Below are 54,798 nucleotides of genomic sequence, written 5' to 3' on the forward strand. Positions count from 1 at the left end.
TCTACCGCCAGACGCTGCGGGCGCGGCTCAATCCCACGGTCAGCGTGCTCAGCCTTGCCCACGAGGCGGCGCGCTCCAATCCCAAGCGCGTGCTGTTCGCCGAAGGCGAAGAGCAAGTCGTGCTGCGCGCCGCCATCGCCTTCAAGGAGGGCGGGTTCGGGACCCCCGTGCTGGTCGGGCGCGAGGACGTCCATGATCGTCTGCGCGAGCTTGGGATCGACGATCCGTCGGGCTATGAGGTGCTGAACAGCCGCAATTCGCCGCTGGTCGGGCGTGCGGTCGACCACCTTTACGGCCGGCTCCAGCGCAAGGGCTATCTGCGCCGCGAGATCGAGCGGATGGTCAATCAGGACCGCAATTACTTCGCTGCCGCGATGCTCTCGCTGGGCGAGGCCGACGCGATGATTACCGGCGTCACCCGGCCGTTTAGCCAGACGCTGCGCCAGGTCGAGATGGTCATCGACCATGAAGAGGATGCGCCGCCGTTCGGGATCAACATCATCGTCGGGCAGAACCAGACGGTGCTGATCGCCGACACCGCGGTGACCGAGCGGCCGACCGCCGAAAACCTCGCCGCCATCGCCACCCGATCGGCGGCCTTCGCCCGGCGGATGGGGCAGGAACCGCGTGTGGCGTTCGTCAGCTACACCACCTTCGGCAACCCGCCGGGCGCTTTTGTCGATCATCTGCGCGATGCGGTGAAGCTGCTCGACGGGCGCAAGGTCGACTTCGAATATGAGGGCGAGATGGCGCCCGATGTCGCGCTCAACCATGAGATGCAGCGGCGCTATTATCCGTTCAGCCGGCTGAACGGCCCGGCCAACATCCTGATCATGCCGGGCCTACAGTCGGCGAGCCTGTCGGCCAAGCTGCTTCGCGCGCTGGGCGGGGAAAGCGTGATCGGGCCGTTCCTGATCGGGATGAAGCTGCCGGTGCAGATCGCGCCGATGACCGCGGGGGCCAGCGACCTGGTTACGCTGGCGGTGCTGGCGGCAGGCGCTGTAGAGCGCGCTCGCGGGCGCTAGAGCCGCTCGACGCTCGACACCGGATCGGCCGCCCGAAGCGCGGCCATGAGGGTGTGGAGGTGGGCTAGGTCGTGCACTTCAACGTCGACGTGGAAAGTGTGGAACGACCCGTCGCGGTGGACCTGCGCCAGGTTTATGATGTTGGCGCCCTTTTGGCCCAGGATCGTCGCCATGGTGCCGAGCGCCCCGGCGACGTCGCGCACGATGATGCACAGCCGGGCGGTGGCGCCGTCCGAATCGTCGCTCCAGCTGAGGTCGAGCCAGTCGGCATCGATCCCGGTGGCGAGGAGGTCGCAGCCGATCGCATGCACCTCGATCTCCTCATCCTCGCGGCGCAGGCCGACGATCCGGTCGCCGGGGATGGGATGGCAGCATTGCGCGAGGTGGAAAGCGACCCCCGGGGTCAGCCCGCGGATCGAGATGGCGCGGCGCTGCGACGAAGGCCGCGGCGCTACGTCGCCCCCGGTCGAGCCCGGCATCAAGGCTTCCATCAGCGCCTCGTCGCCGACCCGCTTGCGGGCGATGGCAATCATCAGCGCGTCCTTGTCCTCTAGCTTCAGCTTCTTGAGCGCGCGGGGGACGGCCTCCTTGGGCAGCGGAACGGGGAGGCGGGCGACGATCTCATCATAGATTTTGGTGCCGAGCTCGACCGTCTCGTCGCGCTCCTTGTGGCGGACGAAGCGGCGGACCGCCGAACGCGCCTTGCCGGTGGCGACGAAGCGCAGCCATGAGGGCTGCGGCGTCTGCGCATCCGAGGTCAGGATCTCCACCTGGTCGCCATTGTCGAGCAGGGTGCGCAGCGGCACCACCCGCCCGTTGACCTTGGCCCCGACGGTCTTGTCGCCGAGCCGGGTGTGCACTGCATAGGCGAAGTCGACCGGGGTCGCGCCCTTGGGCAGCTGGATCAGTTCGCCCTTGGGGGTGAAGGCGAAGATCCGGTCCTGGTACATCGCCATCCGGGTATGCTCGAGCAATTCCTCGGGGCTGTCGGCATGGTCGAGGATCTCGACCAGGTCGTCGATCCATGGGACGTGGATATCGGCGGCCGGCTTGCCCTCCTTGTAGGCCCAATGCGCTGCGAGGCCCTTTTCGGCCTGAAGGTGCATCTCGCGGGTGCGGATCTGCACTTCGATCCGCATCTTGCTGTCGTGGATGACCGAAGTGTGCAGGCTGCAATAGCCGTTGCGCTTGGGGGTCGAGATGAAGTCCTTGAACCGGCCCGGCACCATCGGCCAGCGGCGCTGGATCAGGCCCAGCGCGCGATAGCATTCGTCGACGTCCTGGACGATCACCCGGAACGCCATCACGTCGGACAATTGCTCAAAACTGATGTGGCGCTCGGCCATCTTACGCCAGATCGAATAGGGATGCTTTTCGCGCCCGGTGACCGCCGCTTCGAGGCCGTTGTCGGCCAGATGCAGCTGGAGCCCGAGGCCGATCCGGCTGACTAGGTCGCCGCCTTCGGCATGGAGCTGTCCGAGCCGGCGGGTGATCGAGGCATAGGCGTCCGGCTCCAGCTGCCGGAAGGCCAGGGTCTGCATCTCGTTCATGATCTCGTACATGCCGATCCGCTCGGCGAGCGGAGCATAGATATCCATCGTCTCGCGGGCGATGCGGCGGCGCTTGTCCTCGTTCTTGATGTGGTGGAGCGTGCGCATGTTGTGCAGGCGGTCGGCGAGCTTCACCAGCAGCACGCGGATGTCGCCGCTCAGCGCGAGCAGGAACTTGCGCAGGTTCTCGGCCGCGCGTTCGTTTTCGGACTGGGCCTCGATCTTGCTCAGCTTGGTCACGCCGTCGACCAGTCGCGCGACATTGGCCCCGAACAATCGTTCCACCTCGTCGGCGGTAGCGACGGTGTCCTCGATCGTGTCGTGGAGGATGCCGGTGACGATGGTCTCGTCATCGAGCTTGAGGTCGGTGAGGATGCCCGCGACCTCGATCGGGTGACTGAAATAAGGGTCGCCCGAAGCCCGGGTCTGCGAGCCGTGCGCCTTCATCGAAAAGACGTAGGCGCGGTTGATCAATCCCTCATCGGCATCGGGATCGTAGGAGCGAACCCGCTCGACCAGCTCATATTGGCGCAGCACCTGCCCTATGTGGGCCGAGCGAGTGTCCTGTTGCAAGTGCGAAGTGCTGCGACTTTGGTGCAACAGAGGCGCGGTAGAGTTCCCTCATGCTAGTTACATTGCTGTTTTTATGCTTTTCTTGCATCGGCTCAACCAGTGGGGAAGTCGAGTGACGGCGCGTGATGCTGACCTGGTTGCCGCATTTCAGGCGTCTTCTGACGCCTGTCCGATCCCCGAGGCGGTTGCGATCATCGGCGAACGATGGACCTGCCTGATCATTCGCGCCTCGCTGTTGGGGCTGTGTCACTTCGAGGAATTCCAGGCCTGCCTCGGCATCGCCCGTAATATCCTGTCCGACCGCCTCGGCCGGCTGGTCACCGCCGGAATCCTGGCGCGGACGCCAGATCCGGAGGACGGACGACGGGTGATCTACGCGCTGACCGAGCGCGGCGAGGCATTGGTTCCGGTATTCGTGGCGATGCGCCAGTGGGCGCTGGACGCGGGGCTCGGCAAGCCGGGGCAGCCGACCCTTGCCGACCGCCGGCACCGCCAACCGGTCGAGGGCGTCGCCATCGTGGCGCATGACGGCCGCTCGCTGGCGATCGATGATCTAATGTGGCTTGGGCCAGACGGCGAAGAGCTAATGACGCCCGGGGCGTCGCGCGCCAGCCGGGCAGTCGCAGCCTAGACGCGGCGTCCGAAAGGCCACTCCCCGACAGCTGCCGGGGAGTGGATTACATGCTTATTCGTAATCGCCGCCCGAAGGGGTCGGACGCGGCGGCGCGGCGGCGGTGAGGCGAAGCGCCTCGGCCGATTCGCTGAGCGAGGCCAGCTCGTCAGTGGCATCCTCCTCGTCGATCTGGACGCGCTGCAGGCTGGAAATCAGCGATTCGTTCAGCTCCTTCGGGCGAACGGTTTCCTCGGCGATCTCGCGCAGGGCGACGACCGGATTCTTGTCGCGGTCACGATCAATGGTGAGATCGGCGCCGCCCGAAATCTGCCGCGCGCGCTGGGCCGCAAGCAGGACGAGATCAAAGCGGTTCGAGACCTTGTCGACGCAATCTTCGACGGTGACGCGTGCCATCAGGCGTGGCCTTCCATAAGGAGCAAAGCTGAAAAGAGAAGGTCGTGCACCTAGGTGGTGACGGCTTTCAAGTCAAGGAAAGCGGCCCCGCGCCGCGTGGCGCATCCCCTCATCGACATGCTTGCGCTGGACGCCCGGGCGTCTACCGAGGAACCCATGTCCGACCTCCTCGAGCCTCCGGTCGTGAGCGCCTCCACCGTGACGGCGGAAGTGGCGGGGACGAGGCTGACCCTGGTTGAGGGCGGGACCGAGCGGCTGAAGCTGATCCTGCGGATGATCGACGGGGCGACCCGCTCGGTGCGGCTCTTGTTCTACATGATGGACGCGGACGCGGTCGGCGAGGCGGTTCGCGACGCGCTGGTGCGGGCGGCGTCACGCGGTTGCACCGTCCAGGTGATCCTCGACGGGTTCGGGTCGAGTATCCCGTCCGACTTCTTCGACCCGCTCAAGCAGGCGGGCGGGTCGAGTTGCCTGTTCAACCCGCGGATCGGGGTCCGCTACCTGCTGCGCAACCACCAGAAACTGGTGGTGATCGACGACGCGGAGGCGATCACCGGCGGGGCCAATCTGACGGTCGATTACATGAGCGACCAGTCACCCGAGCGCTGGCGCGACCTGTGGCTGCATGTCGAAGGACCGGCGGTGCGGGCGGCGGCGCGTTACTACGACGCGCTGCATGCGTGGACCGTGCGCAAAGGGCCCAAGCTGCGCGAATTGCGCCGGCTGCTTCACCGCCACAGCCAGCGCAAGGGCGCGCTCCAGTGGCAATATACCGGGCCGGTCCGGCGCGGGCATCCGTGGACCTTCGGAGTGGCGCGCGACCTGGCGGCGGCCGGCAGCCTGGACATGATCGCGGCCTATTTCTCCCCGCCGTTCGCGATGCTGCGCCGGCTTCGCCGGCTGGGGCGCAGGGGGCAGGTGCGGATCATGACCGCCGCGCGCTCCGACAACAACGCCACCATCGGCGCCGCGCGGCATACCTATCGCGGGCTGCTGCGGGCCGGTGTCCGGATGTTCGAGTTCCAGCCCGAGAAGCTGCACACCAAGCTGCTGATCATGGACGACGTGGTCCACCTCGGCTCGGCCAATTTCGACTTCCGCAGCCTCTACCTCAACCTCGAGATGATGCTGCGGATCGAGGATGCCGGCTTCGCGGCGCAGATGCGCGACTATTTCGAGCGGCAGGTGGGCGAAGCGCAGGAGATCACCCCGGCTCTTCACCGCCAGCGGGCAAGCTGGTGGCACAAGCTCAAATGGGCTCTATCGAACTTCCTGGTGACCGCAGTCGATTATACCGTGACCCGGCGGCTGAACTTCGGGCCGGAGCGGTAGGGGAGCTAAAGGCTCAGGCCTCGTCGCGCCACGCCCAGAACAGGGTCGCGGGAGGCACGTTGACCCATTCGAAGCCGCGATCAATGCGATCGAAGACCGGGGCGATGAAATCGCGGACCTTGGGGCTGAACTGATAGACCAGGAACGCGCCGCCGGGACGGATCGCGCGCGCGGTGGCGGCGCCGATCTCGTCGCCCACGCCTGGCGGCAGGGTCGAGAAGGGCAGGCCCGAGAGGATGTAGTCGGCCGGCGGCAAGCCGCGCTCGCTCAGCACCTTTTCGACGTCGGTCGCGCTGGCGGTCACCGCGATCAGCCGCGGATCGTCGATGGTTTCTTTGAGGAAGGCGGTGAATTCGGGGTTGGTGTCGATGGTCACCAGCCGCGCATCCTCGGGCAATTGCTCGAGGATGATGCGGGTGAAGGTACCGACGCCGGGACCATATTCGACGAACAGCCTGGTGTTGGGCCAGTCGACCGGCCCGAGCATCTTGTCGATCAGCCGCCGGCTCGAGGGAATGACCGAGCCGACCATTACCGGATTCTTGAAGAAGCCGCGGAGAAAGGCGAGCCGCTCGGATCCGCCGCGACCGCGGCGGGCATGGCGACGCCGTTCCTTGAGCGCGCGGGCAGAAGTGGCTTGCATGGAGGCTCCGGCTAAAGCGTCGGCAGAAGGCCGGCAATGGCTCCAAGCAAATGCCCGCCGACTTGGCAAGTTCCGCCGGCGCGTTAGGAGCCGGTTGATGAGCGATGTGCCAGCGAAGCGACAGAAGGTTGGCGGATCGGCGCTGACCAACCTCCATTTCCTGCTCCTCTATGCCGCGATGTTGGTGGCGGCGGCGGGCAACACCGCGTTGCAATCGGTCATGCCGGCAATCGGGCGGGCGATCGGCATCGCCGATTTCTGGGTCGCGATCGCCTATACCTGGAGCGCGGTGTTGTGGGTGTGGCTGGCCCCGCTGTGGGCGGAGAAGAGCGATCACCACGGCCGCAAGGCGCTGACCCAATTGGGGCTGGTCGGCTTTATCGTCTCGATGACCCTGTGCGGGCTGGTGCTGATCTCGGGCCTCAACGGGTGGACCGGCCCGGCGCTGACCTTCCTATTGTTCGGGCTGTTCCGGGCGATCTACGGCGCGCTCGGTTGCGCGACGCCCAGCGCGACGCAGGCCTATCTGGCGGCGCGGACCCGGCGTTCGGCGCGCACCGCGCAGCTATCGGCCCTGTCCTCCTCGTTCGGGCTGGGGACGATCGTCGGGCCGGCGCTGGCGCCGTTGTTCGTGCTTCCCTTCATCGGCCTGCCGGGTCCCCTGTTCGCCTTTGCCCTGATCGCGCTGGGTGTGGCGGTAGCGATCCAATGGTGGCTACCCGACGATCGCGGCAAGCTGGGCGACGGGCGCGGGGCGGCGATGAGCTATCCCAGCCTCGCCTCGATGATCACCGGCGCCAGCGTCCGCGCGGCAACCGCGCCGCAGCGGCAGAAAAGGCTGTCGTGGAGCGACGGGCGGATCAGGCAGTGGATCGTCGCGGGGGTGGTCGCCGGGCACGCGCAGGCAGCGACCCTGACCTGCATCGGCTTCTTCATCATCGACGTGCTGCGGATCGAGCCGCTGGGCGCCGAACAGCCGATCGCTATCGTGATGATGGCCGGCGCCGGGGGCACGCTGGCGGCGCAATGGGGGCTGATCCCCAAACTCGGCCTCGCACCGCGTGCGCTGATCGTGTGGGGAGCGCTGATCGCCGCCCTCGGGCTGGGCGTCACCGCGGCGGCGAGCGACCTCTATGGGCTGGTGCTGGGGTTCGGGCTGGCCTCGATCGGGTTCGGCTTCACCCGCCCGGGCTTCACCGCCGGCGCCAGCCTGGCCGTGCCGCTGGCCGAGCAGGGTGCGGTGGCGGGCGTGATCACCAGCGCCAACGGGATTGCCTACGTCATCGCCCCGGCGGCGGGGATGGCGCTCTACGCGCTCGATCCCCACCTGCCGTTCGCGGTCGCGGTGCTGGTGGTCGTGGCCCTCGCCTGGTGGGGGCGCAAGCTGCGCTAGCTCTTGCCGCCCTCCCGCGGAGTCAGCATGCCGGGGGTGATGAAGCCGATCCCGCCGCGATCGGGGCGCACCGCATCGCTCTTCAGCGTGTCCGCGATGCGCTCATATTCGGTCAGCATCTCGGGCGTGACCGAGGCCCGGGTTTCCTTCAGCGCCTCGTCGAAGTCGGCCATGCTGACCTCGGTATTGGCGAGATCGCGGCGAAGCGCGGTGAGGCCGGCGCGGCGGGTCAAATCCTCGAGGTCGGCGCCGGTGAAGCGCTCGGTCCGGCGGGCGAGGTCCTCGAGATCGACGTCGGCGGCAAGCGGCATGCGCTTGGCATGGATCGCCAGGATCCGGCGGCGGCCGGCGACGTCGGGCGGGCCGACATAGACCAGTTCGTCGAGCCGGCCCGGACGCAGCAGGGCAGGGTCGATCAGGTTGGGGCGGTTGGTGGCGCCGATCAGCACCACGCCCTGCAGTTCCTCCAGCCCGTCCATCTCGGCAAGGATGGTGTTGACCACCCGCTCGGTCACCTGCGGCTCGCCCATTCCGCCGCCCCGCGCGGGGACCAGGCTGTCTAACTCGTCGATGAAGATCACCGTCGGCGCGACCTGGCGGGCGCGGGCGAACAGGCGGCTGATCTGCTGCTCGCTTTCGCCATACCATTTGCTCAAGAGGTCGGACGACTTGATGGCGATGAAATTGGCCTGGCTTTCGCGCGCCGCAGCCTTGGCCAGCAGGGTCTTGCCGGTGCCGGGCGGGCCATAGAGCAGGAAGCCCTTGGCCGGACGGATGCCGAGCCGCTTGAACGCGTCGGCATGCTTGAGTGGAAGCTCGATTCCTTCCTTCAGCTTCTCCGCGGCGGCGTCGAGGCCGCCGACATCGTCCCACCCGACCGTCGGGACCTGCACCATCACCTCGCGCATCGCAGAGGGCTGGACCCGCTTCAGCGCATTGTCGAAATCGCTGGCGAGCACGCTCAGCCGGTCGAGCACTTCGGTCGGGATCGTCCCGTCGGCAAGGTTCAGCTCGGGCATGATCCGCCGCACCGCTTCGAGCGCGGCCTCGCGGGTCAAAGCGGCAAGGTCGGCGCCGACGAAGCCGTAGGTGCGCCGCGACAGGCCATCGAGGTCGACGCCTTCGTCGAGCGGCATGCCGCGGGTGTGGATGCCGAGGATCTCGCGGCGGCCGGTCTCGTCGGGCACACCGACCACGATCTCGCGGTCGAACCGGCCCGGGCGGCGAAGCGCTTCGTCGATCGCGTCGGGGCGGTTGGTGGCGGCGATCACGACCAGGTTCTGGCGCGGTTCGAGCCCGTCCATCAGCGTCAGCAGCTGGGCGACGAGGCGCTTCTCCGCTTCGCCGGTGACCTGGCTGCGCTTGGGCGCAATCGAGTCGATCTCGTCGATGAAGATGATCGACGGCGCGGCCTGGCCCGCTTCCTCGAACAGCTCGCGCAGCTTCTTCTCGGATTCGCCATAGGCCGAGCCCATGATCTCGGGACCGGCGATGTGGAAGAATTGCGCGTCGCTTTCGTTGGCGACCGCACGCGCCAGCCGGGTCTTGCCGGTGCCGGGGGGGCCGTGCAGCAGAACGCCCTTGGGCGGATCGACGCCGAGCCGCTGGAACAGTTCGGGATGGCGCAGCGGAAGCTCGACCATTTCGCGCAGCGCGTCGATGGTGGACCGCATGCCGCCAAGGTCGTCGTAGGTGACGTCGGCGCGGCGCTCGCCATGCTGCTCGGTATATTCGGACAACAGTTCGACAACGGTGCTCGCGTCGATGTGGACGATCCCGCGCGGGGTAGTGCTGACCACGCTGAGGCGGATTTCCTGCAGCGCGAACGCCGGCGCATTGAGCAATTGCCGGACATGGTCGGGCATGTCGGCATTGACCCGCTGGTGGCCGGCGGTGGCGATGGTGTCGCCGCTCGTCAGCGGACGCCCGGCGAAGCTGCGCTTCAGCGCTTCGGATGAACCCTGGAGGCGGATGTTGTTCTGGGCCGGGGCGAACACCACCCGGGTCGCGGGCTTGGACTGGGCGACGCGCACCTCGACGAAATCGCCGGCGCCGACCCCCGCATTGGCGCGCTGGAGCCCGTCGAGGCGGATGATGTCGAGGCCTTCGTCGTCGCCATAAGGCCGCACCGCCAGCGCCGGCGTAGTGCGCTTGCCCTCGATTTCGATCACGTCGCCGTCGGACAGGCCAAGCTGATCCATGATCGAGCGCGGCACCCGCGCGATCCCGCGGCCGCTGTCGGCGGGGGGCAGGTTGGCCACCTGCAGGCGGCGAATTCGGGTTTCCACGTCAGCCATTCATTGCTCCTCAGCTCCGCCAACGGCGAAGGTCTCTTGCGGTTCAACGTGGGTGGAGGCCGGCCCAGAAAAAAGGGTAGCCGCTTACTTTAGCGAGCCGGCGATGCGGCGGACGAGCGCGCGGGGCAGGAACCGCGACCCCTGCGCCCCGACCTTGTTGAGCGCTCCGGGAATGACGATCGCCTTGTTCGCCGCCAGCCCCACGAGGCCGGCAGCGACCACCGGACCGGGCTGCGCGGACAATCTGTCGAACACCTCGCCCAGCCGCGGCTCGAACCCCGCCTGTTCGCCAAATTCGGTCCTGGTCGGTCCGGGGCAAAGGGCGGTGACATGGACGCCGGTGCCGCGCACTTCATGGTGCAGCGCTTCGCTGAAGCTGAGCACGAACGCCTTGGTCGCGAAGTAGACGCCCATGCCGGGGCCGGGCTGGAAGGCGGCGGTGGAAGCGACGTTGAGGATTCCCCCGCGCCCGCGCTCAATCATTCCCGGCAGCACGCCGCGGGTCAGTTCGGTCAGCACGCCGCAATTGAGGTCGATCATTTCGCGCAACCGGCGCGGGTCATGCCCCGCTACATTGCCGTGCAGGCCGAAGCCGGCGTTATTGATCAGGCAATCGACATGCTCGCCGTGCTCGGCGACGTCGGCCAGCAGCGCCTCGGCCGCGCCCGCCGCCGCGAGATCCATTGTCACCGCCCGGGCGTTGCCCAGTTCGGACGCAAGCGCCTCGATCCGGTCCCTGCGCCGGGCGATCAGCAACAGCCGGGCACCGGTCGCGGACAATTGGCGGGCGAAGTGGACACCGAGCCCGGCCGAGGCGCCGGTGATGAGGACGAGGGGTGACGTCATGGGGGCAGGCTCCTCTGGCGCCGGACCGTCGGCTGTGAGACACTGGCGTCCGCTAGACGACAAGGGGGGCCCAAGTCGATGCAAGCGAACTTGACCGCGCCGACACAGGCGTCCGAGCGTCACCACATCCTCGATGCGTTGCGCGGCTGGGCGCTGGCCGGCGTGCTGATGGCCAACATGGTGGTGTTTATCGGATTCGGCTACGCGTCCGAGCCGGAGCGTGCCGCAGCGCTGGGCAGCGGCCTCAACGACCTCGCCGAGCTGCTGATCGAATGGCTGGTGGTGGGCAAGTTCTACTCGCTCTTCTCCTTGCTGTTCGGGATCGGCTTTGCGGTGCAGCTGGCGCGGCTGGAGCGAAGCGGGGAGGGCGCCGGGCGCTACCTCCGGCGGCTGTTAATCCTGTTCGTGTTCGGTCTGGCCCACCTGTACATGCTGTGGATGGGCGACATCCTGGCGCTGTATGCGCTGATGGGCGGGGTGCTGCTGCTGTTCCGGCGCACCGGCAACCGTGCGCTGATCCGCTGGGCGGTAGCACTATGGCTGGTGCCGATCGGCTGGTCGGCGCTGATCCACTTTGCCGGGATCAATCTTGCCGACCCGATCTACGGCGCAGCGATGCAAGGCTTCGCGGCCGGCGGCATCGACCTCAAGATGAGCCCGGCCACCTGGTTCAACGGCGCGGATTATCTCGACCAGCTGGCGCTCCACCCGACCGAGGTGCTGCTGCGGATCGCCGACCTCACCTACCAGATGCGCCCCGCCAAGGTGCTGGGGATGTTCCTGATCGGGTTGTGGCTCGGGCGGCGCGGTCTGTTCGCGGCGACCCCCGAAACGCGGGGCCTGCTGGTGCGGACGATGCGGATCGGACTGGGAGTCGGACTGCCGGTCGCCTTCGTGCGGGCGGTCCTGCACATGACCGCGGGGGAGAGCCATCCCCTGCGTTTTGCGGAGGAGGCGCTCTACTGCCTGTCCACCCCGCTGCTGGCGCTGGGCTATGCTGCGGGCTTCACCCTGCTGTGGGAGGGGCGCGCCAGGAAGCTGCTCGGATGGCCAGCGGCGGCGGGGCGGATGGCGCTCACCAACTACCTGTCGCAGTCGCTGATCCAGACCCTGCTGTTCACCGGCGCCGGGCTGGCGCTGGGCAATGTCTTCGGTCTTGCCTTCGTGCTGCCGATCACCGCGGCGATCTTCGCGGTCCAGGTCGCCTTCAGCCGCTGGTGGCTGGCGCGCTACCGCTTCGGTCCGGGCGAATGGCTGTGGCGCAGCGCCACCTACGGCCGGGCGCAGCCGATGCGGCTGGCCCGGCCCGGAGAGGTTGCGGCCGCTTAGGCGACGGTCGCCTTGGTAATCTTGCCGGGTGCACGCGGCGGCTCGCCGACCGGAAGCGCGTCGACATGCTCCATGCCGCTCTCGACTTGGCCCCACACGGTGTATTGCTTGTCGAGGAAGCGGGCGTCGTCAAAGCAGATGAAGAACTGGCTGTTGGCGCTGTTGGGCTGGTTGGTGCGCGCCATCGAGCAAGTGCCGCGGACGTGCGGCTCGGCGTTGAATTCGGCCTTGAGGTCGGGCTTGGACGATCCGCCGGTGCCGTCGCCGCGGCCGCCGTCGCCGCCCTGGGCCATGAAGCCCGGGATCACGCGGTGGAAGGGCACGCCGTCGTAGAAGCCTTCGTTGGCAAGCTCGACGATCCGCTCGACATGGCCGGGCGCGAGGTCCGGACGCAGTTTGATCACGACATCGCCGCCGCTGGACAGGGTGAGGGTAAGGGTCTGGGGCGCGTCGGCCATGCTGTTGCTCCTGTTGGGAAAGGGTTGGCGGCGCATTTAGGGGCTGAGAGGGTGCAGCGCTACCCCGGTAAGTGGTCGCCCTCCACCGAAGGGGTGACAAGTGCGGCGGTCCGTGACAGGAGCGGCGCGGGCATCATTCAGAGTGAAGAGCGGAGGCAAGAGCATGAGCGAGCGCGATCCGCTTGATGCCGTGCTGACCGCGGACCACGCGCCCGACGACGTCGCCGATGGCAAGGTGATGGATGCCGAGGACCGGCTCCGCCCCGACTTCGTCGAGCGGGTGCTCGACGCGGTCGATGCCGGCGATGCCGAAACCGCGCGGGCGCTGGTCGAACCGCTCCACCCCGCCGACGTCGCCGATCTGATCGAACTGGCCCGCGCCGACGAGCGCGAGGGGCTGGTGTCGGCGCTGGCCGAACTGGTCGACGCCGACGTGCTGGCCGAACTCAACGAGCACGTCCGCGAGATACTGGTCAGCGAAATGACGCCCGAGCGGGTCGCCGAGATCGCCGGCGAGCTCGACACCGACGACGCCGTCGCGATCATCGAGGACCTCGAGGAGGACGACCAGCGCGCGGTGCTGCGGGCGATGGAGCCCGACGACCGTGCCGCGATCGAGGAAGCGCTCACCTACGGCGAGGAGACCGCCGGGCGCCTGATGCAGCGCGACCTGATCGCGGTGCCCGAGCATTGGAACGTCGGCCAGGTGATCGACTACCTCCGCTCCGAAGAGGAACTGGCGAACGACTTCTGGGAAGTGTTCGTGGTCTCGCCCGACCACCATCCGGTCGGCACCTGCAAGCTGTCGACCATCCTGCGCTCGCCCCGCGCGACCAGCGTCGCCTCGATCATGGCGCTCGAACAGACGCTGATCCCGGTCGACATGGACCAGGAAGACGTCGCGCTGCGGTTCCAGAAATACGCGCTTGTCTCGGCCGCGGTGGTGGATGCCAGCGGGCGGCTGGTCGGGATGATCACCGTCGACGACATCGTCCATATCATCCAGGCCGAAGCGAGCGAAGACGTGCTGCTGCTGTCCGGCGCGGGTGAAGGCGACATCAACGAGCCGGTGCTCGACAGCTACAAGGCGCGGGTGCGGTGGCTGATCGCCAACCTGCTGACGGCGTTGCTGGCCTCGACCATCATCCGCCTGTTCGAAGGCTCGATCGAGCGGCTGGCGATCCTTGCCGCGCTGATGCCGATCGTCGCCGGGGTCGGCGGCAATGCCGGGACCCAGACGCTGGCGGTGACGGTGCGCGCGCTGGCGACCAACCAGCTGACCGGCTCCAACCGCTGGCGCGCGGTCGGGCGCGAGATGCGGGTGGCGCTGATGAACGGCCTGACCGTCGCCACTCTGGTCGGGATCGCGGTGACCCTGATCCTGGGCTCGGGCCAGCTCGGCGCAGTGATCGCCGCGGCCATGCTGTTCAACGTGCTGATCGCGGGCTTCGCGGGCGTTCTGGTGCCGCTGACCATGGAACGGTGGGGCGCCGACCCGGCGGTGGCGAGCTCGATCTTCGTCACCATGGTGACCGATTCGATGGGCTTCCTGCTGTTCCTGGGCATGGCCACGGCGTTTGGCCTGACCGGGTGACCTTGGCGCAAGCCACTCAATCAACTACCTATTCCAGCGTGCCGTTACATCTGACCAAGGTCGCCGTTGGCTGCCGCACGCTCGAGTCGCTCGAGAAGCGCATCGCCACGCGGTCGAGGGACGGCGAGGTGCGGGTGGTGACGCGGATGCGGCCCAAGCGGATGGCCGAGATCGTCGAGGGCGGGGCGCTCTACTGGATCGTCAAGCATCGTCTGGTCGGCTGCCAGACCATCCTGCGCTTCGAGGACCGCAGCGACGGCCGGCTCGACATCGTCTGCGCCGACCGCCTGCTGTCGATCCCACAAACCCCCAAGCGCGGGCACCAGGGCTGGCGCTATCTGGCGCACGAGGATGCGCCCAAGCCCGGCGACAATGACGACAGCGGGCTGAGCCTGCTGCCGCCCTCACTCTACGGTCGCTTGTCGGCGCTGGCGCTGCTGTAAGGGCTCAGCGACAGCCGCTGACGGTGGCGGCGCCGGTGACCTTCTGGATGCAGGCGACCGGGCCTCCAAGCGTGACGGTCGCGGCCCCGCTGGCGGTGAGGTTGACGCTGCGGCGAGCGGCGACGCGGACTTCCGAACTGCCGGTCGCGACCAACGTCAGATCATCTGACTGAAGCGCCGAGGCGTCGAGCACGACGGCACCCTCCGTGCCGATCCGACCGGTTTTGACCGCGCCGGCCAGCGCCACCGTTCCGCTTCCGCCGGCGAGCAGGTCGAGGCGGTCGGCGCGAAGGTCGGCGACCTGGATTCTGCCCGGGCCGGCAAGGGCGAGATTTGCTGTCAGTCCGGTCATGCGGTCGATCGACAGCCGCCCGCTTCCGGTCAGGATGGCGGCGCGAATGTCGGGCGTGGCGAGGCTGATCCGCACCGGAACCCCCTTGCCCGCACCGTTCCAGCTGCTGCGCTGGCGGATGATCAGAGTCCGGCCCTCGACCCGAAGGTCGACGGTGTCGAGCGCGCCCACCGGGCCCTCGGCCCTGGCGGAGGGAGCCTTGCCGGTCGTCAGTACCACGTCGAACGGCGCTTCCATCCGGATCCGGTCGAAGCTGATAATGGTGAAGCGGCGCTCGGCGGCCCCGGCCGGAGCGGCGAGGGCGGTGAGCAGCAGAAGGGCGAGGAGACGGGTCATGATCCCCTCTTCTCGCCCCTTTTGGTTAACGGACCTTCAAGGCGCCGATCACGAGCAGCGGATATCGCCGCTGCCGTTCTTGCTCGACGTGCAGCGCGCTCCGCCGGTGATGGCGATATCGCCCGATCCGGCGATGCTGGCCCGGGCGGTGCCGGTGGCGAACGCCTTGATGTCGCCGCTGCCGGCGATTTCGGCCGAGGCATTCCCCGCCCGAAGGCGCGAGGCGTCGAGGCCGCCCGATCCGGCGATCTCGTAACTCGCCTGCTGAGCCTGGCCGGCGGCGGTGATCTCGCCCGATCCGGCGATGGTCAGGCCGAGGTCGCGAACGGCGACTTGCGGGAGGCGAAGGCTGCCCGATCCGGCGATCGCGCCCTTGAAGCGTTCACCCGCGACGCGGTCGATGTCGATATCGCCCGATCCCGCTACCTCTGCCTGCTCGAGGCTTGGCACGGTGATGGTGAACGTCGAAGGCCCGCTCGAACGCCAGCTGGCCATGCCAGCCAGCCAATTCTTCTTCTTCGGCCGAATGTGCAACTTGCCGCCCTCGACCACTACGTCGGTATCGTCGAGCAGCCGCTGCGGCCCGTTGGCGGCAACCGACACGGCCTTGCCGGTCACGACCTTGACGTCATACGGCCCGCTCACTTCCAGACCGGTAAAGTTGCCAACCTGCCAGCTGCGGCTGACTGCCGGCCCGGCCGACTGAGCGCGGCCTTCGGAGCAGGCGGACAAAGCGAGAATGGAAGCGGCGGTAGCGGCGGCGGTTAGAGACTGGCGCATGTGACTTCCCCTACTGTGTTGCCGTAGCAATACACCAGCGGATGCGGCCGCGCAAGAGCCACAAAAAAGGCGCCGCCCGGATGGGGCAGCGCCTGTTTCGTTCAACCCTGGAAGTGACCGCTTACTCGGCCTCTTCCTTGGTTTCTTCCTTATTCTTGTGATGGAATTGCGCGGCTTCGTTCAGGATCTGGTGGATCTTGGCCAGCGCCGCCTTTTCGTCGGTCTGCTCCATCGCGCCGAGTTCGCGCGCGAGGCGCGAGGCGGCGGCTTCGAAGATCTGCCGCTCCGAATAGCTCTGCTCGGGCGCATCGTCCGGGCGGAACAGGTCGCGGGTCACCTCGGCGATCGACGACAGGTCGCCCGAGTTGATCTTGGCTTCATATTCCTGGGCACGGCGCGACCACATGGTGCGCTTGACCTTGGGCTTGCCCTTCAGGATCTCGAGCGCCGCGACCATGGTCTTGTCGCTCGACAGCTTGCGCATGCCGACCGAGTCCGCCTTGTTGACGGGGACCCGCAGCGTCATCTTCTCTTTTTCGAAACGGAGCACGTACAGCTGTAGGCTGGTACCGGCGATCTCGGTGCTCTGCAGTTCAACGACGCGTCCAACGCCGTGCTTGGGGTAGACCACATAATCGCCAACGTCGAAGCTAAGGGCCTTCGCTGCCATTCTTCACCTTTCCAGATGCGAGATGCGTGAACTCAACGGTTGGTGCGGCGTCCCCAAGTCGCCCCGTGGTCTTTGGCATCTCTAGTGACGGTTGAGCTGACTGCCCGAACACCGCCGAGAGGGTGGTTGCGAAAAGGCCGTAGCGCATTGTCCATGCGCACGGCCCCTGATGTGACTAGTATATAACACAAGATCGGTCAGATCGCCAGCCCCAGTTGGCGGGGTCCGGTGTCGCCGCGTTCGGCGAGGTTCGACAGGCCAAGGCCGAGCAGCCGGATCCCCAGCGAAACCGGAAGCAGCGCGTCGAGCAGGTGATGCCCCGTCGCGGTGAAGGTTGCCGGGTCGCCGACCGGATCGACGAAGCTGTGTGAGCGGCTGATCAGCCGGAAGTCCGAATATTTGACCTTGAGCGTGACCGTCCGTCCCGCCGCCTGGGCCCGCGCGATCCGCTCCCACGCCAGGCCCGCGACCCGGTCGAGCTCGCGGTGGAGGTCTTCGGCGGTGCGATAATCCTCGTTGAAGGTCCGCTCGGCACTGACCGACTTGGCGATCCGGCTGCTGCGCACCGGCCGCTCGTCGATCCCCCGGCAGATCCGCCAATACCATTCGCCCGAGCTGCCGAACCGCCCGGTCAGTTCCTCCAGGCTCAGCGACTGGAGGTCGGCGCCGGTCACAATGCCAAGCTTGTCGAGCCGCTCCGCGGTTTTCGGGCCGATCCCGTGAAAGCGGCCCACCGGCAGCGAGGCGATGTAGCGCTGCGCCTGCTCGGGGCGGATCACGCACAGACCGTCGGGCTTGTTCTGGTCGCTGGCGAGCTTGGCGACGAACTTGCAATAGGACACCCCGGCCGAAGCGGTGAGACCGGTCTCGGCACGGATCCGGGCCCGGATCGCCTCGGCAATCGCCTTGGCCGAGCCGAGCGCGTGGCGGTCCTCGCTGACGTCGAGATAGGCTTCGTCGAGGCTCAGCGGTTCGATCAGGTCGGTATAGTCGGCGAAGATGGCGCGGATCTGCTGGCTGACCTGGCGATAGGCGTCGAACCGCGGCTTGACGAACACCAGGTCGGGACAGCGCCGGCGGGCGGTGACGCTGGGCATGGCCGAACGCACCCCGAATACCCGCGCCTCGTAGCTCGCCGCTGCCACCACCCCGCGATGGCCGCCGCCGACCGCTACCGGCTTACCCCGCAAGCTGGGGTCGTCGCGCTGTTCGACACTGGCGAAGAAGGCATCCATGTCGACATGGATGATCTTGCGCACCGGGGCTGGTGCGTCCGGGTCGATGATCTTGCCGGGCAGTGACGCGTTCACGGCCCGTTCTCTAACTTGGCTTGGCGGCAGAGTCATGCTTTAGGGCCGTCAAACCCTTATTCTCGGGAAGATCCATGAACATCCACGAATATCAGGCCAAGGAATTGCTTGCGAAGTACGGCGTTCCGGTTCCCGCCGGACATGCCGCAATGAGCGTCGAGGAAGCGGTCGCCGCGGCCGGCAAGCTCCCCGGGCCGTTGTGGGTGGTCAAGGCGCAGATCCACGCCGGCGGCCGCGGCAAGGGCAAGTTCACCGAACTCGGCCCCGACGCCAAGGGCGGTGTCCGCCTCGCCAAGAGCGTCGAGGAAGTCCGCGCCCACGCCGAGGAGATGCTTGGCAAGACGCTGGTCACCATCCAGACCGGCGAGGCCGGCAAGCAGGTCCAGCGCCTGTACATCACCGACGGCGTCGACATCGCCAAGGAATTTTACCTCGCGCTGCTGGTCGATCGTGAGACTGGCCGCATCGCGGTGGTCGCCTCGACCGAAGGCGGCATGAACATCGAGGACGTCGCCCACGATTCCCCTGAGAAGATCCACACGGTCACCATCGATCCCGCCACCGGCCTCATGCCGCACCACGGCCGCGCGGTCGCGGCGGCGTTGGGCCTTACCGGCGACCTCGCCAAGCAGGCGAGCAAGGTGCTTGCCGGGCTCTACGCCGCCTTTATCGGCAGCGACGCCGAGCAGATCGAGATCAACCCGCTGGCGATCACCGACGATGGCCAGCTGATGGTGCTCGACGCCAAAGTCGGCTTCGACGGCAATGCGATGTTCCGCCACAAGGATCTCGCCGAGCTGCGCGACCTGACCGAGGAGGACCCGCAGGAGGTCGAGGCGTCGAAGTACGACCTCGCCTACATCAAGCTCGACGGCGACATTGGGTGCATGGTTAACGGCGCGGGCCTGGCGATGGCGACGATGGACATCATCAAGCTCAACGGCGCCTTCCCGGCCAACTTCCTCGACGTCGGCGGCGGCGCCAACAAGGAAAAGGTCACCGCGGCGTTCAAGATCATCCTCGCCGATCCGGCGGTGAAGGGGATCCTGGTCAACATCTTCGGCGGCATCATGAAGTGCGACATCATCGCCGACGGCATCGTCGCCGCCGCGCGCGAGGTCGACTTGAAGGTCCCGCTGGTGGTCCGCCTCGAAGGCACCAACGTCCAGCAGGGCAAGGACATCCTGGCCAACAGCGGCCTGCCGATCGTCGCCGCAAACGACCTTGGCGACGCCGCCGCGAAGATCGTCGCGGAAGTGAAGAGGGCGGCGTGACACCATAGTGCTGTACCCTCGGCCTTGAGCCGGGGTCCGCCTTTCTTCTGAAAGCGTTAGAGGAAAGGCCAAGCGGATGCCGGATCACGTCCGGCATGACGAGAAAAGGGACGGACATGAAGGTACTCGTCGCGGTCAAGCGCGTGATCGATTACAACGTGAAGCCTCGGGTGAAAATGGACGGCACCGGCGTCGATCTCGCCAACGTCAAGATGAGCATGAATCCCTTCGACGAGATCGCCGTCGAGGAAGCCATCCGCCTCAAGGAAAAGGCCGGCGCGACCGAGATCGTGGTCGTGTCCGTCGGCCCGCAGAAGGCGCAGGAAACGATCCGCACCGCGCTCGCGATGGGCGCCGATCGCGGCATCCTGGTCCAGACCGATGACGAGGTCGAACCCCTCGCCGTCGCCAAGATCCTGGCGAAGATCGTCGAGGAAGAGCAGCCGCAGGTCATCCTGCTCGGCAAGCAGGCGATCGACGACGATTCGAGCCAGGTCGGGCAGATGCTCGGCGCGCTGACCGGCTACGGCCAGGGCACCTTCGCCTCGAAGGTCGAGATCAGCGGCGACACCGCCAATGTCACCCGCGAAGTGGACGGTGGGCTCGAGACGGTGGCGATCAAGCTGCCGGCGATCGTCACCACCGACCTTCGCCTCAACGACCCGCGCTACCCCTCGCTGCCCAACATCATGAAGGCCAAGGCCAAGCCGCTGGCGAGCAAGACCCCGGCCGACTTCGGCGTCGACACCGCCCCGCGGCTTGAAACCGTGAAGGTGGTCGAGCCCGCCAAGCGCCAGGGCGGCGCCAAGGTCGGGTCGGTCGACGAACTCGTATCCAAGCTTAAGTCTCTCGGAGTTGTCGCATGAAGATCCTGGTTCTCGGCGAGCACGCCCACGGCAAGGTCAAGGATTCGACCCTCGCCACCCTCGGTGCCGCGGCCAAGCTTGGCGGCGAAGCGCACCTGCTGCTGATCGGCTCGGACGCCGCCGCTGCTGCCGAAGACGCCAAGACCATTGCCGGGGTCGGCAAGGTCCATGTCGCCGCCGACCCCGCGCTCGACCACGAGCTGGCCGAGAGCGTCGCACCGCTGGTCGCCAAGCTGATGGAGGGTCACGACGTCCTGCTCGCTTCGTCCACCACCACCGGCCGCAATATCGCGCCGCGGGTGGCGGCGCTGCTCGACGTCATGCAGATCAGCGACATCGTCGCGGTCGAGGGTCCGGACACGTTCCAGCGCCCGATCTACGCCGGCAACGCGATCGCCACCGTGCGCTCGAAGGACGCCAAGAAGGTGATCACCGTCCGCGGCACCGCCTTCACCAAGGCCGAGCGTGGGTCCGGCAATGCCGAAGTCGAGACCGTCGATGCCGGAGTGTCGAATGCGGTGTCGAGCTTCGTCTCGATGGAAGCCTCCGAGTCCGAGCGGCCAGAGCTGACCAGCGCCAAGATCATCGTCTCGGGCGGCCGCGCGCTGGGCTCGAGCGAGCAGTTCCACGCTTTGATCGATCCCCTCGCCGACAAGCTCGGCGCCGCGGTGGGCGCATCGCGCGCGGCGGTCGACGCGGGCTATGCGCCCAACGACTATCAGGTCGGCCAGACCGGCAAGATCGTCGCTCCGGAACTCTACGTCGCGGTCGGCATCTCGGGCGCGATCCAGCACCTTGCGGGCATGAAGGACAGCAAGGTCATCGTCGCGATCAACAAGGACGAGGAAGCCCCGATCTTCCAGATCGCCGACGTCGGGCTGGTCGGCGACCTGTTCAAGCTGGTGCCGGAGCTGACCGACAAGCTGTAGGCTTGTGCGACCGAAGCGTTGGTTTACCCTCCTCGGTGTGGCGAATGACGAAGGTAGATCAGTGCGCGTCCAGTTATCTTTCGTCCTTGCTGGTGCCCTGGGGGTGACTTCCGCAGCCGAGGCTCGCGAGCCCACGGTGCTGGCTCCGCTTACACCGTGGAACCTCCATTATTCGGATAATAGCTGCCAGCTTTTCCGAACCTTCGGGAATGCCGCGGATCCGACCCACCTAGCCATCGAGAGCCTGGGGCCCGACAGTGGGTTGACGATGCTGGTGCATGGCGGCGCTCTCTCGGCCAAGCAGGGGTCGGGCGAAGCGAAGGCGACCTTCGTGCCGAGCACCGGACGCACCTTCGACGACGGCAACGTCAGCGAGACGACCGAGAGTAAGAAGACCGCCATCTACTGGGGCAACATCAGCCTGCTGTCCGAAACGTTTCGCGACCAGGATCGGTCGTTCGACCGCGCCCGCGCAGCCGCAAAGAGGATGGCGAACCGAACTCTCGAGGCGACCGCTGGATCGAGTGTGACCGCCATCCAGATCGTCGAGCCGCGACGCCGCGTGACGGTGCTGCAGACGGGCTCTCTCGCCAAGGTCATGCAGATGCTGCGTGAATGTAATCGTGAACAGATGGCCGATTGGGGTCTCGACCCGGCGGTTCAGGACAGGATCGTTCTCGCCCCCGAGGCCAGGCGCAATCTTGCCTCGCTGTTCAGTGCCGACGACTATCCGACACTGGCGATCAGGAGCGGGCAGATGTCGATGGTCAGGGCCCGTCTGATCGTGGGTGCCGACGGCAAAGTCACCAAGTGCACATCGCTGACCCCCTTCTCCGGGGAGGGTTTCAAGGAAGTAGTCTGCGACCGCCTGTCCAAAGCCGTTTTCCAGCCGGCCGAATTGGCAGACGGGACCAAGGTGCCGACGTTCGTGATCAGCCGCGTCAATTTCCGGATGCCGGGAAGCTAGAGGTCCAGCGCCACTCCCAAATCGAGCTTCGCGAGGGCGTCGGTTTCGCCCCGCGACGGCTGGGGGCGCAGCCTACTTCTTCCGGGCTTCGGCCTCTGCAAGTTGCTGCTTGTAGATGTCATAGTCGCTTGGCCCTTGCCGCAACAGCGGGCCAAGCTCCTCGCCGCGGATCGCCTTTACCGCCAGCACGACCGCACGAAGGGCCATGTCGCTGACCGGGATGTTGCCTCCACAGGCGTCCATCGGGCCGATGCCGGAGCAGCCCTCGGTGATCGCACGGGGGCGCGGACGATTGGCCGGATCGTTGCGCTGTTCGATCACGCGCAAGGTGGCAAGGGTCGTGGGATCGATCCGGAAGCGGCGGTCCGATCGGCCGCAGACCGTTACCTCCTCGGGGTCGCCGGTGCGGTCGCAATCGCGCTGGATGACGGGGAGCTCAATACGCTCGGGCGGGCCGGGGGGAGGCGGCGCCGCCGCGTCGCCTGGAGCGGGAACAAGCAGCAACGCCGACGCGACAAGGCTCGTCAACACCAGGGCAGGCCTCCAGCGATTCGGCCTGCGCAGGCTGGGCTCTGCCCTCCCGCGCAGCAAGCCGGCTTAGGTTACTGCCACTCCGCCGTCTCCACCCCGGCCAGCGCGTCGGGGTCGACCCGGCGGCGGATGAGGGCCCAGCGGTCGCCGTCGACCAGCACTTCGGCTGCCAGCGGACGGCTGTTGTAGCCGCTCGACAGCGTCGCGCCGTAGGCGCCAGCGGTGCGGAAGACGATCAGGTCGCCTGCCTCGACCCGGTCCATCTCACGGTCCATGGTGAAGGTGTCGCCGGTCTCGCACACCGGGCCGACCACGTTGACCACCTGGCTTACGCCCGACGGGCGCACCGCCTCGATCCGGTGATAGGCGTCGTAGAGAGCCGGGCGCATCAGGTCGTTCATGCCCGCGTCGACGATGAGCCACGGCGCGCGGACGCCGGGCTTCACCCGCACCACGCGGGTCAGCAGCACCCCGGCATTGCCGACGATCAGCCGCCCGGGCTCGAACAACAGGCGCGTGTTCCAGTCGGCAGTGACCCGCCGCACCATGTGGCCATAGGCTTCCGGGCTGGGCGGCTCGGGCTGGCCGGGGCCGTGGGGCACGCCAAGCCCGCCGCCCAGGTCGGCGATGCGGATGTCGCACCCGTCCTCGCGCAGCGCGGCAATCAACTCGCCAAGGCGCCGGAACGCCTGCTCCAATGGCTCAAGACTGACTAATTGGCTGCCGATGTGGACGGTGACGCCGTGCACCGCCAGGCCGGGCAGGCTCGCCGCCTCGCGGGTGAAGGTGAGCGCATCGCCCGCCGCGATCCCGAACTTGTTGTCGGCAGTGCCGGTGGTGATCTTGGCATGGGTGCCGGCGCTGACGTCGGGGTTGATCCGGAATCCCATCGGCGCCGCGCGGCCCTGCTCCGCCGCCACCGCCGACAGCGTGCGCGCTTCCTCCATGCTCTCAACGTTGAACTGAAGCAGGCCGCCGGCCAGCGCTTCGGCCATTTCCTCGGCGGTCTTGCCGACGCCGGAAAAGACGATCCGCTCGGGCGCGATACCGGCGGCGCGGGCGCGGCGATATTCGCCGATCGAGACCACGTCCGCGCCCAGTCCGGCCTTGCCCAGGCGTGCCAGCACATGGGCGTTGGGGTTAGCCTTGACCGCGTAGGCGACCAAAGGCTCGCCGCTGCCGGCACCGGCCACTGCCTGCTGCATCACCGCCGCGTGGCGGTCCATGGTCGCGGAGGAATAGACATAGGTCGGCGTGCCGGCGGCAGCGGCTATCGCCTCCAGCGAGACGCCTTCACAGTGCAGCGCGCGGTCTACGAGGTGAAAATGGTCCATGGCGTCGTGGCCTAGAAGCCCGACAGGAAAGCGGCAACGTTGGCGCCCAGCGCGTCCACCGCATAGCCGCCTTCGAGCAGGACCAGCGTGGGGATGCCGAGCGCTGCGGCGCGGGCGGCCAGGTGGACGTAATCGCTGGTGCGGATGGCGAAATGGCTGATCGGATCGCCCTCGAACGTATCCGCGCCGAAGCTTACGACGAGCAGTTCGGGCGCATCCTCGGCCAGCCAGTCGCAGGCCCGCACGAGCGCCTCGTCATAAGCGGCAAAGGCGGTCCCGCGCGGAAGAGGCAGGTTGAGGATATTGCCGCCGCTCTCCGCTTCGGTCCCCCAGAAATAGGGATAGTCGGTCGCGGGATCGGCATGGAGCGAGGCGAAGCGGACGCCGTCGCGCCGGGCGACGATGTCCTGCGTCCCGTTGCCATGGTGATAGTCGAGGTCGAGGATGGCGGTCCGCTTGCCCGAGGTCAGCGCCGCGATCGCCGCCCAGTTGAAGTAGGAATAGCCGCCCATGTAATCGGGCCCGGCATGGTGGCCCGGCGGGCGGGTCAGGGCGAAGGCGTGCTCGCCCGCAATCGCCACGTCGAGCGCGGCGAGCATGGTGCCGGTCCCCGCCAGCAGCGCGTCCCACGTCCCGCCCATGATCGGCGCGCAGGTGTCATAGGAATGCTGGCCAAGCCGGGCATCGATCCGCTGCAGCTCGCGCGGGGCCCGGCGGACCGGAAAGGCATAGGGCAGCACGTCGCCGCTGCGCCCAGCCGCTAGCCACTCGGCATGCGCGGTGCGCAGCAGCTCAAGATAGTCGGGGGTGTGCGCCAGGCCGGCCGCCGCCAGCAGCTCGGCTTCGGAGCGCGCTGCCGGCGTCTCCACCGGCTCGATCGCCGCCAGCACCGAATCGACCCGCTCGACCACGTCTGCAGCGGGATGCAGCGCGCCGTTGAAGAACTCGCTCGAAGGCGCGTGGCCGCGCTGCGCCTCGTCCCAGAAGCAGCGCATCTGCAGTTCAGCCCTTGAGGTCGCTGGGCAGCGTCGGCTCGCTCAGCAGTTGCTCCATCCGTTGCCAGCGCGCCTTGTCGTCGGAGAATCGGTCGACGTCGCGCGCCACCATGTCGCGGCCGATGGTGTAGTTGATGACGTAGGAGCGATATTGCTTGGTGAAGCTGACCGACTGCTTGGCGCGCGCTTCGCCGACCAGGCTGTATTTCTGGGTCAGCCGGACCGCTTCCGCCTCGTCGATCTGCCCGTCCAGGAACTGCTGGGAGATGGTGTTGCGGGCGGTGCCGAGATCGCGCAGGGCATCGAGCAGCTGGTCGTAGCGCCCGACCTCCGACCCATCGAGCCCGGCCAATGGAGCCAGCACTGCGGCCTCGTAACGCGCCTTGCGCTGACCCGGGAAAGCCAGGTCGATGCCGAAATTGGCCGACCCTTCGGAGATAATCGACTGCGGCGAAAACAGCGGCTGAACGGTGAACTCCGCCCAGCCCTTGCCCTTGGCGAGCTTCTCTTCCTGCAGCACGTTCAGCACGTGGTGGCCGGGATAGCCCTCGTGGCAGCCAAGATCGATCGCCCGGCTGAGGCGGATCGGTAGGTCGGTGTTGATCTCGATCCGGCTGCGGTAATTGCCCTGGTAGTAATTATACCCCGACCAGCTCTTGCCGGTGACGAAAGCGAGGTCGAACTGCTCGGTCGAGGGCAGGGTGATGTGCTGGCTTGACGCGGTGCGGCAGGCGGCGATGGCATTGCGGAACACCGGCTCCAGCTTGTCGCGGCTGATGGTGAAGCGGTTCTGATAGGCCTCGACCCGGTCGGCGAGCGTGCCCTGGCCCGGGACCAGCGCCTCGATCCTGGCCAGGACCGGATCGTAGCTGGCGAGCGGCTTGATCTCGGGCCGCACCCCGAACAGGCCCTGCGCCTCGTCGGCGAACGACAGCTTCTCGCCCTGCAGCATGCGCAGACGGGTGGCCGCGGCGGTCAGCTGGGCGGAAAGAAAGGCGGCGCGGCGGGGCTCTTCGGCGCTCAGCGCCTGAACCCGGCTGCGCAGCTGGGCGACGCGGGTGGCGAGGGCCGGAAGATCGCTCCGCGCAGCCAGCGCCTGGCCCTCGGTCTTGAGTGCCGGCTCACCGGTAAAAGCGTCGATATAGCCTTCCTCCTTCTCGCCGATCGCCATCTGCAGCACAACATAATCGCGGGCCAGGGCGGACAGGCTATCGCCCGCGCCGGGGGCGGTGGCGCAGGCCGCCAGGCTCAGCGAGGCGGCAAGAGTGGCGGCGCGTAGGGGTCGTTGCATACGGTCGGGTCCTCGTCGGCATCCTCGCCGAAAATCTCGGCGGCTTCGTCACGGTCACGCTCGGACTCGCCGATCGGCTTGGCCAGCGCAAGGACGATATAGCCGGCGATGCCCGACAGGACCGATCCCAGCAGCGTGCCGATCTTGGCCTCGTCGATCAGCACGCGGTCGGCAAAGGCGAGCTCGCCGATGAACAGGCTCATGGTGAAGCCGACCCCGCACAGCAGCGCGGCGCCATAGATGTGGGTCCAGCGCAGCACCTCGGGCTTGCGGGCGAGGCCGATCCGGTCGGCGGCCCAGATCGCGCCGAAGACGCCCAGCTGCTTGCCGATGAACAGCCCCGCCGCGATCCCCAGCGGAAGCGGCAGAAAGACTTCGTCCAAACCATCGATGGTGACGCCGGCACTTGCCAGTCCGAAGACGGGCACGATCCCGAACATCACCAGCGGGTGCAGCTTGTGCTCCAGTTTCTTGAGCGGCGAGACCGCCTCGCCCCGGCCGAGTGGAATGGTCAGCGCGGCGATCACCCCGGCGATGGTGGCGTGGATGCCCGACTGGAACACCGCCAGCCACAGGAAGGGAAACACCAGCAGGTAGGGCCACAGCCTGCGCACGCCGAACATGTTGAGCGCCGCCATCAGGCCGACCAGCAGCGCGCTGACCGCCAGTGCGGCCATGCTGATCTCGGCGGTGTAGAAGACCGCGATGATCGCGACCGCGCCGATGTCGTCGATGATCGCGATCGTCACCAGCAGCACCTTGATGCTGGCCGGGACGCGCGGCCCAAGCAGCGCCAGCAGGCCCAAGGCAAAGGCGATGTCGGTCGCGGCCGGGATCGCCCAGCCCGAGGACAGCGCTGGATCGAAACCGGTGACGAGCTTGTAGACCAGCGCCGGGACCGCCATCCCGAACGCCGCCGCGACCATCGGCAGGCGGCGCGCTTCGCTCGTTGCGAGCTCGCCGTCATACCATTCGCGCTTCACCTCCAGCCCGACCAGCAGGAAGAACAAGGCCATCAGCGCGTCGGCGATCCAATAGTGGACCGTCAGCGGGCCGACGTAGGTCTCGAGCAGCGCATGGTAGGACGGACCGAGCGGGCTGTTGGCGATCAGCAGCGCAAGCGCCGCCGCCCCCATGAGAAGGAGGCCCGCGGTGCGCTCGCTGTTATGTGCAGGCCCTGCCATGAGGCAAGGCCATGCACAGCTATTCCGGCCGGCGCAACCGCCTCAGCCGATCGTGACGTCCAGCGTCATCTCAGCGTTCAGCAGCTTGGAAATGGGGCAATTCTGCTTGGCCTCCTCGGCCAGCCGCCGCAGTTCGGCTTCCTCGATCCCGGGCACACTGGCGTTGAGGCGGAGGTCCGAACGGCTGATTTTGAACCCGGCGCCATCCTGATCGAGCTTGACCCTCGCCTCGGTCTCCAGCGTGCCTTCGTTGTGCCCGGCGCCGGCGAGCGCGAAGCTCAGCGCCATGGTGAAGCAACTGGAGTGGGCGGCGGCGATCAGCTCCTCGGGATTGGTCCCGGGCTCGCCCTCGAAGCGGGTGTTGAAGCCGTAGCGGCTGTCCTGGAGCACGCCAGACTGGGTGGAGATCCACCCCTTGCCGGTCTTGCCCATGCCTTCGTATCGCGCGGTGGCGGTGCGGGTGATCATGCGGTTTTCCGTCCTTCTATGAAACTCGCATGATCAAACCCCGAGCCGGCCCTCAGGTTGCGTCCGGCCTTAGCGAAGTCCCGGCTGGTCGAGCGACAGCTGCGGCAGCGGGATCACCGTTACCTCGCCGAATCGCTTGCGCAGGGCGTCGGTGAATAGCTTGGCGTCGCCGACGATCACCGTGGTGGTGCCGGCCGGCGCCAGCAGTCCGCGCGCCGCTTCCCCGGCCTGCTCGGGCGTGACCGCCCGGACCGAGGTCATGTACCGCCCGATCTCGGCCGGATCGACGCCGTTCTGGACATAGCCCGCGACGATGTCGCCCAGCCCCTCGACCGTCTCCAGCTGGCGCCCGAACCCGCCGGTGATGAACGCCTGGCGAGTGCCCATCTCGGCCGCCGGGATCGGCTCCGCGCCGAGCCGCTTCATCTCGTCGAGGATGATCCCCAGCACCTCGGGGGCCGAGGCATTCTTGGTCTGCACCGCGGCGACCACCGCGCCGGCCCGGCGGCCCGCTGACAGCCCGCTGTTGGCACCGTAGGACAGCCCGCGCTTGATCCGGATTTCGCGGTTCAGACGCGCGCTATAGCCTCCGCCGAGCACCGCATTGGCGATCATCGCCTGATAGTAACGCGGATCGGCACGGGGGATGGTCTCCTTGGCCACCGCCACCGCCGCCTGGCTCGATCCCGGCATGTCGATCACGATCACCTTGCCCTTGAGCGGCGCCTCGCCCACCGCCGGGCGCGTCGCCGCGGCCGTCAGCGGGCTCGCCGCGCGCCACGATCCGAACGCCTGCTGGGCCAACTGCTTCGCCTGCGACGGGGACAGGTCGCCGCTCAGCACCAGCACGCTCTTGTCGGGGCGAAGCGACTGGGCGGCCGCGGCCACCACGTCGGGCCGGGCGATCGCCTTCAGCGATTCGGGCGTGCCCCCGGCGGGCGAGCCGTAGGCGCCATTGCCGAAGATCGCGCGGCCGGCGGCCAGCCGCGACAGCGCGCCCGGGTCCTGCAGCGCCAGCGCGGCTTCGTCGATCGCCTGGCCGCGCGCCCGCTCGACTTCATCGGGGGCAAAGGCGGCGTTGGCTGCGACGTCGGCCATGATGCCCAGTGCCGCGGGCAGGTTGGCGCTGCGCACCGTCAGGCTGAGGTCCAGGCCCTCGTTGGTGGCCCCAGCGCCGAGCCCTGCGCCCAGCGCCTCGACCGCCGCGGCGATCTGCTCCGCGCTGCGGGTCGCGGTGCCCTTGGTCAACAGGTTAGCGGCAAGCCGGTTGAGCCCGGCCTTGCCTTCGGGATCGGCAGTGCTTCCGCCCAGCGCAATCAGGCTGGCGCTGACCAGCGGCAGGTTGGTGCGCGGCACGGTGATCACGGTCAGCCCGTTGGCCAGCCGCGCGGTGACCGGCTGCGGCACGTTGACCGCGACCGGTGCGGCGGGCTCGGGCGGGCGGATCCGCTCGGCCTCGCTGGCGGGCTGGACGATCTTGATCCCGGCCGGGGCGGAGAGCGGGGTGGTCACCACGCTCGGGGCCAGAGCGATCCTGTCGCCGCTGCTCGCCGTCGCGCCGCTCGCGGCGGGCAGGTAGCGGATGGTGACCGCGGTATTGAGGTCGAGATACTTCTTCGCCACCCGCTGGACGTCGGCGGGAGTGACCCGCGCCAGCGCGGCGAGGCGCTTGTCGGCGGCGCGGGGATCGCCCTCGATGATCACCCCGGTGGCGAGGAGGTCGCCCTTGCCCTCGACCGTCTCGCGTTCCTTGAGCGCGCTGGTCAGAAGCTCGTTGCGCGCTTCGGTCAGCTCGGCAGCGGTGACCGGCTCGCGCGCCATCCGCGACAGCTCGGCCCGCAGCGCGGTCTCGACCTCGGGCACGGCCTTGCCGCCCGCCAGGATCGCATAGGGAGCGAACAGGCCGGTGCCCTGCTTGTCGTCGATATAGACCGCCGCATCGGTCGCCAGGCGGGTGCGGATCAGCGCCTTGTTGAGGCGGCTGCTCTCGCCGCTCGCGAGCACTGCCTGCAGCAGTTCCACCGCGGGCATGTCGGGCGATTTGGCGGGCGGCAGAAGGAAGCTCATCACCAGCGCCGGAAGCGGGGTGTTGGGCTCGGTCACCGTGTAGCTGCGCGCGGCGGTGCGGGCCGGCTCGACCATGGTCACGCGCGGAATCGCCCCGGCCGGACGCTTGATCGGCGCGAAATAGCTGTCGACCCAGCGGTTGAGGTCGGCGGGATCGAAATTGCCGCTGACCACCAGCACCGCATTGTCGGGCCGATAATAGGTCGCGTGAAAGGCGCGGACGTCGTCGATGGTCGCGGCGTCCAGCTCCTCGATGCTGCCGATGCCTGGCCGGGCATAGGGGTGCCGCTGGTAGCTGGTCATCGGAATATAATGCTGGAACAGCTTGCCATAGGGCCGCGCCAGGCCGGTCCGCAGCTCCTCCTTCACCACGTCGCGTTCGGGTTTGAAGTTGGCGTCGTCGACCACCAGGCTGCCCATCCGGTCGGCCTCGGCCCACAGCAGCCGCTGGAGGTGATTGGCCGGCACCGTCTCGTAATAATTGGTATAATCGTCCGCGGTGCTGGCGTTGTTGAACCCGCCGACGTCCTCGGTCATCCGGTCCATCTGTTCGGGCACCATGTTGCGGGTGGCCTTGAACATCAGATGCTCGAACAGGTGCGCGAAGCCTGACCGCCCGCGCGGATCGTCCTTGGAGCCGACATCGTACCACACCTGGACCGACACGTTCGGGCTGGCCGTGTCGCGCAGCGCATAGACCCTGAGGCCGTTGGCCAGTTTGCGCTCGGTATAGTTGAGCTGCGGAATGGCGGCGGCGGTCTGGGCCGCGGCAGGCAGCGAGGGGAGGGCAGTTCCGGCGAGCAGAAGGGCGGCGAGCAGGCGGGTGGGCTGAAGCAAGACACGGTCTCCGGTGACGAGTTGAATGGACGGTGCGGCGGCGGTCTGACGGCGTCAAGCAACGCTTCGACGAGCGTAGGGCAGGGGTATACGGCCAAGGGTCCAGCGGACGGAGCCGACCGCGGCCCGACTCGTTCCCTCTTCATGACGCAAGGCCCCCAGCCGACCCGAGAACGCTTCCGGCAGTGGCTGGACGGCGTGCCGGGCCCACCCCTGATCCTCGGCCATTTCGACGCCGACGGGCTGTCCGCCGTGGCGATCCTCGCGCGCTCGATTCGGGGCTCCGAGGTGCGGCTGGTCGGCAAGGGCGAGACGCCGTGGACCGACGCGGTGCGCGCCGAACTGGAGCAGCGCCGCCCGCCGGCGATCATCGCCACCGACCTCGGCGTGCGCGAAGGCGAGATCCTGCCGGGCACGCCGACCTGTCTGCTCGACCATCACGTGCCGACCGGAACGCCAGGCGACGCGCTGGTGCTGAGCGGCAATGGTGACGATCCCGAGCCTACCTCCGCGCTGCTCGCCTTCTGGACCTTAGGCAGCCCCGACGATTTGCTGTGGCTGGCGGCCATGGGCCTGATCGGCGACATGGCCGAGGACAAGGGCTTTGCGGAGATGGCCGCGGCCCAGGCGCGCTACGGCAAGACCGCGCTGCGCAACGCGGTCAGCCTGGTCAACGCGCCGCGTCGCACCGCCTCGGCCGACGCCAGCCCTGCGCTGTCGCTGCTGATGAAGTGCGACAGCCCCAAGGAACTGCTGTCGGGCGCCCACCCCGAAACCGGTTTGCTGCTCGCCGCCAAGGAAGAGGTAAAGGCCGCGATGGAGGTCGCCCGCCGGGTCGCGCCCAAGGTTCGCGGGGAGGTGGCGCTGATCCCACTCGATTCGCCCTGCCAGGTCCACCCGCTGATCGCCCAGCAATGGCGCACCCGGCTGCGCGACAAGGTCGTGATCGCCGCCAACAAGGCCTACCGCCCCGGCTGGGTCCACTTCGCCGCCCGCACCGGCGCCGGGCACGATCTCATCCGCTTCTTCGCCGACCGCCGCCCGGATGGCGTCGGCACCGAATACGGCAGCGGCCACAAGGCCGCGAGCGGCGGGGCGCTGCGGATCCCCGACTGGAACCGCTTCGTTGCGGAACTTGGCTTTCCCGAGGAGCAGATCGCTTGACCACCGACCCCACTCGTCCCCTCCGCCTCGGCTTCCCGGTCAAGGTGATGGGCGTCCCCGGCCTCAAGTCGAGCGACACCCGCCGCTGGCAGAAGGACCCGCATCTCAAGTGCAGCCTCGAGCATCTCGACCACGTCCTCGACTATCTCAAGAAGGTCGAGATCGACATGTACCGCTTGAGCTCGGACATCGCCCCCTACGCGACCCATCCCGACATGCCGCAATTCCACAAGATGGTGGAGGAAAGCGACGCCGAGCTCGCCGCTTTCGGCAGGAAGGCGCGCGAGCTCGACATTCGCCTTTCCTTCCACCCCTCGCAATATGTGCTGCTCAACAGCCCCAATCCCGAGCTGACCCGCAAGTCGATCTGGGACCTCGCCAGCCAGGCCGAAATGCTCGACCGGATGGGCTGTGGTCCCGAGGCGGTTCTGGTGACGCATGTCGGCGGGGTCTATGACGACCGCGAGGCGGCGCGGGCTCGCTGGCTCGACGGTTATGCCCAATGCCCCGAGCATGTGCAGCGCCGGCTGGTGCTCGAGAATGACGACATCCGCTTTTCCGCCGCCGATGTGCTGTGGATTACCGAGCGCTGCGGCGTCCGCTGCGTGTTCGACTATCAGCATTTCTGGTGCCTCAACCCCGAACGGCTCGACATGCGCGCCACGTTCGAAAAATTCCTCGCCACCTGGCCCGACGGCGTGCGCCCCAAGATGCACTTCTCCTCGCCCCGCACTGAACTGCGCGAAGTGAAGCGAAAGATCACCCCCAAGCAGCGCGAGGCGGCGATGGCGGGCAAGACGTTAAGGTCGAGGGAACTGACCCGCGCCCCGGTCAAGGCCACCGCCCGGGTCAAGACCGTACTCCTGCCGCCGATCTGGACCGGGCACAGCGACTTCACCAACCCGTTCGAATTTGCGACCTTCATGCGGACCATGGAGGGCCTCGAATTCGACGTGATGATGGAGGGCAAGGCCAAGGACGTCTCGATCATCAAACTTCGTCCCGACCTCCTCCGCTTCGCCCCCGACGTCGCTGCGCGGTTCGGCATCCTGCCGTCCGATGCCGAGGAGATGGCGGCCGCCGAAATGGCGCTGGAGGAGGGCGTCGGCGCCGAGACGGAGCAGGACGTGGACGAGGGCGTCCTCGTCGAAGCCTGATCAGGGATAAGAAGGGGAGGCGAGTGGTGCCCAGAGCCGGGATCGAACCAGCGACACTGCGATTTTCAGTCGCATGCTCTACCAACTGAGCTATCTGGGCCCACGACACTCGCGGGCAGGCCCGAAGGCCGTGCGAGCGGCTCCCTAACGGGCGCCTTCGTCGCTGTCCAGCCCGGGATCGGCCGGCGGACCCGGAATGCGATAGCCTTCGCCAAGCCATTGCAGCAGGTCGCGATCCTTGCAGCCGCGGCTGCAGAAGGGGGCGTGATCGACCGTCGCCGGCTTGGCGCACAGGGGGCAGGGTTTAAGCTTGGCTGGCATGGCCGCCGGAGATGGCGAGGGCGGCGTCATCGCGCAAGGTGACGCTGCCGCCGACCTGCCGGCCGAGCTGCTCCAGCCAATCGGGCCGAAACGCGGCGGCGACCGCCGGGTGACAGGCGATCCGGACCGACCCGACCAGCCGCGCCGCTCGCCGAAGCAGCGCGCGTGCTTCAAAGCCCGGCCGGTCGGTGGCAAGCTCGAACAGGCTCGGGAAGCGGCGCGGACGGACGATCTGAAGGAAGCCGAAGCCGTTCACCGCGGTCCGCTCGAACGGCTTCTCCAGCCCCGCATCGACGATCTCGCCCAGCCGCTGCCGGATCTCGCGTCCCTGGACGGTTGGAAAGTCGATCCCGATCGATCCGCCGATCGCATGCCGCCGGATCGCGGCCGCCGCCGCCCTGGCCGCGGCCTGGGCAAGGTCGTCGGGACGGCCGACCCCATCGACATCGATCAGCGTCATCGCCGGGGTGACCGATACCCGCAGCGTCCCGCCCGGAAAGTTGATCAGGCCGCTACGGGCTTCCTCCAGCAGGTCGGACCAGCCCGCGCGTTCCAGGTCATCATCGGGCGCGGGAAAGGGGATCGGCTTGGCTTTGGGCGCCTTGCCGGTCGTGCCGGCTTCGACCACCCGGGCCAGCGGCCGCTTCCATGGCTCGGCGCCTGGGATGGGCTCGCGCGTGACCTCGATCGAGGCAGTCGCTCCTTCGTGCAGACCGCCGGCACCACCCGGAAGGAGGAATTCGAACGAGCCGTCGCTGGCCAGCGCCTGCGGCCGCACCGCCTTGATCCGGGCCTGGCGGATCTCACCCGCCGAGGGCGTGCCCTCGAGATGGATGCAGGCGTCGGTGATCTCGCCGTTCGCGATGCGCACGAAACGCTGCTCGCCGATGCCGTGCTCGGCGAGCCAGTCAGTCACGGGGCCACTCAGGCAAGCGGATAACCAACCGCCTTCAACAGGTGCCGCGTCTCGGCCAGCGGCAAGCCGACGACGTTGGACCAGCTGCCCGCCAAGAATCGGACATAGACCTCGCCATAGCCCTGCAGCGCATAGCCGCCGGCCTTGCCGCGCCACTCGCCATGGCCGGCATAATAGTCGACCTCTTGGGCTGACAAATTCTTCATCGCGATCACCGTCTCGACCAGCCGCGTGCGCAGCTTGTGCCCGGGAGCGGCCAGCGCGACCCCGGTCAGCACGGTGTGGCGGCGGCCAGACAGCAGCGCCATGCATTCGCGCAAGGTCGCCTCGTCCTCGACCTTGGGCAGGATCCGGCGCCCGACCGCAACCACCGTGTCAGCGGCCAGCACCAGCGCGTCGGGCTCCAGCGCGGCGACCGCGGCCGCCTTTTCGCTCGCCAGTCGCAGCGCGTGCGGACGCGGCAACTCTCCCTTGGTGGGTTCCTCGTCGATGTCGGCGGGGCGGATCGCGTCCGGCGTCACCCCGATGCGGGCAAGCAGGTCGACCCGGCGCGGGCTCGCCGAGGCGAGGACCAGGCGCATGGGGTGCGCCTTAGCCGTTGTAGCCCGGAGGCCCGGCGCGGCCCGGCATGAAGCGGTAGGTGATTCGCCCCTTGGTCAGGTCGTAGGGGGTCAGTTCGACCAGCACTTCGTCGCCGGTCAGCACGCGGATGCGGTTCTTGCGCATCTTGCCGGCGGTGTGCCCCAGGATTTCGTGGCCATTCTCGAGTTCGACGCGGAACATCGCATTGGGCAGCAGTTCGACCACCCGCCCACGCATCTCGAGAAGTTCTTCCTTGGCCATGCAAATCCTTTGAGATTGATTGATTGATGTTTGGGCGCGCCATTAGCCGGGGGCGGCGCGAAAGTATAGCTGCGGAGGGCGTCAGGCTCCGTCGTCCCGGGCCTGACCCGGGATCCGCCTGCTTTTAATTGGTCGACCAAAGGTAAGAAAGACACGCCGGCCGATCAAGTCCGGGCGGTGCGTCGACCTACTCGGCGGCCTTTTCCCGGCGCGGCTTGCGGCTGACCAGCAGCTTGTCGATCTTGCGCCCGTCGAGGTCGATGATCTCGAACCGCCAGCCGTCATGATCGAACACTTCGCCGGTCTCGGGCAGGTGCTTGAGCACCGCCAGCGCGAACCCCGCAACGGTCGAGAAATCGCGTTCAATCGACAGGTTGATTCCTAGCCGGTCCTCGAGGCAATCGGCGGTGGCCGAGCCGCTGATGAGCCAGCTGCCGTCCTCGCGCTCGATCAAAGGCGGGTCGTCGTCCTCGACGTCGCTCGCGAACGCACCGGCCAGCGCGGCGAGGATCGAGCCCGGGGTGACGATACCGTCGAGATGGCCATATTCGTCGTGGACCAGCGCCAGCGGCACTTCGGCCGAGCGCAGCACGCTCAGCGCATCCATTGCGTCCATCACGTCGGGAATGACCGGCGCCTTGCGGGTCAGCGCGCGCAGGTCGAGCGGCCGGCCCTGCAGCATCGCGTCGAGCATGTCGCGGGTCTGGATCACCCCGACGATCGCCTCGATCGAGCCTTTGGCAACCGGCAGCCGACTATGCGGGGTGTCGGCCAGCGCTTCGCGGATCTGCTGGGGCGAACTGTCGATGTCGATCCAGTCGACCTCGGTGCGCGGGGTCATCACCTCGCGCACCGGGCGATCGGCCAGGCGGACGATGCCGCTGATGATCGCCCGCTCCGATTCCTCCAGCACCCCGGCGGTCTGCGCTTCGGCGACCACCAGGTGGAGTTCCTCGGCGGTGACGTGGTCGCGATTCTCGCGGTTGAGGCCGAGCAGCTTGAAGATGCCCGCGCTACTCTTGTCGAGCACCCACACGAACGGCGCGGTCAGCTTGCTAAGCCACAGCATCGGCCGGGCCATGATCACCGCGATCGGCTCGGGCGTGCGCAGCGCGAACTGCTTGGGCACCAGTTCGCCGACCACCACCGAAGCGAAGGTGGTGAGCACGATCACCAGCCCGAACCCGACCGTGACCGAAGTTTCGGCATCGAGGCCGAGCCATTCCAGCCGCTGCGACACCGGAGTGCCGAGCCGGGAGCCCGACAGCGCACCGGTCAGGATCCCGATCAAGGTGATCCCGATCTGCACCGTCGACAGGAACCGGCCGGGGTCGGCGGCAAGCTTCAGCGCGATGCGCGCACCCCCGCTGCCGCCCTTGGCCAGCCCCTTGAGGCGGGCTTCGCGCGCGGACACGATTGCCAATTCACTCATCGACATCACGCCGTTGAGTGCGATCAGCGCAAGGATCAGGACCAGGTCAAGCCAGGGAAAGGGGAGCAGGGTGCCGCTCATCGGAGGGTCAGCTTCTAGCCTTCAAGGGAGGGGAGCGGCAAGCGCGAGGATCGTTGTGGTGCTGGAACATTCCACAGCGGCCACCGGTTTCACGTGCCAGCATATTCTGCGTATCAACAAGAGGGAGCGACCTTGAACATGACCAAGGGCAAGAAACTGACGATCGGCGTGATCGCCGCATCGCTGCTGACGACCACCGCCTGCACGACCAATCCCGAGACTGGCAACCGCCGGATCAGCCAAACCGGCCTCGGCGCCATCCTCGGCGCGGCCGGCGGCTATCTCCTCGGCGACATCGTCGGCGGGCGCAACAGCAGGACCGAGCAGATCATCGGCGCGGGCATCGGTGGCCTCGCGGGCGCCGCGGTCGGCCGTTACATGGACCAGCAGGAAGCCGAGCTTCGCCGCGAGACCGCCGGTACCGGCGTCGACGTCATCCGCCAGGGCGACGACCTCATCTTGCGTATGCCGAGCGGGATCACCTTCGCTTACAATCGTTACGACATCCAGCCGCAGTTCCAGTCGACCCTGAACGAGGTGGCGAGCACGCTGGCGCAGTACAACCAGAGCTACATCGACATCTACGGCCACACCGATTCGAGCGGATCGGACGCCTACAACCAGACCCTGTCCGAGCGCCGCGCCGACTCGGTCGCGAGCTACCTCGCCAGCCGCGGCGTGGTCCGCGCCCGCATGGCCACCCGCGGCTTCGGCGAATCGCAGCTGCTGGTGAATCCGGAAACGAACGAAGCGGACCGTGCGGCCAATCGCCGGGTCGAGATCAAGGTCGTTCCGCTGCGTCAGTAATCACTGGCTTCCGTAATGATGGAGGGGTCGGCAATCATTCGCCGGCCCCTTTTTCGTGTCAGCGCCGCTCGGCGAAGAACCCGCGCAGCAGCGCCGCCGCTTCTTCCTCGCCGATCCCGCCGAGCACGTCCGGGCGGTGATGGCACGTCGGCTGGCCGAAGAGGCGTGGGCCGTTGACGACCGCGCCGCCCTTGGGGTCTTCGGCGGCGAAGCGCAGTTCCTTGATCCGCGCCAGCGCGATCGCTCCGGCGCACATCGCGCAGGGCTCCAGGCTCACCCACAGGCTGCATTCGTCGAGCCGGCTGGAGCCGAGCGCCGCTGCCGCCGCCCGAAGCGCGACCATCTCGGCATGGGCGGTGGGGTCGCTCCCCTCACGCATCCGGTTGCGGCCTTCGGCAAGGATGGCTTCGCCGCGCGTCACCACCGCGCCGACCGGCACTTCGCCCGCCGCTGCCGCTTCGGCGGCAAGGTCGAGCGCACGGCGCATCGGAGGGGGAAGCGGGAAGCCCATGCCTCCCGCTAGCGCCCCTCCTACTGCTGCGTCGAGTCGGTCGTCGCCGGCTGCTGACCCGCGGGCTGGGCCGGCTGGGCGGGCTGAGGCTGCGGGTGTGCCGGGGCATTGCCATTGCCTCCCGGCGCGACGCGAATTTCGGGCACGGGGATAGTGGCCTTGCCGCTGCCGACCTCGATCCGGCCGGTCTGAACTTCGAACTCGGGCTTCTGGCCGCCCTTTACCACTACGCCGTCGCTGCCGACGGCAACCCCGGGGGCCTGCGCCGGCTGAGTCTGGTTGACGTTGACGAAGCCGGTCGCAACCAGCGCGATGGCGCCGACGATCAGCAGCATGAGGACAAGGATCACGGCGCGCATTGGGTGGAAACTCCTGTTCGTTACGCCTCGGCAACGCACCACCGGCGATGGGGTTGCGGTTGACGCATCGCCGGCGACTCGTTAGGTGGCGGCGCTTTCCGGGTGCTCCCAACGGGTGTGCCCTCGACCAATCACGGGATAGATCCAATGGCACGCGTGTGCGAGCTGACCGGCAAGGGCCGTCAGGTGGGCAACAATGTTTCCCACGCGAACAACAAGACCAAGCGGACCTTTCTGCCCAACCTGCAGAATGTCACGCTGATCAGCGACGAGCTCGGCAAGAGCGTCAAGCTGCGCGTCTCGACCCACGGCCTGCGTTCGGTCGAGCATGTCGGCGGCCTCGACAACTGGCTGACCAAGACCAGCGAAGAGAAGCTCGGCACCGAAGCCCGCAAGCTGAAGCGCGAGCTCGCCAAGAAGGCCAAGGCCGCGGCCTGAGCCGGTCGGCCGGGCATTCGTCCGGCCGTCAGCGTTCCCAATCGACAATCAGGCTCCGGCTTCGGCTGGAGCCTTTGTCGTGTCTAGCTCGATCCGCAGCAGCAAGGTCCGTCGCCAGGCGTCATTGTCGGTGACCGCCCACAGCAAGGTGCCGCCGCCGGCGACCGGCTCGGCGGCCAGCCCCTCGATATTGTCGAGCGGCCCCAGCGGCAGGGTCGCGAAATTGCGCAGGCGGTAGCCGCCCGCCGTCGGCTCCAGCCAAGCCAGCCTGTTGCTGAGACCGAGCAGCCCGATCTCGCGCACCGCCACCACTATCCGCCCGTCGGGCAGCCGCACCGCATCGGCGATCCCGCCGGTCGCCCCGGCCAGCGGCAGGGCACTTGGCGTTGCTGAGCGCCCCACCCTGAACAGCTCGCGTCCGCCCTCGTGGAGCAGCAGCAGGTTTCCGTCGGCAGGATCGACGACCATCGCCTCGATCCCCGTATTCCTCTTCCACCTTTTCGCCGGAAGCCGAAGAGGAAGCCGCGTCGCCCGGCCATCGCTTTCGTAGCGCCAAAGGCTGTGCTGATTCTCGAACGCAACAAACTGCCCGCGTCCGTCGCGATCGACAATCATCGCTTCCGAATCACGATATTTCTTGAAGGTCGGGTAGCCGGGCCCGCCCGGCAATTCCTCGACCAGAGCGGTCGCATCAGCGCTTCGGCTGGGCCGGGCGAAGGTGACCAGCGCGCCGCTGTCGCTCAAAGCTTGGAGGCGGCCATCGGGAAGCACTGCCAGCGCCGACAGACCTGCCATCCGGTTGTCGTCGGAGGTGAGCGTCCATGCGTCGGTGATTCTCGCGCCAGCAGTAGGTTCGAACGACACCGGCTCGAGGTGCAGCGTCGCAATGCGGGCGGGGCGCGGAGTGCGGTTTGGCAGCGACGAGGGCGTGTCGCTCGCGAAGAGCAGAAAAGCTCCCAAAATCAGCGACATGCTTAATATTCGCTGCAAGCGCCATTCAGCAAGTTTCAACTGCGAGTTGTACATAAGCTACTCAACGAATGGGTCTTTCCCCCCTGTCGGCCCATTCGCCCCTTTCCCTCGCGTCGCGTATCGAGGGCGGGCTCGACGGTCGGTTGCGTATCGCCGTCGAGCCCATCCGGGGGGCCTCATTTTCCGAGATCGAACAAACCCGCCAGCTGCTCGACCAGCGCGCCGCCCAGCTGCTCGGCATCCATGATAGTCACCGCGCGGTCGTAATAGCGCGTGACGTCGTGGCCGATGCCGATCGCCGCCAGTTCGACCGGCGAACGGGTCTCGATCCAGCCAATCACCTGCCGCAGATGCTTTTCCAGATAGGCGCCGCCATTGGCGCTGGCTGTCGAATCGTCGACCGGGGCGCCGTCGCTGATCACCATCAGGATCCGCCGCTCCTCGGGCCGCGCGATCAGCCGGCTGTGCGCCCACAGCAACGCCTCGCCGTCGATATTCTCCTTCAGCAACCCTTCGCGCATCATCAACCCGAGGTTCTTGCGGGCGTGGCGATAGGGCTCGTCGGCGCGCTTGTAGACGATATGGCGAAGGTCGTTGAGGCGGCCCGGCGCGGGCGGGCGTCCCTCGGTCAGCCAATGCTCGCGGCTCTGCCCGCCCTTCCACGCGCGGGTGGTGAATCCCAGCACCTCGGTCTGCACGCCGCAGCGCTCGAGCGTGCGGGCGAGGATGTCGGCGCAGATCGCCGCGATCGAGATCGGCCGCCCGCGCATCGAACCACTATTGTCGATCAGCAGGCTGACCACCGTATCCTTGAATTCGGTTTCGCGTTCGATCTTGTAGGACAGCGAATGGCCCGGCGAGACGATTACCCGCGCCAGGCGGGCGGCGTCGAGCAGCCCTTCCTCCTGGTCGAAGTCCCACGAGCGCGCCTGCTGCGCCATCAGCCGCCGCTGTAGCCGGTTGGCGAGCCGCGTCACCACCCCGCTCAGCGCGCTCATCTGGGTATCAAGATAGGCGCGGAGGCGGTTCAACTCCTCCTCGTCGGTCAGGTCGGAGGCCTCCACCACCTCGTCGAAGCGGGTGGTGAACGGGCGATAGTCGCCGCTCAGCTCGGGCTCGCCCTGGCGCCGATTGGGCCGCGCCGCGACATTGCTGTCGCCTTCCTGGCCCGGCTCCGAATCCTCGTCGTCGCTGTCTTCTTCCTCGAACTCTTCCTGCTCTTCGTCCTGGCCGTCTTGCTCGGCGCGCTGCTCCATCTCGCCGCCCTGCGCGCCGGCGTCCTGGTCCTGGTCGTCGTCCTGGTCCTCGCCTTGGTCTTCCCCCGCCTCGTCGTCGCCGCCTTCGTCCGGATCTTCCTCGGGCTTGTCCTCCGCCGTGGCGAGGTCGAGATCTTCCAAAAGCTTACGGGCCAGCGCGGCGAAGGCGGACTGGTCGTCCAGCGCCAGCGCCAGCGCATCGAGGTCGCTCCCCGCCTTCTCCTCGATCCACTCGCGCACCAGCTCCAGCCCGCGTGTCGCGGAGGTCGGCGCCGGCGCCCCGGTTAGCCGCTCGCGCGCCAGCAGGCCGAGCGCGGTTGCCAGCGGCACTTCCTCGGCGGTGCGCGCGCGGGTGATGGCGTCGCTGCGCACGCGCGCCTCGGCCAGCTCGGCCAGATTGTCGCGCACCCCCGCCATCGCCCGGCTGCCCAGCGCTTCGACCCGCGCGCCTTCCAGCGCGTCGAACACGGCGCGCGCTTCGAAGTCGGCGGGGGCGTTGCTGCCGTGCAATTTGGCATCATGGTAGCGCAGGCGCAGCGCCACCGCATCGGCGGCGCCGCGTGCTTCGGCGACCAGCCGCGGGGCCAGCCCCGGCCCCGGCGACACCACCCGCGCCACCCGGCCACCCTGCGCCCCGGCTTCGGACGCGAAGGCCACCTCCACCTCGGGGTCGCGCGCGATCGCCCGCGCGGTGCCGGCCAGCACGCCGCGGAAGCGATCGAGAGGGGTGGTCTCGGCCACTCAGGCCTTTCCGGCGATGCTTTCCGGCAGGTCCTTGCCGAACACTCTTTGGTACATTTCCGCGATAAGCCCGCGCTCGCTCTCGTCGCACTTGTTGAGGAACGAGACGCGGAAGGCGAAGCCGACATCGCCGAAGATCAGCGCATTCTGCGCCCAGCTGATCACTGTGCGCGGGCTCATCACGGTCGAGATGTCGCCGTTGATGAAGGCCGAGCGGGTGAGGTCGGCGACCTTGACCATCTGCTCCACCGTCTTGCGCCCGTCGGGCTTGTCATACTCACCCGACTTGGCCAGCACGATCTGCGCCTCGGTCGCGGCCGGCAGATAATTGAGCGTGGTGACGATGTTCCAGCGGTCGAGCTGGCCCTGATTGAGCGCCTGCGTCCCGTGATACAGCCCGGTGGTGTCGCCAAGGCCGATGGTGTTGGTGGTCGCGAACATCCGAAAATAGTGGTTCGGACGGATGACGCGGTTCTGGTCAAGCAGGGTCAGCTTGCCCTCGACCTCCAGCACCCGCTGGATCACGAACATCACGTCGGGGCGGCCGGCGTCATATTCGTCGAACACCAGCGCCACCGGATGCTGCAGCGCCCACGGCAGCAGACCTTCGCGGAATTCGGTGACCTGCTGGCCGTTGCGAAGGACGATCGCGTCGCGCCCGATCAGGTCGATCCGGCTGATATGCGCGTCGAGGTTGATGCGGATGCACGGCCACTTCAGTCGCGCCGCCACCTGCTCGATATGAGTCGACTTGCCGGTACCGTGATAGCCCTGGACCATTACCCGGCGATTGCGGGCGAAGCCGGCGCAGATCGCCAAGGTGGTGTCCGGATCGAAGACGTAGGCGGGGTCGAGGTCGGGGACACGTTCGTCGGCTTCCGAAAAGGCCGGCACCTCCATGTCGCTGTCGATCCCGAAGGCATCGCGCACCTTCAGCATCTTGTCCGGCGCACTCATCAGAGTCTCGCCGCTGGGCACCTGCAATTCATTCGACATGTCGGCCATGAAGGGCCCTTAGCTGGCGCCACCCGCGGTCTCAACCTTGGGGGGCAATGTGAAGAGGGTAAGGAAACGCCTTGCCAGCGCTTCGTCTCCCGCAAAAGCCAGTCCTTCGGGCGGTAGTCCGCCATAGACCACCCCGGCGATCTGCTCGGGCAGGCCGGTAATCGTCGCATCGGCCTCGTCGATCGGCCCGCGAACCACCCGCAGCCGCTCCTTGCGGACCCGCACAAGGAAGGCCTCCTCGCGCAGGACGAACCCGATCCGCCCGTCGAACCCGCGCGCCTTCTTGGCGTCGATCATGGTCCGGAAGCTCATCATCAGCGACACCGGGCTGAGCGGCAGGGTCGGGTCATGCCCGGGACTGCGCGCGGCGAACCGGCCAAGCTCCTGGATCACGGGCTCGATCTCCAGCCCCCAGGGAGTTGCCTGATAGGCGTCACGGGCCGCGGGTGGCGGCAGGCGGATCTTGCTCAGCAGCCCCCGCTGCTCAAGCTCGTCCAGCCGCTGCTTCAGCACATTGGCGCTGATCCCTGGCAGATCGCGCTTGAGATCGGAGAAACGCCGCGCGCCTAGCAGCAGCTCGCGCATCACCAGCAAGGCCCAGCGATCGCCCACCAGTTCGAGCCCGTGCGCGGTCCCGCACGCATCGCCGTAACTGCGTTTCGGCTCGTTTCGTCGTTGTTCGGTTATCTTTTCTAACTGCACGGTTGCAAGATAGCGCGTAAGCGGTCACAATTCAATGATCGCGAGTCGCCGTGAGGAGGGAACCATGGCCCGAATGATCTTCATCAACCTGCCGGTGACCGACGTCGCCAAGGCCACCGCCTTCTACAAGGCGATCGGCCTGCGGAAGAACCCGGCCTTCTCGAACGAGGTCGCCAGCTCGATGGTGTGGAGCGACGTCATTCACGTCATGCTTCTCTCACGCGACTTCTTCGCCACCTTCACGCCGAAGGAGGTCGCCGACGCCCACCGCACCGCCCAGGTCGCCCTGTGCGTGTCGGAAGACAGCCGCGCCGACGTCGACCGATTGGTCGAGAAGGCTGGCGCCGCGGGGGCCGAGATGGACCCCGGTCCCAAGCAGGAAATGGGCGAGATGATGTACGGCCGCAGCTTCGCCGATCTCGATGGCCACCATTGGGAAGTGATGTGGATGGATCCGGCGGCCGCCGCGCAGGGCGCTCAGGCGCTTGAAGAGGCCTGAGCCATGGGGCTGACCAACCACGCACCGATCGAGCTCACCACCTTCGGCTGGGTTCCGCCGTTCGCCCGGGGCCAGGTCCGCGACTTGCGCGTCCGCTGGGCGCTGGAAGAGATCGGGCTCGACTATTGCGTCCGCACCGTCGGGCCGATCCCGCCCGGCTATGAGCGCGAGCAGCCGTTCTGCCAGGTGCCCGCCTACCGCGAGGGCGAGCTGCAACTGTTTGAAAGCGGCGCGATCGTCCAGCACATCGGCGAAAAGGACGAGCGGTTGCTGCCGCGCGATCCCGTCGCCCGCGCCCGCGCCATCCAGTGGAGCTACGCCGCCCTCAACAGCGTTGAACCGCGCATCATGACCCTCGCCGTGCTCGATGCCTTTTACCCCGGCGAGCAGTGGGCGGCCCTGCGCAAGCCCAGCGCCGCGAAGGAGGTCGACCAGCGGCTCGGCAACGTCGCCGACTGGCTGCGCGATTCGCAATGGCTCGAGGGCGACCGCTTCACCATCGGCGACCTGCTGATGGTCAGTATCCTGCGTATCCTCGGCGAGGAGGGCGGGCCGGTGGCCGCCTTCCCGACGCTCGACGCCTACCGCGCGCGGGGCATCGCCCGCCCGGCCTTCCAACGTGCGCTGGCCGACCAGCTGGCGCTGTACGCCGACCACAAGAAGGGAGCAGCAGCATGAGCTACGTTGACGGATTCGTCCTTCCCATCCACCCCGACAAGCTCGACGCCTACCGCGAGATCGCGCGGACCTTCGCAGCGAAGGCGGCCGAACTCGGCGGCATTTCGGTCGAGACGCTCGGCGACGGGCTTGAGCAGGGCAATCTCACCAGCTTCCCCCGCTCGGTCCATGCGGCGGAGGGCGAGAATGTCGTCTTCTCCTTCGTCATCTGGCCCGACAAGGCGACCCGCGACGCCGGCTGGGAAAAGATCATGGGCATGCCCGAGCTCCAGCCGCAGGGCGACATGCCGTTCGACGGCAAGGGCATGTTCTGGGGCGGCTTCACCCCGCTGGTCGGCGAGGAAGCGCTGAGCAAGCTGCTCGCCACGTCTCGCCAACCTGCGACGGCGGAGGCCTGAGGCCATGGCCTACATCGATGGCTTCGTGATCCCGGTGAAACTGTCCGACAAGCAGGCCTTCATCGACCATGCCCGGCAGATGGATCAGATCATGATCGACGAGGGCGCGCTGCGCATCGTCGAATGCTGGGCCGACGATGTGAAGGAGGGCAAGCAGACCGACTTCTACCGCTCGGTCGACCGCCAGGACGGCGAAACCGTCTGCTTCTCGTGGATCGAATGGCCCGACAAGGCGACCCGCGATGCCGCCTTTGCGCGGATGGAGCAGAATCAGGAGATGATGAACACCCCGATGCCGTTCGACGGCAAGCGGATGATCTACGGGGGGTTCGATCCGGTCGTGGTGCTGGAGAAGGGCAATGGCTGACACCGACGGTGCCTTCATCTGGTACGAACTGATGACCCCGGACCCGGCCGCCGCCAAGGCCTTCTACGACCCGGTGGTCGGGTGGGACATCGAGCCGCAGCCGGCGGGCGAGCTGGACTATCGCATGATCCGGCGGTCCGATGGCGGCAATGCCGGCGGCGTGCTTCGCCTGACCGAGGCGATGACCGCCGGTGGCGCCCGGCCGGCGTGGATGGGCTATGTCTCGGTTCCCGATGTCGATGCCGCGGTGGCGGCGTTCGAGGCCGAGGGCGGCCGCGCGCACATGCCGGCCACCGACATGCCCGGCGTCGGGCGGATCGCGATGGTATCCGACCCGCAGGGTGCCCCGCTCTATCTGATGAAGCCGACCCCGCCCCCCGGGCAGCCCGACGCGGTCAGCGACGTCTTCTCAGTCGACCGCCCGCAGCATGTCCGCTGGAACGAGTTGGCCACTGCCGACGATACCAAGGCGCTCGACTTCTACACCCGGTGCTTCGGGTGGAAGCACGATGGCGGAATGCCGATGGGCGAATTCGGCACCTACAATTTCATCGCCCAGGGCGGAAGGATGATCGGGGCGGTGATGCCGCTGATGCCGGGAATGCCGGCCTCCTCTTGGTCCTTCTATTTCGGGGTCGACGACATCGACCGCGGCGCCGCGGCGATCCGCGACGCGGGCGGCACGGTGATCGTCGATCCGATGCAGATCCCCGGCGGCGAATACAGCCTGTCGGCGGCCGACCCCCAGGGCGCGCACTTCGGCCTGGTCGGCCCGCGCCACGCTTCGGGAGAATAAACATGGAAAAGCTCACCACCGTGCTGTGGTTCGACCATGGCCAGGCCCGCGAAGCCGCCGAATTCTACGCCGCGACCTTTCCCGACAGCCGTGTCGGCACCGCCGCCAAGGCCCCGTCCGATTATCCCGACGGACAGGCGGGCAACGAGATCACGGTCGACTTCACCGTGCTCGGCCGCGCCTTCTCCGGCCTGAATGGCGGGCCCAATTTCAAGCCCAATGAATCGGTCAGCTTCATGGTCCTGACCGACGACCAGGCCGAGACCGACCGCTATTGGAACGCCATCGTCGATAATGGCGGGCAGGAAAGCGAATGCGGCTGGTGCAAGGACAAATGGGGTTTCTCCTGGCAGATCACGCCGCGCATCCTGCTCGATTGCCTCAACGAGGGCGGTGACAAGGCCAAGCGGACGTTCGACGCGATGATGACGATGAAGAAGATCGACGTCGCCGCGATCGAGCGCGCGGCCGAAGGAGCGACAACCGATGCGTAAGATCCGGGGCAGCCTGTTCACCTCGCTCGACGGCGTCATCCAAGCCCCCGGCGGCCCCAGCGAAGACCCGACCGAGGGCTTCGCCCATGGCGGCTGGCTGCCGCAATTCTTCGACGAGGATGTCGGCGGCGCGATCGATGCCTTTTTCGGCAAGGACTACGACCTGCTGCTCGGCCGGCGCACCTACGAGATCTTCGCGGCCTATTGGCCTTATATCGGCGGGCACGCGACCGGGATCGGCGAGGTGTTCGACAAGACCGGCAAGGACGAAGGCGAAGCCAGCGCGGCCCAGATGGGCGAGGACTTCACCCGCGCCCTGAAATACGTCCTGACCCGCGGGACGCCCGACCTCGGCTGGTCCAACAGCCAGCGGGTCGGCAGCATGGACGAACTGCGGTCGATCAGGGAGGGCGAGGGGCCGGACCTGGTCATCCAGGGCAGCGGCACGCTCTACCCCGCACTGCTGGCCGAAGGGCTGCTCGATGAACTGACGATCATGACCTTCCCGGTGGTGCTCGGCCACGGCAAGCGCTGGTTTTCGGACGCCACGCCGGCCAAGGCCCTGCGCATCGCCAAGACCAAGGTCACCCGCTCGGGCGCGGTAATCGCCACCTACGAACCGGCCGGCGCAATCGAGCATGGCTGGGCCGGCCCGCAATCGACCAGCGAGCGCGAAACCGCCCGCCAGGCCGCCATGGCGGAGGGCCGCTGGTGAGCCTGATCCTCTACGGGCACCCGTTCAGCAGCTACACCTGGAAAGCACTGATCCCGCTATGGGCCGACGGCACCCCGTTCGAGTTCCGCTCGGTCGAACAATTTGGCGCCGAGTTCGCCGCCCTCGCCCCCTTCGGCCAGTTCCCCTTGCTTGACGACGGCGGCACGGTGGTCGCCGAAAGCTCGATCATCATCGAATATCTCCAGCGCCATCACCCCGGCCCCAATATCTGGATTCCCGAGGGCGACGCGGGCCTGCGCGTCCGCTTCCTTGACCGGGTGTTCGACGGGCGGATCATGGACACCGCGCAGGTCGCCGTCGCCAATGCGCTGCGTCCAGCCGAGCACAAGGACCCCCATGGCGTCGAGCAGGGGATGAAGCGCCTTCGCCGCCACTACGACTGGCTGGAAGGCGAACTGGGTGAGGACGGCTGGGCGGCGGGCGACCATTTCACCCTCGCCGATTGCGCCGCCGTCCCGGCGCTGTTCTACGCCGACTGGATCGAGCGGATCGGTCCCGAGCGGCCCAGGCTCAACGCCTATCGCGCGCGGCTGCTCGCCCATCCGGCGGTGTCGAAGGCGGTCGAGCAGGCCCGACCCTTCCGCCACTACTTCCCACTGGGCGCACCCGAGCGCGATTGACGGATCGATGTGACAACGTATCATGCCCCTGTTCTCAGGAGCCGTGTCATGCGCCAAGTCCTTACTCTGCTGCCTTTCCTCGCCGCCGCCTGCGCGCCTGCCAGCCCCGACCCGCGCGGGGTCGAGAAGGGCGAGACCTTTCTCACCATCTCTGCCACCGGCCGGGCAGAAGCGCGGCCGAACGAAGCACGGATGCAATTGGGCGTCACCAGCCAGGGCGCCAATGCCGGCGAGGCAAGCCGCCTCAACCGCGAGAAGATGGCCCGCGTCACCGCCGCGCTGACCCGGCTGGGAATCAAGGAAGAGGATCTCCAGACCCGCAACCTGTCGCTGCAGCGGATCGACTATGGCCGGGAACGCGGCCAGTATCGCGCCAGCAACATCGTCGAGGTGCGGATGACCGACGTCGCCCGGGTCGGCGAGGCCGTCACCACGGTGACTGAGGCCGGCGCCAACGTCGTCGGCGGCCCCGACCTTCGCGTCTCCGACCGCGAGGCCGCCAACCGCTCGGCCTATGCCAATGCCTACAAGGCGGCGCGGAGCCGGGCGGAAGCCTATGCAGACGCCGCAGGGCTCAAGATCGTGCGTACGGTCAATATCGTCGATGGCGGCGAATATGGGGTGCCGAGCCCCAGCTATGTGACGATGGATGCCGCCGCGCCGCCACCGGCCGTCGCGCCGCAGCGAATGGTCATGCCCGAACAGGCGGTTCCCGCTGCCCCCCCACCGCCGCCCGGCGCGCCATTCAATCCCGGCGTCAACCGCACCGAAGTCCGCGTCCGCGTCGATTTTGCGTTGAAACCCGCGTGATTGCTAGGCGAAGGCGCTCGCCGTCTTCAGCGTCTGCCACGCATCGATGACGTTGCGCAGCTTCGCCTCGTGCGTGCGGTCGCCGCCGTTGCGATCGGGGTGGTAGCGCCGGACCAGCACCGAATAGGCCTTGCGCACGGCCGGCAGGTCGGCGTCGTCGCCCAGCCCCAGCACGCCCAGCGCCGACTTCTCCGCCCCTGAGAAGCGGCTCGGCGCCTGCGTCGGCCCACGGCCCCGCCCGAACCGCCCGCGGATCGCTTCCAGCGGATCGCTGAAGTCGGCCCACGGGGGCGCCGGGTCGGACCCGCCATGGGCAAAGGCGCGCACCCCGCGCTCCCACCCGGCGATCGGCGATTGCGCGGCCTCGATCTCCTCGGTGCTCATGCCAGCAAAGTAATTGTAGCGCGCATTGTGCTGGCGGACATGCTCCAGGCACAGCCATTGCCACGCCCCCGGCCCGTCGAAGGTCGGTGCGGTCAGCGGCGCGCGGAACTCGCCCGGCTCGGGACAGCCCGGCACCGCGCAATGCGTTGCCGCGCCTTCTACCCGGCCGTGGAACTTGGGGGATCGTGAAGCCATCAAACGTGTTTTTGTTGTGCCAGCCTGACTATATAGGCGCGATGAACATTTCTCCCATGGGTCCGGTCGCCCGCGAAATGACCGCCCGCCTCGAAAAACACCTCGCCCCGGCGCGGATCATGCTGCGCGATGACAGCGAACAGCATCGCGGCCACGGCGGCTACCGCGAGGATGGCGGCGAATCACACTTCTTCCTGTCGATCGAGAGCGCAGCCTTCACCGGCCAGTCGCGGGTCGGGCGCCAGCGCCTGGTCTACAAGGCCCTCGGTGACCTGATGCACGAACGCGTCCACGCACTGGCCATGGAAACGAGGGCACCCGGCGAATGAACAACGACAGCACCATCCTGATGAGCCTGGCGCCGGTTAGCCACGACCTCGGCGGGTTCAAGGTCCACCGCACCCTGCCGCACAAGCAGCGGACCATGGTCGGCCCATTCATCTTCTTCGACCAGATGGGCCCGGCCCGCCTCGGCGTCGACGAAGGCATCGACGTGCGCCCCCACCCGCACATCAACCTCGCCACCGTCACCTATCTCTTCGAAGGCGCGATCGATCACCGCGACAGCGTCGGTTCGGTGCAGCGGATCGAGCCCGGAGCGGTCAATCTGATGACCGCGGGCAAGGGCATCAGCCACTCCGAACGCTCCCCCGCCGACGAGCGCGCCCATGGGCCCAAGCTTGACGGCATCCAGACCTGGCTCGCGCTGCCGCAGGACAAGGAAGAGGTCGACCCCGCCTTCGAACATACCCCGGTCGACCGCCTGCCGGTGATAGAAGGGGAGGGCAAACGCCTCCACCTGATCATGGGCGAGGCGTTCGGCGCCGCCTCGCCGGTCACCCAGCATCACCCGACGCTCTACGCGGCGTTGGAACTCACCCCCGGCGCCTCGATCGAGCTCGAGCGCGAGGCCGACGAGCGGGCGATCTACCTGCTCGACGGTGACGCCTCGGTCGACGGCGAGAATGTCGATCGCATGCATCTCGTCCTCCTCCGCCCCGGCACCCGCCCGATCCTCCGCTCGGAACGCGGCGCGCGGCTGATGATCTGCGGCGGCGCCCCGATGGACGGCAAGCGGCATGTGTGGTGGAATTTCGTTTCCAGCCGCCACGACCGCATCCAGGAAGCCAAGCGGGCGTGGAAGGCGGGCGAATTCGCGCTTCCTCCGCAGGACGACCACGAATGGATCCCCATTCCCGAGGTCCCGCTGACGGTCAGCTACCCATGAGGCTGCTCCTGCCTCTGGCGCTGCTCCTCACCGCCGGTCCCGCCGCCGCCCAGTCGAAGCGGGAGACCTTTTCCTGTACCGCCGAAGCGAGCGATGCGGGGCTTACGGCGCAGACCCGCCGGCAGCTCGATCGCGGCGGCGACCTGCGGGGCGGCGCAACCACCGTCTCGCTGCCTCTCACCGGGACGAGCGGCACCCTGCTTGCCACGTGGGAAGTCCGCCAGGGCTTGCCCGAGGTCGCGCGCGGCAAATACGTCTTCCGCCTGCCCCCCGCGTCCGATGCCACCTGGCGGCTGGCCGGGACGCGCAAGCCGGTGCGAGCCAAGGACGGTGCGCTCACCGTGGGCGGGGAGGAGTTCACCGCGCTGCTCGCTGGGGGAGCGCCGATCCGGCTGGTCCTTGCGGACCGCAAGGGTCAGGAGCGTGGGCGCGCGACCCTCGACCGCGCGGCCTTCGACGCCGCGCTCGACCTCGCCCGCCAGGCCGACGCACGCGGCCTTTCCAAGGCTTATGACTATCGCTCCTGCCCGCGAGGAAGCTGAGCCGATGATCCGCTTCGCCCGCCACCCCCTGTCGACCGGCGTCACCCTTAACGTCGGCACCGCAGGGCCGGAGGACGGCGCGGCGATCATCCTGCTCCACGGCTTTCCCGAATCGCACCGCACCTGGCGCGGGGTCGTCCCGCTGCTGGAGGATAAATACCGGCTGATCATGCCCGACCAGCGCGGGTTTGCCGGGTCGGACGCGCCGCAGGACCCGAAGGATTATGCCACCGACAAGCCGGTCGCAGACCTGTTCGCGCTGGTCGATCGGCTCGGCCTCGACGATTTCACCCTCGTCGGTCACGACTGGGGCGGGGCGGTCAGCTGGGCAGCGGCGCTGCGGGGCGATCCGCGGCTCAAGCGCCTGGTCGTCGTCAACGCGCCGCACCCGGTCATCTTCCAGAAAAGCCTGATCGAGGACGCAGACCAGCGTGCCGCCTCGCAGTATATCACGGCCTTCCGCGCGCCAGGCTTCGAGCAAGCGGTCGAAGCGATGGGCTGGGACACCTTTTTCGACAAGAGCTTCACCGGCCACGTCGACCTCGCCGCCATCCCTCCGGAGGAGAAGGCGCAATATATCGCCGAGTGGAGCCAGCCCGGCGTCTTCACCGCCATGCTCAACTGGTATCGCGGCGCCGCAGTGATGGTCCCCCCGCCGGGCGTCACCGTCCCGCTGCCCGACTTCCTCCTGCGCGCCTTCCCCACGGTGAAGGTGCCGACGCTGGTGGTGTGGGGGATGCGCGATAAGGCTTTGCTCCCGCTCCAGCTCGACGGGCTCGACGCGCTGGTCGACGACCTGACCGTCGAACGGGTGGCCGATGCCGGCCATTTCCTGCCGTGGGAGAAGCCGCAAGCGCTCGCCCGGCCGCTCCGCACTTTCCTTGAGAGCCGGTTGGGCGCATAGGCGCGGCTCCCATGACCAGCTCGAAGAAATCCGCCCCCAAGCGATCCCGCGCCCGTTCGGCCGCTCGCCTGGCCGCCGTCCAGGCGCTCTACCAGCAGGAGATGGAGGGCACCCCGACGCCCACCCTGCTGCACGAATTTCACCAGCACCGCTTCGGCGAGACCATCGACGAAGTGACGATGATCGACGCCGAGATGGATTTCTTTGACGACCTCGTCCGCGGCGTCACCGCGCGCGCCGAGGAGATCGACGGCAAGATCACCGCCCGCCTCGCCGAAGGGTGGAAGCTCGACCGGCTCGACCGCTCGATGCGCGCGATCCTGCGCTCGGGCACCTATGAACTGATCGCGCGGCCCGACGTCACCGTCGGCACGGTGATCGACGAATATCTCGACATCGCCCACGCCTTCTTTGGCGAAAAGGACGTTAAGTTCGTCAACGGGCTGCTCGACAAGGTGGCCGGGGACGTGCGGGCCTGAGCGGAGAAGCCACCGTCCTCGCGCGCCTGCGTTCCCTGGCGACGCATCCCGCCGCTCGCGGCCTAGCCGACGACGTGGCGTTGCTTGGCGACCTGGTCCTCACCCACGACACCATCGTCGAGGGGGTCCACTACCTCCCCACCGATCCGCCCGAAAGCGTCGGTTGGAAGCTTGGCGCGGTGAACCTCTCCGACCTCGCCGCCAAGGGCGCGGTCCCGGCCGGCGCCCTGCTTTCGCTTACCTTGCGCGGCGACGACCTGTGGGAAGAACGCTTCCTGTCCGGGCTCGAGCAGATCTTCGAACATTTCGGCCTGCCCCTGCTCGGCGGCGACACCGTCGCGCTTCCGGCTGGCGCCCCGCGCGTGCTCGGCCTGACCGTGCTGGGCAAGGCCGCCGCCCATGTCCCCAGCCGCTCGGGCGGCAAGGCCGGCGACCGGCTGTGGCTGATCGGCCCTGTGGGAGACAGCGCAGCCGGTCTCGCGCAGCTCAGCGCCAGTCCCAAGGCGACCGGGCTGCTGGTCGACACCTATCGCCGCCCGATCCCCCTGCTCACCATCGGCGCGCTGCTCGCCCCGCACGCCCATGCGATGATGGATGTGTCCGACGGCCTGCTGCTCGACGCCCGCCGGCTCGCCACCGCCAGCGGCTGCGGGCTGCGCATCGACCTGTCGGCGCTGGCCCTGTCGCCCTCCTTCCGCGCCGCTCGCGGCAACGATCGCGCCGCCCGGCTGTTCGCCGCGACCGGGGGCGACGACTATGCCCTGCTCGCCGCGCTGCCGGCGGAGACCGATCCCTTAACGATCCTTAAAGGAACAGCCGTCAATATCATGGCGGTCGGCGAGCTGACGCGGGGCGGGGCCTTCGTCCTCGTCGACGACCTCGGCCCAGTGCCGCTGCCGGAGCGCCTTGGTTATGAGCACGACCTACCCTGAGCTGAGACGCCCCGACTACCGCCGGCTCGCCATCGCCCTCGCCGGGTTGCTCAGCGGCGGCCTCACCGCCTTCCTCCTCGCCTGAACCAGAGCGGCTAGACAGGCTCGAATCGCTCCCTACACTCCCCTCCACAACAGGATGGGGAAAGCATTACCGATGGAACTCGTGTTGATCGCGATCGGCTGCGGGCTGCTCGCTGTACTCTACGGCATCGTCACCTCCGGGCAGGTGCTCAGGCAACCCGCCGGCAACCAGAAGATGCAGGACATCGCCGCCGCCATCCAGGAAGGCGCGCAGGCCTATCTCGGCCGCCAGTACACCACCATCGCCATCGTCGGCGTAGTCGTCGCGGTCCTGGTCTTCCTGTTCCTCGGCACGATCGCTGCGGTCGGCTTCGTGGTCGGCGCGCTCCTGTCGGGCGTCGCGGGCTATATCGGGATGAACATCTCGGTCCGCGCCAACGTCCGCACCGCCGAGGCCGCTCGGGTCTCGCTCCAGGGCGGCCTCACCACCGCCTTCCGCTCCGGCGCCATCACCGGCATGCTGGTCGCGGGCCTGGCGCTGCTCGCGATCGCTTCCTTCTTCTACGTGCTGGTCGGGATCCAGGGCCGCGCGCCCGACGACCGCACGGTGATCGACGCGCTGGTCGCGCTGGCCTTCGGCGCCAGCCTCATCTCCATTTTCGCCCGTCTCGGCGGCGGCATCTTCACCAAGGCCGCCGATGTCGGCGCCGATCTCGTCGGCAAGGTCGAGGCCGGAATTCCCGAGGACGACCCCCGCAACCCGGCCGTTATCGCCGACAACGTGGGCGACAATGTCGGCGACTGCGCCGGCATGGCCGCCGACCTGTTCGAAACCTATGTCGTCACCGTCGGTGCCACCATGGTGCTGACCGCGCTGCTGGTGAACACCACCACCGCCTCGCTCACCGCGCTGATGAGCCTTCCGCTGCTGGTTGGCGGGGTGTGCATCATCACCTCGATCATCGGCACTTACATGGTCCGCCTCGGCAAGAATCAGTCAATCATGGGCGCGCTCTACAAGGGCTTCTGGACCACTGCGATCCTGTCGATCCCGTTGATCTACTTCGCCAGCGCCTATGCCCTGGGCGACATGAATGCGGTCATCAGCGGGCCCGAGGCGGCCGGCACCGACATTGCCGGCGCCACTGCCGAGCAGACCGGCGGCTTCACCGGCATGGACCTGTTCTGGTGCATGATGATCGGCCTGGCGGTCACCGGCCTGCTGGTCTGGATCACCGAATATTACACCGGCACCAATTACCGCCCGGTCAAGTCGATCGCCAAGGCGTCGGAGACCGGCCACGGC

At 67.7% G+C, this 54,798-nt stretch carries 60 protein-coding genes and 1 tRNA gene (2 of these 61 running past the window's edge); 31 read left to right on the forward strand and 30 right to left on the reverse strand.

What is annotated here, in order from left to right:
• Nucleotides 1-1,025 carry the final stretch of an NADP-dependent malic enzyme gene (locus tag M1K48_RS10595; RefSeq protein ID WP_249455079.1) on the forward strand. It extends 1,249 nt beyond the left edge of the window, so the window shows 1,025 of its 2,274 coding nt (coding positions 1,250-2,274); its start codon lies off the left edge, out of view; the stop codon is at nt 1,023-1,025.
• On the opposite strand, the gene M1K48_RS10600 is transcribed toward M1K48_RS10595, so the two are convergent.
• Nucleotides 1,022-3,112, reverse strand: coding sequence for a RelA/SpoT family protein (locus M1K48_RS10600; RefSeq protein WP_249505234.1), 2,091 nt, complete (start codon nt 3,110-3,112; stop codon nt 1,022-1,024). The two genes, M1K48_RS10595 and M1K48_RS10600, sit on opposite strands and share 4 nt — an antisense overlap.
• Nucleotides 3,113-3,260: 148 nt before the next feature.
• Here M1K48_RS10600 and M1K48_RS10605 point away from each other — a divergent pair, with 148 nt between their 5' ends.
• Nucleotides 3,261-3,779, forward strand: coding sequence for a winged helix-turn-helix transcriptional regulator (locus M1K48_RS10605; RefSeq protein ID WP_249455081.1), 519 nt, complete (start codon nt 3,261-3,263; stop codon nt 3,777-3,779).
• Nucleotides 3,780-3,833: 54 nt separating this feature from the next.
• Here the strand turns inward: M1K48_RS10605 and rpoZ are convergent, their stop codons facing one another.
• Nucleotides 3,834-4,175 (reverse strand): DNA-directed RNA polymerase subunit omega, encoded by a 342-nt coding sequence (gene rpoZ, locus M1K48_RS10610; RefSeq protein WP_168067716.1) that lies wholly within the window; start codon nt 4,173-4,175, stop codon nt 3,834-3,836.
• Nucleotides 4,176-4,271: 96 nt separating this feature from the next.
• Here rpoZ and M1K48_RS10615 point away from each other — a divergent pair, with 96 nt between their 5' ends.
• Nucleotides 4,272-5,507 (forward strand): phospholipase D-like domain-containing protein, encoded by a 1,236-nt coding sequence (locus M1K48_RS10615; RefSeq protein ID WP_249455083.1) that lies wholly within the window; start codon nt 4,272-4,274, stop codon nt 5,505-5,507.
• 13 nt (nt 5,508-5,520) lie between these two features.
• On the opposite strand, the gene M1K48_RS10620 is transcribed toward M1K48_RS10615, so the two are convergent.
• Nucleotides 5,521-6,150 (reverse strand): class I SAM-dependent methyltransferase, encoded by a 630-nt coding sequence (locus M1K48_RS10620; RefSeq protein WP_249455085.1) that lies wholly within the window; start codon nt 6,148-6,150, stop codon nt 5,521-5,523.
• A gap of 97 nt (nt 6,151-6,247) precedes the next feature.
• Between M1K48_RS10620 and M1K48_RS10625 the strand changes: the two genes are divergently transcribed.
• The gene (locus tag M1K48_RS10625; RefSeq protein ID WP_249455087.1) at nt 6,248-7,543 is read left to right on the forward strand and encodes an MFS transporter; all 1,296 of its coding nucleotides are present in this window, start codon (nt 6,248-6,250) and stop codon (nt 7,541-7,543) included.
• Here the strand turns inward: M1K48_RS10625 and M1K48_RS10630 are convergent.
• Together M1K48_RS10630 and M1K48_RS10635 are read right to left on the reverse strand one after the other, a co-directional pair.
• On the reverse strand, nt 7,540-9,840 hold the full coding sequence (locus M1K48_RS10630) for a CDC48 family AAA ATPase (RefSeq protein WP_249455089.1): 2,301 nt from the start codon (nt 9,838-9,840) through the stop codon (nt 7,540-7,542). The two genes, M1K48_RS10625 and M1K48_RS10630, sit on opposite strands and share 4 nt — an antisense overlap.
• Nucleotides 9,841-9,924: 84 nt before the next feature.
• The gene (locus tag M1K48_RS10635; RefSeq protein ID WP_249455091.1) at nt 9,925-10,686 is read right to left on the reverse strand and encodes an SDR family NAD(P)-dependent oxidoreductase; all 762 of its coding nucleotides are present in this window, start codon (nt 10,684-10,686) and stop codon (nt 9,925-9,927) included.
• Between the two features lie 78 nt (nt 10,687-10,764).
• Between M1K48_RS10635 and M1K48_RS10640 the strand changes: the two genes are divergently transcribed.
• Nucleotides 10,765-12,015, forward strand: a complete 1,251-nt coding sequence (locus M1K48_RS10640; RefSeq protein ID WP_249455093.1) for a DUF418 domain-containing protein — start codon at nt 10,765-10,767, stop codon at nt 12,013-12,015.
• Here M1K48_RS10640 and M1K48_RS10645 read toward each other — a convergent pair.
• Nucleotides 12,012-12,473: a peptidylprolyl isomerase gene (locus M1K48_RS10645; RefSeq protein WP_249455095.1), complete on the reverse strand. Its 462-nt coding sequence runs from the start codon at nt 12,471-12,473 to the stop codon at nt 12,012-12,014. The genes M1K48_RS10640 and M1K48_RS10645 overlap by 4 nt on opposite strands.
• A 163-nt stretch (nt 12,474-12,636) precedes the next feature.
• Here M1K48_RS10645 and mgtE point away from each other — a divergent pair, with 163 nt between their 5' ends.
• Entirely contained in the window at nt 12,637-14,067 is a 1,431-nt protein-coding gene (mgtE, locus tag M1K48_RS10650; protein ID WP_406696670.1) for a magnesium transporter, read from the forward strand.
• Nucleotides 14,064-14,510: a DUF1489 family protein gene (locus M1K48_RS10655; protein ID WP_249455097.1), complete on the forward strand. Its 447-nt coding sequence runs from the start codon at nt 14,064-14,066 to the stop codon at nt 14,508-14,510. Before mgtE ends, M1K48_RS10655 begins: the two co-directional genes overlap by 4 nt.
• A 4-nt stretch (nt 14,511-14,514) precedes the next feature.
• Here M1K48_RS10655 and M1K48_RS10660 read toward each other — a convergent pair whose 3' ends face one another.
• The 4 genes from M1K48_RS10660 to dinB all read right to left on the reverse strand — a co-directional run bounded on the left by M1K48_RS10660 (nt 14,515) and on the right by dinB (nt 17,958).
• Nucleotides 14,515-15,198: a head GIN domain-containing protein gene (locus M1K48_RS10660; protein ID WP_249455098.1), complete on the reverse strand. Its 684-nt coding sequence runs from the start codon at nt 15,196-15,198 to the stop codon at nt 14,515-14,517.
• A gap of 48 nt (nt 15,199-15,246) precedes the next feature.
• Entirely contained in the window at nt 15,247-15,978 is a 732-nt protein-coding gene (locus tag M1K48_RS10665; RefSeq protein WP_249455099.1) for a head GIN domain-containing protein, read from the reverse strand.
• A gap of 121 nt (nt 15,979-16,099) precedes the next feature.
• Nucleotides 16,100-16,648 (reverse strand): CarD family transcriptional regulator, encoded by a 549-nt coding sequence (locus tag M1K48_RS10670; RefSeq protein ID WP_249455100.1) that lies wholly within the window; start codon nt 16,646-16,648, stop codon nt 16,100-16,102.
• Between the two features lie 197 nt (nt 16,649-16,845).
• Nucleotides 16,846-17,958 carry a DNA polymerase IV gene (gene dinB / locus M1K48_RS10675; RefSeq protein WP_257794145.1) on the reverse strand — a complete coding sequence of 371 codons (1,113 nt, stop codon included), beginning with the start codon at nt 17,956-17,958 and terminating at the stop codon, nt 16,846-16,848.
• Between the two features lie 74 nt (nt 17,959-18,032).
• Here dinB and sucC point away from each other — a divergent pair, with 74 nt between their 5' ends.
• From sucC to M1K48_RS10695, 4 genes are all read left to right on the forward strand, one after another.
• The gene (gene sucC, locus M1K48_RS10680) at nt 18,033-19,232 is read left to right on the forward strand and encodes an ADP-forming succinate--CoA ligase subunit beta (protein WP_249455101.1); all 1,200 of its coding nucleotides are present in this window, start codon (nt 18,033-18,035) and stop codon (nt 19,230-19,232) included.
• Between the two features lie 116 nt (nt 19,233-19,348).
• Nucleotides 19,349-20,098: an electron transfer flavoprotein subunit beta/FixA family protein gene (locus M1K48_RS10685; protein WP_249455102.1), complete on the forward strand. Its 750-nt coding sequence runs from the start codon at nt 19,349-19,351 to the stop codon at nt 20,096-20,098.
• Nucleotides 20,095-21,027: an electron transfer flavoprotein subunit alpha/FixB family protein gene (locus M1K48_RS10690; protein ID WP_249455103.1), complete on the forward strand. Its 933-nt coding sequence runs from the start codon at nt 20,095-20,097 to the stop codon at nt 21,025-21,027. Before M1K48_RS10685 ends, M1K48_RS10690 begins: the two co-directional genes overlap by 4 nt.
• 37 nt (nt 21,028-21,064) lie before the next feature.
• On the forward strand, nt 21,065-21,994 hold the full coding sequence (locus M1K48_RS10695; RefSeq protein ID WP_249455104.1) for an energy transducer TonB: 930 nt from the start codon (nt 21,065-21,067) through the stop codon (nt 21,992-21,994).
• A 72-nt stretch (nt 21,995-22,066) separates the two neighbouring features.
• Here the strand turns inward: M1K48_RS10695 and M1K48_RS10700 are convergent, their stop codons facing one another.
• From M1K48_RS10700 to M1K48_RS10730, 7 genes are all read right to left on the reverse strand, one after another.
• Complete coding sequence (locus tag M1K48_RS10700; protein ID WP_249455106.1) at nt 22,067-22,525, reverse strand: hypothetical protein; 459 nt, start codon at nt 22,523-22,525, stop codon at nt 22,067-22,069.
• Nucleotides 22,526-22,596: 71 nt separating this feature from the next.
• A complete protein-coding gene (gene lysA, locus M1K48_RS10705) occupies nt 22,597-23,859 on the reverse strand; it encodes a diaminopimelate decarboxylase (protein WP_249455108.1) in 1,263 nt (420 codons plus the stop codon).
• Between the two features lie 11 nt (nt 23,860-23,870).
• Nucleotides 23,871-24,854, reverse strand: a complete 984-nt coding sequence (locus M1K48_RS10710) for an arginase family protein (protein WP_249455110.1) — start codon at nt 24,852-24,854, stop codon at nt 23,871-23,873.
• Nucleotides 24,855-24,861: 7 nt separating this feature from the next.
• Nucleotides 24,862-26,145, reverse strand: coding sequence for a hypothetical protein (locus M1K48_RS10715; protein ID WP_249455112.1), 1,284 nt, complete (start codon nt 26,143-26,145; stop codon nt 24,862-24,864).
• Nucleotides 26,103-27,329 (reverse strand): Na+/H+ antiporter NhaA, encoded by a 1,227-nt coding sequence (gene nhaA, locus M1K48_RS10720; protein ID WP_249455114.1) that lies wholly within the window; start codon nt 27,327-27,329, stop codon nt 26,103-26,105. Before nhaA ends, M1K48_RS10715 begins: the two co-directional genes overlap by 43 nt.
• Before the next feature lie 42 nt (nt 27,330-27,371).
• Nucleotides 27,372-27,797, reverse strand: a complete 426-nt coding sequence (locus M1K48_RS10725) for an OsmC family protein (RefSeq protein WP_249455116.1) — start codon at nt 27,795-27,797, stop codon at nt 27,372-27,374.
• A 69-nt stretch (nt 27,798-27,866) separates the two neighbouring features.
• Nucleotides 27,867-30,701 (reverse strand): M16 family metallopeptidase, encoded by a 2,835-nt coding sequence (locus M1K48_RS10730; protein ID WP_249455117.1) that lies wholly within the window; start codon nt 30,699-30,701, stop codon nt 27,867-27,869.
• A 144-nt stretch (nt 30,702-30,845) separates the two neighbouring features.
• On the opposite strand from M1K48_RS10730, the gene M1K48_RS10735 reads away from it, so the two are divergent.
• Nucleotides 30,846-31,865, forward strand: a complete 1,020-nt coding sequence (locus M1K48_RS10735) for a phosphoesterase (protein WP_249455119.1) — start codon at nt 30,846-30,848, stop codon at nt 31,863-31,865.
• Nucleotides 31,862-33,022, forward strand: a complete 1,161-nt coding sequence (gene uvsE / locus M1K48_RS10740) for a UV DNA damage repair endonuclease UvsE (protein ID WP_249455121.1) — start codon at nt 31,862-31,864, stop codon at nt 33,020-33,022. Before M1K48_RS10735 ends, uvsE begins: the two co-directional genes overlap by 4 nt.
• 24 nt (nt 33,023-33,046) lie before the next feature.
• Here uvsE and M1K48_RS10745 read toward each other — a convergent pair.
• The 6 genes from M1K48_RS10745 to M1K48_RS10770 all read right to left on the reverse strand — a co-directional run bounded on the left by M1K48_RS10745 (nt 33,047) and on the right by M1K48_RS10770 (nt 36,615).
• Nucleotides 33,047-33,122 (reverse strand) — tRNA-Phe (locus tag M1K48_RS10745).
• 44 nt (nt 33,123-33,166) lie between these two features.
• Entirely contained in the window at nt 33,167-33,343 is a 177-nt protein-coding gene (locus M1K48_RS10750) for a DNA gyrase inhibitor YacG (RefSeq protein ID WP_249455122.1), read from the reverse strand.
• Complete coding sequence (locus tag M1K48_RS10755) at nt 33,327-34,259, reverse strand: ribonuclease (protein WP_249455123.1); 933 nt, start codon at nt 34,257-34,259, stop codon at nt 33,327-33,329. Before M1K48_RS10755 ends, M1K48_RS10750 begins: the two co-directional genes overlap by 17 nt.
• 8 nt (nt 34,260-34,267) lie before the next feature.
• Entirely contained in the window at nt 34,268-34,840 is a 573-nt protein-coding gene (locus M1K48_RS10760) for a Maf family protein (protein ID WP_249455125.1), read from the reverse strand.
• 10 nt (nt 34,841-34,850) lie between these two features.
• Nucleotides 34,851-35,102, reverse strand: a complete 252-nt coding sequence (gene infA / locus M1K48_RS10765; protein WP_114227326.1) for a translation initiation factor IF-1 — start codon at nt 35,100-35,102, stop codon at nt 34,851-34,853.
• A 187-nt stretch (nt 35,103-35,289) separates the two neighbouring features.
• Nucleotides 35,290-36,615 (reverse strand): hemolysin family protein, encoded by a 1,326-nt coding sequence (locus tag M1K48_RS10770; protein ID WP_249455127.1) that lies wholly within the window; start codon nt 36,613-36,615, stop codon nt 35,290-35,292.
• Between the two features lie 138 nt (nt 36,616-36,753).
• On the opposite strand from M1K48_RS10770, the gene M1K48_RS10775 reads away from it, so the two are divergent.
• On the forward strand, nt 36,754-37,422 hold the full coding sequence (locus tag M1K48_RS10775) for an OmpA family protein (protein ID WP_249505237.1): 669 nt from the start codon (nt 36,754-36,756) through the stop codon (nt 37,420-37,422).
• 58 nt (nt 37,423-37,480) lie between these two features.
• On the opposite strand, the gene M1K48_RS10780 is transcribed toward M1K48_RS10775, so the two are convergent.
• Nucleotides 37,481-37,933 carry a nucleoside deaminase gene (locus M1K48_RS10780; protein ID WP_249455128.1) on the reverse strand — a complete coding sequence of 151 codons (453 nt, stop codon included), beginning with the start codon at nt 37,931-37,933 and terminating at the stop codon, nt 37,481-37,483.
• Nucleotides 37,934-37,953: 20 nt separating this feature from the next.
• Nucleotides 37,954-38,292 carry a hypothetical protein gene (locus M1K48_RS10785; protein WP_249455129.1) on the reverse strand — a complete coding sequence of 113 codons (339 nt, stop codon included), beginning with the start codon at nt 38,290-38,292 and terminating at the stop codon, nt 37,954-37,956.
• 147 nt (nt 38,293-38,439) lie between these two features.
• Here M1K48_RS10785 and rpmB point away from each other — a divergent pair, with 147 nt between their 5' ends.
• The gene (gene rpmB, locus M1K48_RS10790) at nt 38,440-38,730 is read left to right on the forward strand and encodes a 50S ribosomal protein L28 (protein ID WP_249455130.1); all 291 of its coding nucleotides are present in this window, start codon (nt 38,440-38,442) and stop codon (nt 38,728-38,730) included.
• A 48-nt stretch (nt 38,731-38,778) separates the two neighbouring features.
• Here rpmB and M1K48_RS10795 read toward each other — a convergent pair whose 3' ends face one another.
• From M1K48_RS10795 to M1K48_RS10810, 4 genes are all read right to left on the reverse strand, one after another.
• Complete coding sequence (locus tag M1K48_RS10795; RefSeq protein ID WP_249455131.1) at nt 38,779-39,702, reverse strand: esterase-like activity of phytase family protein; 924 nt, start codon at nt 39,700-39,702, stop codon at nt 38,779-38,781.
• Between the two features lie 176 nt (nt 39,703-39,878).
• Nucleotides 39,879-41,699, reverse strand: coding sequence for a cobaltochelatase subunit CobT (gene cobT, locus M1K48_RS10800; protein ID WP_249455132.1), 1,821 nt, complete (start codon nt 41,697-41,699; stop codon nt 39,879-39,881).
• Nucleotides 41,700-42,704, reverse strand: coding sequence for a cobaltochelatase subunit CobS (cobS, locus tag M1K48_RS10805; protein ID WP_249455134.1), 1,005 nt, complete (start codon nt 42,702-42,704; stop codon nt 41,700-41,702).
• 9 nt (nt 42,705-42,713) lie between these two features.
• Complete coding sequence (locus M1K48_RS10810) at nt 42,714-43,316, reverse strand: winged helix-turn-helix transcriptional regulator (protein ID WP_249455135.1); 603 nt, start codon at nt 43,314-43,316, stop codon at nt 42,714-42,716.
• 154 nt (nt 43,317-43,470) lie between these two features.
• Between M1K48_RS10810 and M1K48_RS10815 the strand changes: the two genes are divergently transcribed.
• The 9 genes from M1K48_RS10815 to M1K48_RS10855 are packed head-to-tail and all read left to right on the forward strand — an operon-like array spanning nt 43,471 to nt 48,804.
• Nucleotides 43,471-43,905 carry a VOC family protein gene (locus tag M1K48_RS10815; RefSeq protein ID WP_249455137.1) on the forward strand — a complete coding sequence of 145 codons (435 nt, stop codon included), beginning with the start codon at nt 43,471-43,473 and terminating at the stop codon, nt 43,903-43,905.
• A 3-nt stretch (nt 43,906-43,908) separates the two neighbouring features.
• On the forward strand, nt 43,909-44,583 hold the full coding sequence (locus M1K48_RS10820; RefSeq protein ID WP_249455139.1) for a glutathione S-transferase family protein: 675 nt from the start codon (nt 43,909-43,911) through the stop codon (nt 44,581-44,583).
• Nucleotides 44,580-44,981: a DUF1428 domain-containing protein gene (locus M1K48_RS10825; RefSeq protein ID WP_249455141.1), complete on the forward strand. Its 402-nt coding sequence runs from the start codon at nt 44,580-44,582 to the stop codon at nt 44,979-44,981. Before M1K48_RS10820 ends, M1K48_RS10825 begins: the two co-directional genes overlap by 4 nt.
• Before the next feature lie 4 nt (nt 44,982-44,985).
• The gene (locus tag M1K48_RS10830) at nt 44,986-45,348 is read left to right on the forward strand and encodes a DUF1428 domain-containing protein (RefSeq protein ID WP_249455143.1); all 363 of its coding nucleotides are present in this window, start codon (nt 44,986-44,988) and stop codon (nt 45,346-45,348) included.
• Complete coding sequence (locus M1K48_RS10835; protein WP_249455146.1) at nt 45,341-46,144, forward strand: VOC family protein; 804 nt, start codon at nt 45,341-45,343, stop codon at nt 46,142-46,144. The genes M1K48_RS10830 and M1K48_RS10835 overlap by 8 nt, the downstream gene beginning before the upstream one ends.
• Nucleotides 46,145-46,146: 2 nt before the next feature.
• Complete coding sequence (locus M1K48_RS10840) at nt 46,147-46,638, forward strand: VOC family protein (protein ID WP_249455148.1); 492 nt, start codon at nt 46,147-46,149, stop codon at nt 46,636-46,638.
• Nucleotides 46,631-47,353, forward strand: a complete 723-nt coding sequence (locus tag M1K48_RS10845; RefSeq protein ID WP_249455149.1) for a dihydrofolate reductase family protein — start codon at nt 46,631-46,633, stop codon at nt 47,351-47,353. Before M1K48_RS10840 ends, M1K48_RS10845 begins: the two co-directional genes overlap by 8 nt.
• Nucleotides 47,350-47,994, forward strand: a complete 645-nt coding sequence (locus M1K48_RS10850) for a glutathione S-transferase family protein (RefSeq protein ID WP_319941172.1) — start codon at nt 47,350-47,352, stop codon at nt 47,992-47,994. Before M1K48_RS10845 ends, M1K48_RS10850 begins: the two co-directional genes overlap by 4 nt.
• A gap of 48 nt (nt 47,995-48,042) precedes the next feature.
• Complete coding sequence (locus M1K48_RS10855; RefSeq protein WP_249455150.1) at nt 48,043-48,804, forward strand: SIMPL domain-containing protein; 762 nt, start codon at nt 48,043-48,045, stop codon at nt 48,802-48,804.
• A gap of 3 nt (nt 48,805-48,807) precedes the next feature.
• Here M1K48_RS10855 and M1K48_RS10860 read toward each other — a convergent pair whose 3' ends face one another.
• Nucleotides 48,808-49,383 carry a J domain-containing protein gene (locus tag M1K48_RS10860; protein ID WP_249455152.1) on the reverse strand — a complete coding sequence of 192 codons (576 nt, stop codon included), beginning with the start codon at nt 49,381-49,383 and terminating at the stop codon, nt 48,808-48,810.
• A 41-nt stretch (nt 49,384-49,424) separates the two neighbouring features.
• On the opposite strand from M1K48_RS10860, the gene M1K48_RS10865 reads away from it, so the two are divergent.
• The 7 genes from M1K48_RS10865 to M1K48_RS10895 form a co-directional block, all read left to right on the forward strand.
• Nucleotides 49,425-49,712, forward strand: a complete 288-nt coding sequence (locus tag M1K48_RS10865) for a BolA family protein (RefSeq protein WP_249455154.1) — start codon at nt 49,425-49,427, stop codon at nt 49,710-49,712.
• Nucleotides 49,709-50,611 carry a pirin family protein gene (locus M1K48_RS10870; protein ID WP_249455156.1) on the forward strand — a complete coding sequence of 301 codons (903 nt, stop codon included), beginning with the start codon at nt 49,709-49,711 and terminating at the stop codon, nt 50,609-50,611. The genes M1K48_RS10865 and M1K48_RS10870 overlap by 4 nt, the downstream gene beginning before the upstream one ends.
• On the forward strand, nt 50,608-51,153 hold the full coding sequence (locus M1K48_RS10875) for a hypothetical protein (RefSeq protein WP_249455157.1): 546 nt from the start codon (nt 50,608-50,610) through the stop codon (nt 51,151-51,153). Before M1K48_RS10870 ends, M1K48_RS10875 begins: the two co-directional genes overlap by 4 nt.
• Nucleotides 51,154-51,157: 4 nt before the next feature.
• A complete protein-coding gene (locus M1K48_RS10880; protein WP_249455158.1) occupies nt 51,158-52,057 on the forward strand; it encodes an alpha/beta fold hydrolase in 900 nt (299 codons plus the stop codon).
• Nucleotides 52,058-52,068: 11 nt separating this feature from the next.
• Nucleotides 52,069-52,536, forward strand: a complete 468-nt coding sequence (gene nusB, locus M1K48_RS10885) for a transcription antitermination factor NusB (RefSeq protein WP_249455159.1) — start codon at nt 52,069-52,071, stop codon at nt 52,534-52,536.
• Entirely contained in the window at nt 52,533-53,468 is a 936-nt protein-coding gene (gene thiL / locus M1K48_RS10890; protein WP_406697360.1) for a thiamine-phosphate kinase, read from the forward strand. Before nusB ends, thiL begins: the two co-directional genes overlap by 4 nt.
• A gap of 157 nt (nt 53,469-53,625) precedes the next feature.
• Nucleotides 53,626-54,798 carry the 5' portion of a sodium-translocating pyrophosphatase gene (locus M1K48_RS10895; protein WP_249455161.1) on the forward strand. It continues 987 nt past the right edge of the window, so 1,173 of the gene's 2,160 nt are visible here — the first part of the coding sequence; its start codon is at nt 53,626-53,628; its stop codon lies off the right edge, out of view.

It is taken from the genome of Sphingomonas glaciei, assembly GCF_023380025.1.
GTDB lineage: Bacteria > Pseudomonadota > Alphaproteobacteria > Sphingomonadales > Sphingomonadaceae > Sphingomicrobium > Sphingomicrobium glaciei.

Excerpts from the sequence above, each read along its gene's own strand:
- rpoZ (WP_168067716.1), bottom strand. The coding sequence starts at position 4,175 with ATGGCACGCGTCACCGTCGAAGATTGCGTCGACAAGGTCTCGAACCGC.
- M1K48_RS10620 (WP_249455085.1), bottom strand. The coding sequence starts at position 6,150 with ATGCAAGCCACTTCTGCCCGCGCGCTCAAGGAACGGCGTCGCCATGCC.
- M1K48_RS10625 (WP_249455087.1), top strand. The coding sequence starts at position 6,248 with ATGAGCGATGTGCCAGCGAAGCGACAGAAGGTTGGCGGATCGGCGCTG.
- M1K48_RS10630 (WP_249455089.1), bottom strand. The coding sequence starts at position 9,840 with ATGGCTGACGTGGAAACCCGAATTCGCCGCCTGCAGGTGGCCAACCTG.
- M1K48_RS10635 (WP_249455091.1), bottom strand. The coding sequence starts at position 10,686 with ATGACGTCACCCCTCGTCCTCATCACCGGCGCCTCGGCCGGGCTCGGT.
- M1K48_RS10640 (WP_249455093.1), top strand. The coding sequence starts at position 10,765 with ATGCAAGCGAACTTGACCGCGCCGACACAGGCGTCCGAGCGTCACCAC.
- M1K48_RS10645 (WP_249455095.1), bottom strand. The coding sequence starts at position 12,473 with ATGGCCGACGCGCCCCAGACCCTTACCCTCACCCTGTCCAGCGGCGGC.
- mgtE (WP_406696670.1), top strand. The coding sequence starts at position 12,637 with ATGAGCGAGCGCGATCCGCTTGATGCCGTGCTGACCGCGGACCACGCG.
- M1K48_RS10660 (WP_249455098.1), bottom strand. The coding sequence starts at position 15,198 with ATGACCCGTCTCCTCGCCCTTCTGCTGCTCACCGCCCTCGCCGCTCCG.
- M1K48_RS10665 (WP_249455099.1), bottom strand. The coding sequence starts at position 15,978 with ATGCGCCAGTCTCTAACCGCCGCCGCTACCGCCGCTTCCATTCTCGCT.
- M1K48_RS10670 (WP_249455100.1), bottom strand. The coding sequence starts at position 16,648 with ATGGCAGCGAAGGCCCTTAGCTTCGACGTTGGCGATTATGTGGTCTAC.
- sucC (WP_249455101.1), top strand. The coding sequence starts at position 18,033 with ATGAACATCCACGAATATCAGGCCAAGGAATTGCTTGCGAAGTACGGC.
- M1K48_RS10685 (WP_249455102.1), top strand. The coding sequence starts at position 19,349 with ATGAAGGTACTCGTCGCGGTCAAGCGCGTGATCGATTACAACGTGAAG.
- M1K48_RS10690 (WP_249455103.1), top strand. The coding sequence starts at position 20,095 with ATGAAGATCCTGGTTCTCGGCGAGCACGCCCACGGCAAGGTCAAGGAT.
- lysA (WP_249455108.1), bottom strand. The coding sequence starts at position 23,859 with ATGGACCATTTTCACCTCGTAGACCGCGCGCTGCACTGTGAAGGCGTC.
- M1K48_RS10710 (WP_249455110.1), bottom strand. The coding sequence starts at position 24,854 with ATGCGCTGCTTCTGGGACGAGGCGCAGCGCGGCCACGCGCCTTCGAGC.
- M1K48_RS10715 (WP_249455112.1), bottom strand. The coding sequence starts at position 26,145 with ATGCAACGACCCCTACGCGCCGCCACTCTTGCCGCCTCGCTGAGCCTG.
- nhaA (WP_249455114.1), bottom strand. The coding sequence starts at position 27,329 with ATGGCAGGGCCTGCACATAACAGCGAGCGCACCGCGGGCCTCCTTCTC.
- M1K48_RS10725 (WP_249455116.1), bottom strand. The coding sequence starts at position 27,797 with ATGATCACCCGCACCGCCACCGCGCGATACGAAGGCATGGGCAAGACC.
- M1K48_RS10735 (WP_249455119.1), top strand. The coding sequence starts at position 30,846 with ATGACGCAAGGCCCCCAGCCGACCCGAGAACGCTTCCGGCAGTGGCTG.
- M1K48_RS10750 (WP_249455122.1), bottom strand. The coding sequence starts at position 33,343 with ATGCCAGCCAAGCTTAAACCCTGCCCCCTGTGCGCCAAGCCGGCGACG.
- M1K48_RS10760 (WP_249455125.1), bottom strand. The coding sequence starts at position 34,840 with ATGCGCCTGGTCCTCGCCTCGGCGAGCCCGCGCCGGGTCGACCTGCTT.
- infA (WP_114227326.1), bottom strand. The coding sequence starts at position 35,102 with ATGGCCAAGGAAGAACTTCTCGAGATGCGTGGGCGGGTGGTCGAACTG.
- M1K48_RS10770 (WP_249455127.1), bottom strand. The coding sequence starts at position 36,615 with ATGAGCGGCACCCTGCTCCCCTTTCCCTGGCTTGACCTGGTCCTGATC.
- M1K48_RS10775 (WP_249505237.1), top strand. The coding sequence starts at position 36,754 with ATGACCAAGGGCAAGAAACTGACGATCGGCGTGATCGCCGCATCGCTG.
- M1K48_RS10780 (WP_249455128.1), bottom strand. The coding sequence starts at position 37,933 with ATGGGCTTCCCGCTTCCCCCTCCGATGCGCCGTGCGCTCGACCTTGCC.
- M1K48_RS10785 (WP_249455129.1), bottom strand. The coding sequence starts at position 38,292 with ATGCGCGCCGTGATCCTTGTCCTCATGCTGCTGATCGTCGGCGCCATC.
- rpmB (WP_249455130.1), top strand. The coding sequence starts at position 38,440 with ATGGCACGCGTGTGCGAGCTGACCGGCAAGGGCCGTCAGGTGGGCAAC.
- M1K48_RS10795 (WP_249455131.1), bottom strand. The coding sequence starts at position 39,702 with ATGTCGCTGATTTTGGGAGCTTTTCTGCTCTTCGCGAGCGACACGCCC.
- cobS (WP_249455134.1), bottom strand. The coding sequence starts at position 42,704 with ATGGCCGACATGTCGAATGAATTGCAGGTGCCCAGCGGCGAGACTCTG.
- M1K48_RS10815 (WP_249455137.1), top strand. The coding sequence starts at position 43,471 with ATGGCCCGAATGATCTTCATCAACCTGCCGGTGACCGACGTCGCCAAG.
- M1K48_RS10820 (WP_249455139.1), top strand. The coding sequence starts at position 43,909 with ATGGGGCTGACCAACCACGCACCGATCGAGCTCACCACCTTCGGCTGG.
- M1K48_RS10825 (WP_249455141.1), top strand. The coding sequence starts at position 44,580 with ATGAGCTACGTTGACGGATTCGTCCTTCCCATCCACCCCGACAAGCTC.
- M1K48_RS10830 (WP_249455143.1), top strand. The coding sequence starts at position 44,986 with ATGGCCTACATCGATGGCTTCGTGATCCCGGTGAAACTGTCCGACAAG.
- M1K48_RS10835 (WP_249455146.1), top strand. The coding sequence starts at position 45,341 with ATGGCTGACACCGACGGTGCCTTCATCTGGTACGAACTGATGACCCCG.
- M1K48_RS10840 (WP_249455148.1), top strand. The coding sequence starts at position 46,147 with ATGGAAAAGCTCACCACCGTGCTGTGGTTCGACCATGGCCAGGCCCGC.
- M1K48_RS10845 (WP_249455149.1), top strand. The coding sequence starts at position 46,631 with ATGCGTAAGATCCGGGGCAGCCTGTTCACCTCGCTCGACGGCGTCATC.
- M1K48_RS10855 (WP_249455150.1), top strand. The coding sequence starts at position 48,043 with ATGCGCCAAGTCCTTACTCTGCTGCCTTTCCTCGCCGCCGCCTGCGCG.
- M1K48_RS10860 (WP_249455152.1), bottom strand. The coding sequence starts at position 49,383 with ATGGCTTCACGATCCCCCAAGTTCCACGGCCGGGTAGAAGGCGCGGCA.
- M1K48_RS10865 (WP_249455154.1), top strand. The coding sequence starts at position 49,425 with ATGAACATTTCTCCCATGGGTCCGGTCGCCCGCGAAATGACCGCCCGC.
- M1K48_RS10870 (WP_249455156.1), top strand. The coding sequence starts at position 49,709 with ATGAACAACGACAGCACCATCCTGATGAGCCTGGCGCCGGTTAGCCAC.
- M1K48_RS10875 (WP_249455157.1), top strand. The coding sequence starts at position 50,608 with ATGAGGCTGCTCCTGCCTCTGGCGCTGCTCCTCACCGCCGGTCCCGCC.
- M1K48_RS10880 (WP_249455158.1), top strand. The coding sequence starts at position 51,158 with ATGATCCGCTTCGCCCGCCACCCCCTGTCGACCGGCGTCACCCTTAAC.
- nusB (WP_249455159.1), top strand. The coding sequence starts at position 52,069 with ATGACCAGCTCGAAGAAATCCGCCCCCAAGCGATCCCGCGCCCGTTCG.